We start from the raw sequence: 57,671 nt of genomic DNA, 5'->3' as shown, positions 1-57,671 counted from the left end.
TACCATTCTGGTACTCAAGAATTTATCGGCTATCTCCATATAAAACATTCATTAAACGATTTTGCCGCTATAGGGATAGGTCATCAAAATGTTGCTGAAATTGCTTATATTATCGATCAAGCATTTTGGGGGAAAGGTTATGGGACTGAGATTGCAATTTTAGGAAAAAAGTTTATCAAACACATTATCTCTGAAAGCGCCGATGAAACTTTAGAAAAAAACATTAAAGAAATTGCTGCTACTGTCCATCCTTCAAATGAAGGTTCGAAAAGAATTTTACAAAAGACACTCAAACAGATGGAACCAGAAGAATTTACCAAGTTTGGTGACCAACCACGCCTGTTATTTTTTAAACCGTTGAAAACGGATGTTAGCTTGCTGGATAACTCTAATACATTAACTGCAAAATTATAAAAAGGAGGGTTTATGTGCGGTATCGCTGGAGAGTTCCAATTCAATAAAAAAAACATTCCTCTTTTTAATCTGGAAAAGGCTCTGCTGAAGCAGATCAACCGAGGGCCTGATGATGGTCAAATATATCTTACAAAAAATATGGCCCTTGGACACAGACGGCTGAAAATATTTGATCTCTCTAATCGGGGTATGCAGCCCATGGTTAATTCGGATTTAGGCTTGGCGCTCGTATTTAATGGAGCAATCTATAATTTTGTAGCACTGCGCGAAGTTTTAAAATCGAAGGGATACTCCTTTGATTCAAATAGTGATACGGAAGTGCTTCTTAAAGCGTACCATGCCTGGGGAAAAGATTGCGTGCTTCGCCTTTGTGGTATGTTTGCTTTTGCAATCTGGGAACAACATACAGGCAAATTAATACTTGCACGGGATCGCCTGGGCATTAAACCTCTGTATTACAGCTCAGATGCATATCATGGGTTCAAATTCGCCTCCACCCTACCTGCCCTAATTGAATTTGGTGATATTGATACCTCGATCGATAAAGTTGCGCTTCATTATTATCTCACGTTTCATGCTGTTCCAGATCCATTGACCATTTTATCCGGTGTAAAAAAACTTCCTCCAGGCTCTATAATGACTGTCCATCCTGATGGTCAAATCGAAGAAAAGCGTTATTGGAAATTAACTTTTGATAATACAAAAGCTGATCATTATCATGATGAAAACTACTGGGTAAAAGAAACCTATGAAGCGTTAAAATCAGCAACCCACCGCCAATTAGCGGCAGATGTCCCCGTTGGTATTTTACTTTCAGGTGGATTGGATTCTTCCTTGCTCGTTGCCATGGCATCCAAACTTGGACATCAAAAAATTCAAACATTCTCTATTGGATTTGATAGCTCCAAGGAGGAACAGGGAGATGAGTTTTTGTACTCAAACCTAGTTGCTTCAAAGTTTAATACACAACATCAGCAACTGTTTATTTCAAATAAACAGTTAGCTTATTCCTTGGGGAATTGTATTTCTGCAATGTCAGAGCCTATGCTCAGTCATGACAATATTGGATTTTATCTTCTTTCTCATGAAGTGGCCAAACATGTTAAGGTAGTCCTTTCAGGCCAAGGAGCAGACGAGATTTTTGCGGGATATCATTGGTTTCAAAATATACATTTACATCCAACATTACCTTCTCAATCAGCACAAATTATTTTTAACAAAGTAGCTGATCGCTCTTTTAAAGAATATCAGCAGCTCGTAACCCTTGACTTTCAGACAACATTTCATGCTTCTGATTTTTTGATTAAACTGTGTGAAGAGAATAACTCGAAAAATCCAATTGATAATCTCCTTAAATATGAAAGCACCTTTGCATTGGCAAATGGACCATTAAGCCGGGTTGATAATATGACCATGGCAGCAAGCCTTGAGGCAAGAGTACCTTTTTTGGATGAAAAAATGCTTGAACTCGCTACTTCTATGCCGATTCAATTTAAATTGCCTCAAGGCGGTAAATACATTTTGAAAAAGCTTGGAAAGAAAATACTACCGAAACAAATTGTAGAGCGCCCTAAAGGATATTTTCCTGTTCCAGCATTGAAATATTTAGAAGGAAGTACTTTAGAGCTCATGCGTGACGTACTTTCCCCTGACAAGATAAAACAAAGAGGGATTTTTAATTCACAAGCAATTCAAAATCTATTTACAAATTCCACAAAAAATTTTACACCCTCAGGTATTTCCAAGCTGTGGCAAGTGGGCTTGCTGGAATATTGGTTACAACAACATCACATATAAATAAAATACATTATTTGGCGGGGAACCTAGAATAATTAGCTGTGGGGGACAGGCCACTAGCACTATCCCTGGCCAATATTCCCCTCCAATCAAGTTTAGATCTTCATAAAGAGTTCTTTATATTGTTGTTCATTAAAACCGACTGCCAGTGTTTTGTCATTTTCCATTAGGACAGGTCGTTTGATAAGTGAGGAATTTGCGATAATAAAATCTATTTTTTCGGGAAGGCTTAATGCTTCATAATGATCTTTATATTTTCGGTACGTCATTCCTTTTTTATTGACAGGTAATTCGCCTGAATAATCACTCCATGCTTTTATTTGTGTTTTTGTGGGGGGAACTTTTTTGAAATCGATAAACTCATAGTCTATTTTGTTTCTCTCCAGGAAGAGACGAGCTTTTTTTACAGTATCACAATTGGGTATTGCAAACATTGAAATCATTTTTGTACAAAGACCTAAGCGGTTAGTCATAACTGCATTTTATAACGTTGTGCTCATTTCCTCCAGGAAAGTAATATGAATCGGAAAAAATAAAAATTTTATAACCCGTATTACACAACGCAATACGGGAGGAACCATTTGGATTTATTTGAGAACATTAATTACAGGCGGTGAGTACTTTATTTCCTCTATTGTAAGTACATAATCCAAAAAAGTTGTTCGCATCTCCGTCAATGGGCTGTTTGTCGTATAAAGCGAAATAATAGGAATCAAATGTATCCTTCGCCACACCTCCGGCACCAGTAGCTCTATTCTTCCACCATGAGTAATAGCTTCGCTCCTTGGGTAAAGTGGCATGAGGATTTTGCTTAAAGTTATACTGGCTAGGCCATCCCTCTTCAGTAACGACCACAGTTTGAGCATAGGCAGCTTTAACAGCATTATATCTGTCATAGAACTGTTTTTGTGAAGGAGCAGGAAAATCAGGCTGTTCTGGTGACCAATAAGGATAAATATTGGCACCTACAAAATCTAATTTAGGAATGATTCCATAGGGATCGTTTGTAGCAAGCTTTAAAAGTGCGCCGTCCTGCTGTGCTGTAGAGAGCCGTGCCGAAGGAGCTACGCGGTCTCTAATCTTGCCAAGATCCTCAGAAATGTGCTGCTGTACCAGATCATTGGGTATAGTAAAATCCCAGTTGTAAATATCTTCATTTCCTACAACAATTCCGATAATGCAATTACTGCCGTATTTATTGAAACTGTCAATGGCAGCTTGAACCTGTTGTGCTCTAGCGATATCACACCAACCGGCACAATTATCATGAGCGGGATCAAATTCATAAACACCTAACTGCAATTTTAAACCCATAGGACAAGCTATGTCCGCTATAGTTGCGGTGCTTTTCCCATTTACAGTGGAGACTATGGAATAAAATGTTTTAACAACGGTAAATCCATTCTTCTTTGCTGTCTGAAAATCTTTTGTAATTTCATTTTTCATAGTCTGGATATTATTTTGTATCTGTGCATCTGTGTAGACTTTGCTGTGCGCTGGATCGTAATTGATACCACGAGTGATAGCCCATGAAGAAAACGCACTTAAAAAGAGCATACAACCAACTACTTTTTTCATTTGGAACTCCATTTATAGAAAGTTTATTTCCAGCAACTGCTAAAACATCACCCTTTGTCCCGTAGCATATTCGTCGGGATTTAGAATCATCACTGGATCCTACAAACATTAGGTCATCAAACCGGGTTAAACAGTTACCCTATTACATCTATTTTTTTTGTCTTCTTGAACGAAAGTGAATTGCCATGAACAGAACAAATTAACCCCGGGCACTAACCCGGGACAAATGTTCAGCTCATAAAATGCAGGCTCCAGTTAATTAAACGCCACCCACCATAGGTTAATCCCAGGAGCCACTCCAGAAACAGGGGTAGGAGCACACTTGGTAAACTTACCTTCTGCATTTAAAGTACATCGATATACATCACCGTATAATGAAATAGCAGTGCCAAAATCTGCTACATAAGCATATTGGGTTCCACCGAAAGTTTCAAAAGCTACTGTTCTTGGGCTCCAGTCATATGCTCCAGGACCTGGTGTTTCTGAGCACACATTAAATGTTCCATCAAGATTTAAGCTGCATCGAAATACATCACCATTATCATCGGAGACATAAGCATACAGATTCGTATCAAAGGTCGCAAAAGTTATTGATTTAGGCAACCAGTTAGGTGCTCCAGAAGCAGGTGTAATAACAGTACAGGTATTAAATGTGCCATTTGTAGAACCACCGAAATTTAAACTGCATCGATATACATCTCCCGTATCACTTGCTACATAAGCAAATTGAACCCCACCTATAGTCGCAAAAGTTGTAGATACAGGCATCCAGCCAAGGGTTGAAGTAGCCGGCGTCGTAGGCGCGCAGGCATTAAAAGTCCCATCACTTTTTAAACTACATCGATATACTTTGGCAAAATCATCCGATACGTACGCGTACTGAATACCACTAATTGTTGCAAAGGTTATCCCAGCTGCATATGCATAAACAGCTCCTGTCGGGGTTAACGCATTACAGATATCAAATGAACCTTCTGCATTTAAAGTACACTGATAGACAATACCATTGGGCCAGGATGCAACATAAGCGTATTGAATACCATTCACCGTTGCAAAAGCTATGGATTCAGGAACCCAGCCAGGAACCCCCACGGGATGTGCAGGCCCGCATCCGTACAATGTACCATCAGAATTTACATGACATTTATATACAACCTGATTGAAACCCGATGCCACATATGCGTATTTTTGCTTCGTAAGAGCAACCGTCAAAATCTCACAACTGGTACCAGAACCCACACCATTTAAACAGAGCTTGATACTGACTGGTCCCGGTGCACCTATAAGCGTAAGGTTCGCAGGAACTGTATCACTAACAGAAAAAAGATAATAACCATTATTACCTGGACTCATATGTGCCACAGTATATCCTGGAGTCAATATTTGTATTCCAGCTTTAGGGTAAGTCCAATTCGGAGTCACGGTAGTGATGGTTAATGTGTCTACGTAAGCAGAAACTTTAAAAAAATTTCCAGGGCGAATACTTGAGTCCTTGTTTTCTGCCCAACTTGATTGTCCGTAGAGTAAGAGAAAAGCGATACCTATCAATAACATCCTTTTTATCATGTTTAATTCCTTTATTTGAAGCAAGCTACATTAAATGATTGATAGTACAATGCAATCAAACAATAGCTCAAGTTTTTTGTTAGGATTACAGGCGTATTGCGTCACAATTACTCGGTAAAAGTACCCGAGATAAAAAATCATTAAATTTAATGATTTTCATAATACGTCTTCAAAGAAAGCAAGTATAAATTAACATGTTCACTGCAGTTAGTGGAACACCAACTTTTATAAATTCAAAAAATCCAAATCCTTTCATTCCTCGTTTCTCAATACTTTGGATAATGATAATGTTACTTGCAGCACCTATTATCGATAGATTCCCTGCAATTGTACTTCCTGCTGCTAATGCAAGGTACTGGGAATCAGCTGCATGGTGGTTTATTAATAAAGGCAGATACAAAGCGACTAAAGGAACATTGGAAAGAAATTGGCTAAAAATTAAACTAATGAATAAAATCGCTGGAATTTGTGTTACCGTGAGGTGAAATTGATTGATAGTGGTTTGAAAAAAACCGCTATCCCATACGCTTTGTATTAGTATAAACGTACTTGCAAAAAAAAGTAATGTCCCCCAATCCAGCTGCTTTAATAAAATCCATCTTTGCTTGCAAAGTAAAATCGGTACCGCTGCAATTAGAGCAATATAACTAAAATTAATATGCAAAGAGGTATGCATCACATCCGTGATTATTTTAGCAAATACCAAGAACAACATAAGCACCAGGCTTATTTTCACAAGTATTATCATTGGATAATACTTAATTGGCCCGGGGACTGGCTTCTCGATGGGTTTGTTTAAAGTGTGCTTATAAATAAAATAAATAAAGAAATAAGTCACAATGAGATTAATTAAGGTTGGAATTATCAACGTCTTAACAAACTTCAGAAATGGGGATGACAATCCCCCCTGTACCGCAATAAGTAAATTTTGTGGATTACCTATTGGACTTATAACACTACCGATAGTAATTGCAAATGCCAAAGCAAAGAGCAGGGGTTTGGTTATATGTTTTTGGGATTTGCCTAATTGTAAAATAATAGGTGTACCCACAATAGCAATGGTATCATTCATCAATAAAGCAGCGCTGAAACCAAGAACAAATACAATAACTAACAAAGCGTGTTTTCCTGTTACCGCACGAAAAAAAATACGATCCGTTACACGCTCCAAATAACCACTTTCTTCTGCTGCCTGGCAAATCAAAAACATTCCAAACAAATAAAACATCACATCAGGCTCAATAGCAGAAAGTGCCCGCAAGGGTGATATTTGTTGAAATAAAATGGATGCTAAGGCGCCTATAGTCATGAATCCCCATATGGGGATGGGCATTTTAACAAGATGTCGCAATGCAATAGCAACTAAAACTATTAAGAGAATAAGAACCGCTATTGGCATCCACCCACCCTAAAATTTTTAATTAATTATCAAAAAACCTAATGTTGAAAATCATTAAAAACAATTAATTTTAGAATATTTGTTTCACATAAGATCTTATGCCTACAAAAATAAGGTATTTTAATTTCAAGGAGGGAACATTATGTCATCAGAATTATTAAGTCGAAGAGATTTTCTTAAAAAAGTGGGGCTAATTCTTGGAGGGGTGCTAATAACCGGACCCTTGCTCACAAAATCCCTATTTGGTGCTGGAGAAAAAATTGCCAGCCTAAATAAAGGAGGAGATATTACCCCAGATGAAGATTTAATGAGAGAACATGGTGTTTTGCGACGCATCATTCTTATTTATCGCCAAGCGATTCATCGGATAAATGAAGGGCAGGAGTTAAATCCGGCCATCATTAACAAATCAGCTGCTATAATTCGGAGTTTCATTGAGAACTATCACGAAAAGCTCGAAGAAAATTTTATATTTCCTCGTTTTGAAAAAGAAGGCCAATTAATTACTCTGGTAAGCACACTAAAAACACAACATCAGGTGGGACGAAAATTAACTGATACTGTATTGGAATTTTCTAAACCAAGACAATTTAAATCACATAATAAAGAGTTGGTTAATATTCTATTTCAATTCATTAATATGTACGAACCGCATGCAGCAAGAGAGGATACAGTCCTATTTCCAGCACTTAGAAATATTGTTTCGGATAGCGAATATAAAGAAATGGGTGAGCAATTTGAAGCTGAAGAACATAAGCTTTTTGGAAAAAGTGGCTTTGAGGGCATTGTTTCCCAAATTGCAGAGATAGAAATGGGATTAAATATTTATGAGTTGCCGGAATTTACACCTGAATAGTTTCGTTTTTATCCAGGTGAATTAGTTCTGAAAAGATTAAAATGAAAACAATAAGATGTATAAAAAGAATATTTTCAGGACTTTTTTATTTATCCAGGTTGCAAATATCCAGGTTATGTCCCTCTAACTCAAAATTCATACCTTGTTGAATTGCTTCAATACGCAATATTTTAATTCTTCTCGTGATTTCATGGCCTATATATTTCGAAGCCAGCTCTTTAGTGTTAATAGATGTTGCTGCATGAAAAGCATTACGTATTTTTTCAACATAGCCCGGTTCCTGGGTATAACGTCCAAAGACATGTAAGCACTCGTTGAAACGCTCCTTGTTTTGAAAAGCCCCCATATTTGTCAATAAAATCAAGATCTCTGGTGCATCCAGTTCAGATAAACGTTGGAACTGTGGCAAATTTTTAATTGCTAATAATGCCAAATCGCGGTATTGGTTTGATAAGTTAAATTGTTTACAAAATTTAGTTACTTCTTCTTGAGTCAGATCAAGCATTAACGCAGCAAAACGAACAGGAGCCGAATTTTTATGATCCGCAGCTCGTTGCATGGCATTGATACCAGGACCCGGTGTTTTTATATAAGGAAATAAAATACGATCTGCGCTGCACTTTTTCAAGACATCGAAAAATTTTTCTGGATGAGGCCCCTTAATTGCCCGCTCCATTTCCATCCAAATCCTTTCATTTCTTAGTTCACTGACTTTGCCCTCAATAACCATTTGGGTCATGAGTTCCATTGTTTCTGCAGCTACTTCAAATCCCAAACAAGCAGCAAAGCGCGCAGTACGTATTAATCGTAGAGGATCGTCAATGAATGCAGGTGATATATGCCGGAGTATACGGTTTTCCAAATCAACCTTTCCATTGTAAGGATCAATTAATTCACCCATTTTTTCATCCTCAACTGGGAAAGCCATAGCATTGATTGTCAGGTCTCGCCTTTTTAAATCGTCTACTATAGTAATCGAAGAAGATGTATCGAATTCAAAACCACCATGCCCATAGCCTGTTCGTTCTTCAAGACGGGCAAGTGCATATTCTTCTTTGGTCTCAGGATGCAAAAATACAGGGAATTCGCTTGTTCCGTGGTTATTCGGTACTGGTTTATAACCAAGTTTCAGCATTTCATCCCGAGTTCCCCCTACAACAAGCCAATCGTTATCTTTGGGAGCAAAACCAAGTAATTTGTCACGCACTGCGCCGCCTACTAAATAAATTTTCATAACTTACAAAAAGATTAATTTCACAACAAGAAGATCATTTTATATTCAATTTGGTAATAATTCAAGCGTGCTTCTTGTTACAGTAATCCCTAGAGAGCCGAGTAAAGATGTTAACTTCAATTTTTTGATAATTTGGTGATACTTGCATGAGTCAATAAAGCAAAGACTTTTCATTTGCATTTTGTTCTAATGCATGGCCGACATGTTAGAGAAGTTACTTACTGATATTGAGCATAATACAGCATAGACGTACTTTGGAGAGGGAGCATCCTTGCCCATACGCCAAGATTATGGGGAATACAGGCAGGAGCAAAAGTGTTTTAAACTTGTTTCATGCTTTTTTCTATACTGCTACTAACTTCTTCCATTGCATTAGCGATAGGGCCTTTTGCAGCACTATGGGCAAAAATACCTGCTTTACTTGCAACACCAACACCAATACCCACCGTGGCTGCTAAACCTACAGCGACTCCGGCTGTCATAGCAATCCCCGCAGCAGTCATGATTCCGCCAACAGCTGCAGTTGGGAGGGTAAGCGGCGAGGACACACCAAAGGTAAGCACCGTGATTGCAATAGAGGCAGCAACTAACAGAATACCCGCGATACATAGCAACGCGCCCCCTACTATTGGTCCCCATGGTCGGTTCTTTCCAAATGCATCTTTTATATTACTATTATGCTGCTTCAAGGCATCTGTGCTATCAGGATTGTTAATTAAGGTCGTTGTATCTTTTAAATATTTAGTTATTCTTGGCAAATCACTCGTACTTATGTCACCATTCTCCTTGAGCTTCTTGACGGTAGTTAAAAGGTTCTTGACCGCATGATTTACTTCGGGATTTTGGGGATTGGTTTTACCTAATTCAATATAAGACTTGAGATACTCGATTCGAGTCTCTAAGAGTTGCCCATATTTGATTAAAAAAATATCTTCATTAAGTATTTTAAACAATAATTGAACCTGCTCATTGGATAGTTTATTAAAATTCTCATCGTCTAATGCAAGTTCTATAGCCCTTAAATACGCCTCAAGTGCTTTTAGAGGATTAATTGCTAAAAACATTTGAGCACGTTCTAAATCATCAGTTATTGTATTATTCTCATTATATATATTCTTTAAACTGCCTATACTGAGTATTAGTTGTTCTTGATCTAAAGTGATAGGCTTCCGTACCGATTCACAAAGCCCATCAATCGTCACATAATTCGTTATAAACGTAAACTCTGCTGCTTCTTTATTAAACCACGATAATTTGTCATTTTCTTCCAAACTATCTAACATTTGTTGGCTGTAACCAATAAATATTGCCTGGATAAATAGTTTTGCAATGAGTTGAGGATCATTATTTGCTTTCCCCAGCATTTTTTTGTAATTATCTTTATTTTGGTGATTAATTGCGTCAATCAATTTTTGATTTAAGGCAGTTTTATCTTCATTTAAAACCCCAGGTAGAACCGCATCGAGCAAAGATTGCATATATGTACCTATGCTATTGGGTTCTTGCACATACTCCTTAAAATTTTCATAAGTGGGCAAGGGAATTTTAAACTCATCGAGTATGCGGGAAAACTCACCAGCTGTTTTGCTTTTACTGTGTTCGATGACGTTATAAGGTTGGTTTTTTTTTGCAGTTGGGCTTGTATCTAACGGAGATCGTAAGTGCGTTTCTATGTGAGCAAGAAAAAATTTTTTAAAATTTTCTTTATATATTTCGAAACTCATGGTACGTCTCCTATTTAATTCAAAAAAATATCTTACTCAGCATGAGCAAAATAAGCCAATTATTACCAATAATAATACAACCACCTTAAGCAAGTATTAATAAAACGGGCTTCTCATTCATAAATAACAGATATTTCACCCGCTGCTAATTTAATGAAATATTACTGCAAATATACGTGCACGTTTTTATTGAAATTTGATATTGCGGGCCGACAAATCATAATGATCTATAATCAAGTAAATAAAGCTCTCTATTGCTAAGGTTTAACTCCTATGTTTTTAAATATTACAGCAGCACAATTTCCAGATGTGACGCTTAGTGATATTGAATACAGCCAAAATATATATCAAAGTATTGATTTTAGTTTTGGTGAGGATGCAGATATCGCAATCAATAAAGATACTTTGGTAAAATTCGTAAATAAATTTAAAAAAATTCATGGAGCTCATCATAAGCCTATTGAAGGAATTATTACATTAGGATCAATGAGGCACGTTTCCCCAGATACCATAAAATTGCTTCTTACCTCAGAAGATTTTATTAATATGCTTGATAATAAAAGCTTCCTCAAATTAACAGTAACTGCTGACGAAATTGTAAACTTCGTACTCAGTAACCCTAAACTAAAAGCCAAACTTGACGATATTGAGCCCTTGATAGATAAGCAAAAATTTAAAAATTCTTGTACTGCAAGGGCAATATTAAGGATACTTCTTGAAAGAGGGTATATTGATCAAAGTAATTATACTCCGAGTAAGGAACTAGAAATATATAAACAAATTTGGCTAGAGCCAGGCAAAGTTGCATCCCCAGAAAAGATTGTCGCCTACTTCCAAAAACATCATCTCAATGTAGTTGGTATTGAAATAAAAGAGTTATCTAAATCGGTACGAAATAAGTATTCAAGAGATATGATGATCACCTCACTCTATTCATTGTTCAAGAAAAATGTCCCTGTAAGAAAAAAATTAACGCTTACAGAATTAAGCGAAGCCGATTTTCCTGAAGGAATAACCATGCTTATTGTGATAAATACAGGAGTACTTCATACATTGTTAGGCAAAAAGCATCATGGACAGTTTGTCGTTACCGACCCTCAATTTGGTGATGAAAAAATATATAATGGGTTTATGGATTTTCTTGAGAGGGAAAGAAAAAATATGGGTGTTTTTTTTGAGATTTTATCAAATACCCAAGAAAATTTTAGGCCATAAGATGGGTATAATCTAATTTACGTCAATTCGATGTAACTGCACAAGAATCAACCATTAAGTTGCATGAACTTCAAAGAAAGCTTTTTAGGTTGTAACGAATAAGCAGAAAGTCCTGCGACAATATTTACCATGAAGTTAGCTATTGAACGATATCTAAAATGCTCGATTTGAGATATATTTTTGAGTTGATCGATAACTGTCTCTACAATCACTCTTTTGCGTAATAGATATTTCTCAAAAATGGGCATTAATTTATTTTTCATGTTCTTCTTCGTAATTAGCTGAACTCCCCTAACAAATAAGTCGTCAAATAAAGATGGAGATATATAAGCTTTATCTCCAATTAATTTACCCATTAATCCTTTTGCTAACTCAGAAACGACAGTTCTATCATCAGTGATTGACTGGGTGAGTTTAAACGCCATTCATTCGCCTTTATCGTTAATAAGGATATGAAGTTTAAAGCAAAGTCCCAGCCCATTGTTGATTTTGACTTCTTAGCGAACCCTTGAAATACTTTATTTGAATTGGCTCTTTTAACATGACAAACACTAATAGTTGTTGAGTCAACAAAATAAATACCCGTCTTTGTTTTTGATTGATAATAAATAAAATAAATTAGAGACAACAATGCTGATTTTTTTACTTCGACAAAACGATTGTAACTTAGCATATTGGGAAAATGGGAGTTAGGACTTTACTCAACATACTTTCATAATAAGCGTTGAAATCACGATAATGGGATTGGTGAAAGTGAATCACTATGGCCATAACTTATGACATTGACATACTACACCTAGTTCTTCGAATCTTTGCAGATACAGCCAATAAATGGCACTCAAATTCAGGCATAAAATCTTTACAAAAATCATCGACAATACAGAATAATTCTATTAATTTACATATCTTAAGACCTTTTGTTTCTACCCATTAGCGTTTTCGGCTATGTTCGCCAATTAAACAATTATATCAAATTGACGTTAATTTGGGCTTCTATACTTGGAGGACAATTTAATGGGTTGGCAAGTGATAAATCTTAAAAATAAATCAAGATCTAGAAAATGATATTTTCGAAATAAAATGTCTTGGTATCCATCATATAGTAACGCCATAAAAACTGACGTTACTATAAAACCAAGAATACTTTTGTTTTAAATTTATAATTCTTTAAAGCGTGGAGGATGGCAAAGGTGATTTTTTTAAAAAAGTAACAATTAAATTTGAGTCTTTCATTTTTGTAGTCATAGAGTTTGGATCATACCCTTTGGGTAATTGAAATGCTTGACTGTAATTGCTCTGAGAATAACTGACACTTTTATTGTTATCATATTCATGAGTAATTTTTTGCGTTACGTTTGAGCTGACTATTAGTTGTCCCTCTTTAACAGAAACATCAACTTTACTATCAGCACCTTTGGGTAACTTTATTTTATAAACAATCTCATTTTTATTTTCTTTAATTTCAATAGTACCTGTACTACCAAAAAGATTCTGATTGGGTTGATTTACAAGGTTATTTTGCATTTGTGAAAATTGACTTTTAATAAATTGATCCATAGCTTGTTGCATTTTGTCCATTTGTTTCAGAACATCATTAGTTGATTGAAAAAAAGGATCGTTATCAAATGGATCTAAAGATAATTGAGCATTACTATGTTGCACTTGATTATTTTGTTTCGGCTCAAGCGCCATCGCTCCTGCTGATATCACAGTGATAAGCGGAGCAGAGATTAAAATAGGAAGCAGTTTCTTTTTCATTGAAATCTCCTTTAATAATTAATTACCTAATTGAATTCTGCAGCGACGAATCATCCTTATCATTTTTACTTTCCTCATCCAAAGTGCCTTTCCAATGTTGGGCTACGCCCCTTGCGTTTTCTACTCGATTTTCTTTATTTTTTTCTATTTTTGGCCCATTGCTATGGGTTTCAGCCATTAGATCAAACATTTGTTGAGCAGTATATTTTTTACCATCATAACGTTTACCTTTAACCATATCAGGGGCCGCAACGATTTGTTCCCCTACTTTTGTAGTGGTCCATAAAAATTCTTGAAAGTTTCTAATAGACTCAATGTGTGTCTTTGCCAAATTTATAAATTCTTTCTGTCCATTTTTTCCTAGCTGGCTAAATAAAGGCATCCATTCCAATTGAACCACCTTATCTTTACGATCTCTTGTCGTTTCTAACACATTTAACACATTGATTAGCAGACAATATAAATCATCTTTACCTTTATTGTGAGTATTTTTCGCGCTCTCATCTTTTGAATTTGCATACAAACCAGTAACAAATTCATTACCTAGTACTGCAAAAGCCAATTTTTGGTGATCTAGAGCAACAGGGACATTTAATTCCTTTAACATCGCCCAGCATTCCCGTTCACCATATTTTGCATAGAGGGAACCACTACCATAATCAGGATTATTCCAGTAATGAGGAGTAATATTAGGATGGTAGTGTCGCCCACTTGCTCGCATTAAGGCTACTATTTGCAATGCTTTAATATGTTCGGGGCTTAATTCAGCCAGTTGCTTTTGCAAATGCCCAGGAAGTTCATTCTGGTTGCGCTTTAATAGATCAATTATATAAGGAAGCAATGCTGCAGAACGATTAGCATTATCAAAACCATGGGTTACCCTTTCTGGGCTATTAGGCATAATTTTACCACGGTTTAAAAGTTGGGCTTCATCAGCGTGCTCTAAAATTGGAAAACCTTTTAAATATACTTTTTCACCAATATACCCTGCAATTTCTTCAATGGATGATGAAAAATCCATACGTCCGCTCCTCTTGTTTTAGTAAGGTATGATGACAATTGGCCTTCAAGGTCTACGTGCCTCAGAAAGACAGAACAAGCGACACCCCAGGATCGTTTATTTGTTTTTCAAACTTGCGCCACCATTGATCTAATTTTACACACAAATGCTCCAGTTTACTGTATTCTCTTCTCAAAAAACGCATCCCGAAATAAGGCACATTCTTTTATAACCTAAATATCAAATATCATTAATCTTATGAAACTCGTCTATATATTTTACTGCTTGCAGTACTTGAGGTGCAATACTGATGCGTACTTGATATTGCTAGCAAGATAACGCTTTAACCTTGATTCCCAAATTAAGCTGGTTGAATTTTAACTATCAACACATGGGTTGTTTGAGTATTTATATTAGAATTTGAATCAAAAGCGCATGTGGGTTTGTTCTACTTTTGAGTCAATTTATTTTTTCTGGGAATAAAGATAACATTGCCGGATACACTGTTAATCTACTTCTTAAGCATTGCTTTTCCTAACCAGAAAAAACTGACCTCATGTGCAATTTTCCCTGAGTCTTTCGCTAAAATCCAGGCTTCAACTTCCTGACAGATATCATTGCCTATATCCTTTTCGTCTTGTTGTAAAAAAAAGGCGATTAACCATTTCATCTCCCTACTCCCTTGATGAGGTAAGTGGATAAAAGTTGTTTTAATTTCCTTCTCAAAAGGTAAATTCAAATGAATCAAAGTCGATTCTATATCAACCGCGGTATAAAATTGCTCCTTTTTATTTCCTATATATTCCCTGAAACGCGATTGAATTTCATAAATTCCACGATTCCCTCTGAATACAATTAAGCCTGACTCCCCACACTCTGCTATTTTCCTCACTACATAGGGAAGATCCAAAGACCAATAAAGACATTGGGAGGCAATAACCCAATCGAAAACTTGATAACCTGAATACCTTAAAAAATAGCTTTCAGCTGTACCGGCAAAAGTATTTATTTGAATGGGGATGGTGAACTTATTTTGCGAATACTCTAATAAAGCATTTTTACTAGGATCTACACCAGTTAAAGTGACTTTTGAGGGCATTATTCTGGTATAAGCATCAATTATTTTTTTTATTAAGGTGCCATCATGGCAACCTAAATCCAAAATATTCAGCTGATGGGAGGATGGAGAAAATCGAGCCCGCATTAAGTCAATAAGAAGGGATTTTTCACTGGCATGAGCAAAATAGGTTTTGAATAGCTCACGGCTGTCATAGATGGACATTGTTATTTGCTCCTTGTACGTCAGGGTTAATATAAATAAGCATGATTCGGAGGCTGTAACCAATTATTCCTTGAATAATTCACCCCCAAAGTTTCAATGAATTGAAAAGATAAAGCTTTACGCGAACAGTTTGAATAATTTACTGGACTACAATGGACAAAATGACCATGAAATAATAATGCATCTCCAGCCTTCACTTCTAAAGGTGTATAACAATAATTTTCTTTACTAAAGTCAGGAATAGAAACATCATTAAGCTGCTTAAATTGCCTGGTTTTATTTTGAAGATTCACTTGTGAAACCCATTTCAAAGGCCAATGATTACTGCCAATAATTCCATACATACATGCATTTTCTATACATGCATCTTCCAAAGCCAACCATAAAACAATTACCGAGGCAGGCTCAGTGTAGGCAAAGGTTGATTCCTGATGCGGCCGTACTTCACTACCTAAACCATGAGAATACTTAGGAATATATACGCTCAGATGACAGATTGGCCGCCTATATCCTATACCCTTCAAAATCATCATCAGCATAGGGTTTCGATAAACAGTCTTTTGCATCATCGAATATTTTTCTACGAGGTGCATGCCATGCCCAATCCTATTAATTACCCTTACATTATCTATCACTTCATAAAATACATGTCCCTTTTGACTGGATGCTTGAAAATAAGGCTCAGTAACATATTCTTTAGGTTCTGATTCTTGTTGCAAAGGATTTTTAGAATAAAAACAAACGATTTCATTATTCCAGTTTTGAGCAATATCTACTTCTGCATCATGTTGTATGAGTTTAATTTCACTTAATAACCGAGTTAAGTCTATCTGACTGATATAATCTTTAAGCACAATAATGCCATTTTGGTTATAACTGCAGATTGCCGTATTTAAATCAGATTGTAGTTCATCAAGATTATACCCATTTAACGCATGTGAATTAGCGATCATTTCCATATTCCCCCCTATTCTCAATATTCATAAACGGAGAGATAACTTTTATGTCTAAGTCTGGATGCTTTTCTCGCTTAACCGTGTAATTTAAAGGAAAAATTAAAATTTCTGTTGATGCACTCGCTTGTGCATCAATGAGATGGCCACCAAAAAGCTGAAAATCATCACTGCCTAAAGCAGCATGAATATGCACAAACCAACCCTGCTCCGCTAAGGTTACATTGCCAGTCAAAGATGCAATTTCATAAGTTTTGGGAAATAATTTCTTGGTATGTTGTTTGGCATCACGATGATAAAAACCGATAGTGACATTGGATAAAGCCCCAATACCACTGATACTTGCAGATTTTAAATTAACATAAGATGCGTAATTTATGATGCTTTTAAATAAGCAGTCCCCTTCTTTTAGACTTAAAATATATGGGGAATATCCGTCTTGATGCATGATCATGGCTCCTATTGTGTCAACAATAAAAGCCATCACCGAAAATCTTCTAAGGACAGGGTTGGCCAGGATGACTTAAAGAGTACCGACCCCTAACGATTTTCTTAATATGAATTAAATCAACTTGAATTCTGGATGTCAAGAACACTTCACCACGTTGGTTTCTTATCCCTAAATTCATATGCGCTATACTCAATAAAGAAGGTACTGCCATGAATTTGAAAAAACAGGGTATTTATTTATCTTTATTGATAACTTTAGCATCTCCAATCTATGGAAAAGATGCCTCCCAGCCTGTTGTGGGCAATTACGAGTTGTTAGGGGTAAAAGAACTTGTCGATAGTGGTTGGCTTCCTGATATCACTGGCTTGCCGAATGAAGAGCAAGTTGAAAGCCTAACCAGGCATGTTGCGGATGTGATGGCAGAAGAGCAAGATAAGAAATGTAATGCGATAGACTATAATCTCAGGATGGTTGTTTTTCAAAACTTTGTAATTTATCAACATATGGCCAATGCACAACATCATTATTTTAAAGAAAAAATGATACTCAAATATGCTCATGTTCTTGCCATGATTCTGAAGGAAAGCAGCGGTGATCCCACTAATGTCACAGACATGAGTGGCCTATCAATATCTACAAGTAAACCTGTAACAAACTTGCAACGTTGGAAAAAACTATTAAAACTAACCAGGGAAAAAGGCATTAAATTTAATTATCAAACAAACTTTGGACTGACCCAACTCTCAGCAGATCGCTTGTTTGTTGCCTTTAAATTAGCCTATAGAGGGCATAACAGGGATTTTCTAGAAGGGAAATATGGTTATATCCCTCCTGAACGGGAAGTGATAAATTCGAGCATTGCTATTCGCAGATTGATTTGGCTTTACCAGGATTTTGCTCAAGGACGATTATCCCAGGAGGATGAGCGTATTCACCAAGAAGATATTTACAAAAGTGAACTAAATGCAAGATACCAAGCTGGTTTAAAGATGGCCCTTTTGTATTGTGGTACCCAATTTTTGTTTCAAGTTGATAATCAATATATTTGGGTCAATGAAACGTCAACCTTTGAAAAAGCCATGGCTTCTATTGCTTATTGTAAACTGGGCAACGCCCAATCAGGATATGGCAGATATGAAATTGATGAACAGTGTTTTGCAAAATGGGTAACTTTATGCCCGGCTTTAAACATAAATATAGCACTTCTTACACCACTTAGTTATTTTCAAACCAGGGGAGACAAACCCCTATGTATAAATACATTTAAGCGTCTGCTAAATAAAGAACCCCAAAGTCAATGAATATACAGCAAAAGGCAACACTTAATGGTTCATCAAAGAGATAAACAGCCCCTATTAACAAAAGCTTTAGTTGGATGATGAAAACAAATTGAGGCTATGTGAGGTGAATGATTTTCGATGGATTGCACAAGAACCAAGTCTATATAAAGCATCTTTATGTGCCTTAGTTGCGTACTCTTTATGGCAAGTAATGTCGCGTGATGAATATTTAACACATCAATTTTTTCAACCTCAACGCGACCATAAGCATGGTAGAGCGCTTCTTGTTTAATTTGAAGGGTAAATGTCTCACGTTGTTTGGATGTTAACTTTTTTGAATCGCCCAATCCCACAATAGGCTGACGCAAAATAACAGCTGCTGTAATCAAAGGACCTGATCAAGGACCACGCCCTGCCTCGTCCACCCCTGCTATAAAATCATACAATGACCTCTTATATTTATAAAATTATAGCATGTTGCATAGGCAATTTAAGCAGACAGATGCACCGATTATTTCTACAAAATATAATCCTAAAATACATATCTTATTTTAAGTACCATAGCCAATATACCAGAGGAGTTGCCACAACCAACACAATTATTTCAAGTGGCAAACCAAACCTCACATAATCCATAAACTTATATCTTCCAGGCCCCATGACTAAAAGATTATTTTGATGCCCAATGGGTGTTAATACAGCACAGGCAGAACCGATGGCTACTGCCATAAGAAATGGATCTACTGATATTTTTAAAAAATTTGCAAGACTGATAGCTATCGGGGCCATTACAATGACTGTTGCAACATTATGAATAAAATTAGCGATACACATGGAAATTCCTATTAAAAGTGCAATTATCCAAAAAATAGAAAGATGCTGTGACACTTCCAATATCAAATGCGCCAAGAGGTCTGCCCCTCCTGTTTGAGTAAGCGCGTCCCCCAGTGGAATGATTGCAATTAGAAAAATAATCACCGACCAATCAAACTGCTTATATACATATGTTAATGCTGTATTATCAATCAAAATCATCAGCAAAGCCGCAGCAGCAAAAACAATTTGAACCGGCATGATCATTAATCCTGACAATAAAATTGCAATCGTGAAGATTATCAATGGTACAAAATTTTTAAATCCCATATTCAATTGCAATGTTGATGTCTCTATTGGAATCAGACCAAAAGAAGGAAGTGAGTCCATCACATTTGGATCCTTACAATGTAATAACACCATATCACCAGCTTCAATAATTATATTTCTGATTCTTCCGATTTTAGAACTGGTTGCCTTTGAGATAGCTATAAATGAAATTTTATAAGCTGCCCTTAAATTAGTTTCTTTAATTTTTTTATTGATAATAGTTGATTTAGTCGGAACAATAGCTTCTATTAAAATATCATTTGCTTTGTTTTTGCTCCCTTTCCTTATAAAGTTGGAAATAACTATATCGATTGAATTGGACAGTTCTTCCAAACTGGTCAGGGTTGCTTGAATAATGAAACGGTCACCTGACTTGATTTCCGTACTTTCCTGTAAATTGATTTTTCGTTTTCTTCTTATAAGTCCCGTAATTTCAGCTAATAATTTGATTTCCTCATTAAAACAATCAAAGGTTTTGCCTATCCACTTTGATTTTGGAGGTACACGAATTTCAATGGTATAAATTGGTTTGAATGAAGTTTTTTGTACTTTCTGTTTAGGTAACAAGCGCCAACCAATAAAACTTATAAATAAGACCCCAATTAACGCTGTAAAAAAGCCAACATAGCTAAAATCAAACAAACTATAAGGTTTACCAAGAATCTGGGCACGAAAATTTGAAATAATCAAATTGGACGCTGTACCGATTAACGTTACCATGCCTCCCATTAATGAAGCCATTGCAATAGGCATTAAAACATAAGAAGGGGAGCGGTTGTATTTGAGGGAGGTATATATACTAACCGGTAATACAAGACCTAATGCACCTGTATCGTTCAAAAACGCAGAAATAAATGCAATAAAGATACTGAAAAAAAATACCTGTAATGATTGAGTGCGCATTTCAAATTTATTGATTACAAATTTAAGAACATTTGATTTAGCAATAATATTTGTAGCAATCATGATACTGGCAACTGTTATTACAGCAGGGTTATTGAGTCCGGAAAAGGTTTTATCCACTGGGACTGCGCCAAGAATAACCGCAGCAGCTAATGCGAATATTGCTGTAATAGCATAGGGCCACTTGTTCCATATAAAGAGAACCATTGAAATTAATAAAATTAGAATAACTGAATATGGCTGTAATTGTGTGGGTAACATCATTGATTACCTCCAGCTCAGCAGATATGAAATATATTTCCCTTTCACGCTATGGAAAAACTCGATTTAAATTAAATTATAGATAGGATTTGCTTAATCTACATAATGAGGCAAGCTTGGGTCGAAATCTAACAAAAATAGCTTATGTAATTAAAGCCAAAAATAGACAAATAGCTCTACTGCGCTGCTCAATGCAAGAAAGCCTTAATGGATTCACAACTTCTTTTAACGAGAAAATATTTTTGCGGTTAGTGGCATTGAAATAATTGCCCCCACTGGCAACCCTTTATTATTCGCGGCCCTACTATAACTCTGAATAAGATTATTAATAAATGCGCTGGCATTTAAATTGTTGGCGATTTTAACCTATTTCTACTCCGCACCTAGCCACTTTTTATCAATCTAATGGTTCAATATTAGTAAATCGTGCAGAAGGGGGATCTGAAATAAGCTCATTGTTAATATACCCTCCCCTCAAATACAAATCACCTTGAGGTGGAGATGCAAATCCACCCCAAAGTGTATCTCTGTCCTGTACAAAATCACCACCAACTTTAGTTTTTATATTTAGAGGTCCGCCATGATGAACACCACACGGAGCCAGCAGGCATTCGTGAATCCCCATTTCAAACCAGTGGCCATCCAGATGCCCACGTGCTGAACCAGCCCAGACAGGAACACACTCGTCTGAAATGGGATGCGTATGTGCAGCAAAGCAATCGCCAGGTGCACAGCGGGTTAAATGGAAACCACATTGACGCGTGCCATGGCCGGGCCATAGAATAAATCGCATGGGGCTTCCATTGGCATCAAATTCAGCCCCTCTGAATACATTAAATAAGGCGCCATGGCGACGAATATCAGGTGACTTTAAATTCCAGGCACGCATCTCTGAATGGTTTTCCCTGTAACGAAGGTAATTAACAGGGTCAATTTTTCCACGCATTATTGTTTTTTTGGCTGCCTCTGCTGCATCAAAATCAATAGAGCCCATACCACGAATATAAAAACCCGCATCTTCATATAAACTTACTAAAGGAGGTGTAATGGAGTTAACCAGAATAAAATCGTCCTTATTGCTGACAGGGTTACGCAGAGCATGAGTGATGTTTTCTGGAAAATAGGCCATATCACCAGGCTCAATACTTACCCATTTTCCCCGAAGATATACTTCACCTTTCCCTTGGACACATAAGAATGCTTCTTCTGAAATAGGGTAATTATACATTGGCGTTTCCATACCGGGAGAAAGTGTTGACACGTGTATACTTTCTGTTTGGAAGCCATTGCCAGGCCATGCAATTAATCTTGTTGGAACATTATGCAGTATTATTTCAATTCCTTCATTTAGATCACCTATCGCACCGGCATGACGTATTTCATCATAACTACGGTTTTTAGCTAAATAATCTTCCTTTGTTTTTGCCATGTTATGAGCTCTATGAACATGAAATTTTATTCAAGTATAGACCAGTTTCAAAGCAAACACCCTATGATTACTTTCCAGGAAGAACATCAAAAATGATGTTTTTTATCAGCTATTTTAGGGGTCGGCTTGGTATTCCCAATAGAGGTATTAACACTCTTGAGATTCACTTTATCGTTGCAAGATGAAATGGCATGAGGTTTGGGAAACTCTTAATAAGCATACACTTATCATTGAGATCTATCTTCTATCAGGCACAAATTCTTATTTGGAATAATTTAAAATACTCTTATTCATTAACTCTTAAATAAATCTTAATGGTCAACATTTAGACTAATCGAAATAAATAATTTAGGAGTAAAAATGCAAACCCGATTAGACGTTTTCACTATTAAGAGCCCATCATTGTTACCAGATCCCTATGGATTATTACAAGTTGCTCAGCCAACCCAACCCCTTGCTGATTTACCTGGGCAAATCGAACAATATGATTTAGCTCAAGTGCCTGTAGAGTCTTATGAAGAACCTAAAGAAGGTATCATACCGAAACGAATGAATTACATCTACATAGTAAACCCTATAGATGCATGCACTCCCCAAAATAACCACCTGGAAACGATTGCACTTTTTAAAAAATTATATCCTGACTATATAACCACACTTTGGATTACTTCTTCAGCTTACACCCCAGAACAACAGAAAAGTCTCATTAACTGGGCAAAAAAAAATAAAATCCATTTAATAGATAGCAGTATATTAGATGGTCATATTGGACCTTCGGAACAGATGTATCAGTTAGAGTTACTGCGAAGGAATTATGCTGCTGCAACTGATCAACTACGTCTTGCAATTCTCTACCACTTTGGTGGTATTTATAGTGATGTAGATGTCGTGGCCGATCCAGATCCTCTTCATAGGCTTCCAGAGGAATTAAAAGCGCCTCAAGGGCTATACATTCATAAAGGCGATGTCCGCTTTACTCGTAGCAATCAGCACCCCCTCGATGTGTATAAAATGGCAAAGCGCTTTGGTGATAGCCCAGAATCCTATTGTCAAATACATTACGGCAGCTCCAATGATTTTATATTAGCGGTTAGACATTGCCACATATTACAAAAGATCCAGGAAAAAATTGCTTCTAAATATCTTGTGCCTGCTGCAGAATTATTAAAAGAGGTCGAATATCAAAACCCGTCTTCAGGTGCCTACTTATCCTTTGATCCAGATAGACCTTGGCCAACTCAAGGGTTTTTAAAACAATGGACGATAGAAGTAACAGGCCCAACGTCATTGAATGACATCTATGAGCAAGAATTTCCTCAATTGGATGATGCAATTGAACAAAATGAACGCTTTCTCAGGAGTTTCTACTTTACGAATGAATTAAGCTGGTTAAAATTAAAAAAGGAACAAATCGCTTTCCCTGAAAAGGCAACTGAAATCGTGGTGACTTCACTGCTCTATGATTTAACAATGGAATCGGGCTCCTTACGACTTGACAGATATATGGCTTTTTTAAGTAAGGAGCAAATGGTTGATGTCCTTAAAATACTATCCCAGCAATACCCAAAACAATTAGAGAATGTAAAATTTGTTTTTCCTTATGACAAATCGATACATTCTTTATTACTCTCGCATAGAGATCAATTTCCAGCTCTATCCCAGTCCTTGTTCACAGAAGCTGATGAAGTAAAAAGTTCACCTGGGAACAATTTAATCTCAACTACTAACCATACCAAGTTAGAAAAAACTGAAACGCCTGATCCAAGTACAGTGCCACCAGATAGAAATACTCCCGCCACTCTTAACCGGCATGGTTTTTTCCAACCGGTTATCGAGTTTTTTGAGAAAATAAACCCTTCGAAAAGTATTAGTGGCGATCTGCATGTCCTACGTAGATAGTAGGAAAATAAAACAACCGGGGGCACCCTTATATTATTAAGGGTGCTTACAGAAACAGCTTGTTATACGAGTTAACCTTAGACCAGGAATATTATGAAAATGTTCAGGCAACTTTCAAAAGAAGAACTTGAAAATAAAATTAAAGCACAAAACAGGGATGTTACTTGTGAGTGTTGGGCAGAATTTTGTGTTATCACTCCACCATATAAAAACAAGCAAATCCAATTAAGTGCCCCCTATGTGGAGTTAAAACAATTAATTTCCGAATATTTTGAAAAACAAAATAATTCTGAATTTGCTGAACTAGTCAGACAAAAATTAGGGGAATTGGCAGAGCTTTGTTGTTTGCACGCAGAATATGACGCTCGTGATCTTTCTTCTTTAAAATTACGGGTTGCTATAGATAATCCCAATAACCTCCCTGAACCTCTTGTATTAGGATTAATCCATTTTTTAATTGAAGAAGCAAACTCTGATCAGAATAATATGAAATTCGATTTTAAAATTCTTATTCCTGAATATTTTAATATTAAAGAGCAGTTTACCCTTTATTTTGATAAAGATACACCTATAGCTGATTTAGTTAACCTGACGAAAAAGGTTGAAAATTATTTAAAACGGGAACATCACCTTCCTGATAATCGAAAACCCAGTGAAAAAAACCGCTGCTATTTTAATTCGTTTGTTTCAGCCTTCTTTGACAATAATAAATTGCTACGCCAATATGCCAAGTATCCTTTTTTTGATATCGAATTTGAAACTTTTTTTAAAAACCATCACGATAAAGTGCTTGAATATATACCTCTGGAAGCTTTTGATGTTGTTTTTTATAATATTATTACTTCCGAAGACATTACTTTAGATATTAGAAGCTATTCACGCCTAAAAACTAAAGAGAGGCTCATTGTGCAGAAAGAATTTAATCAATTAATAGCCGATCCCCAAAATTATATCCAAGCCTCCATTAATAAGATCAAAGTGCTTGAAGAGACAAAAGCCCGAGAGTATGCCAGTAGCATTAGAGCCTGATTTTGATGTTTACCAACCAAAATTGAAGTCAAAAAAAGGCTTATCCATCGGTTTAATTGTTTGTTTGGGAGCTAGAGTTTTTAATTTATGATAACTATCAAGTACACTGTCTGCCACTGTGAGTGCATCAGGAAGACAATAATCGATTTGTTTGCATTGATGAGCAAGTATATGCAGATTTTTCCAATAAGCCAGATTTTTTTCATTAATTTTTTTAGTGTCAATTAACTGTTGATAACAAAAAAGCTCTAAAAATCTTTTTACCTTATCTGTGTCGGTTTTACGCTCCATTGTATTATGAAAAAGTTTGCCTATATTTAATTGCAATTTTTCTTCTGTCAAAGGTAATATTGTATTATCAATAATAAAGTCCGCTGCCGCTTTAAAAAAAACAGGGAGCACGCCCCTTTCTTGAGGCTGATTCTGCTGTTTGAAAAATGTGGAAACAGGAGGTTTCTTTTTTCGAACAAAGAAATCTAAAAATTCCCTGTTTTTTAAAGTGGCGTTTAACAATAATTTGAGTGTTTCATACTTATTCTCATCGTTTTTTCGATCTTTCATAATAGCGGAGGCAGTGATAAAGAACGTTGGATCTATATTGGTCAAATGAGTATTTGTTAATGAGGCAATGAGCTCTTGCTCACAAGGAAGTTTTTTACATTCTTTTAAAAGTATTTTTCTTAGCGAATCTTGATAAACTGCAATGTGTTCTGGATCATTTAGAACAGTATCATGGATTATAATTTCTATCGCTTGGGTAAATACCAATTTAAGTATGGTACTACTGTTTTCTTTTTTTTTCAGGTTAAAATACTCATAAACATCGCTAAAAAAATGAGGGTTACTCGCTGCTTTTGTTATTAAATGTTTGAACAACTCTTTATTACTTGAATCATCAGAAGATGAGGAAGTAATTTTCTCTGCCTCATTCCACAGTACCTGATAAAATACTTCTGGTTTCTGCATTTCGGTGTTGAATAATATTTTTTTGTATCTATCTATTTTCGAATGAATGTAATTTTTAATATCAACTCTACAGGGTGTAGTCAACGCTTTATTTTCATTAATAATATTCTCATAATTTCCGAGCGCTTTAAGTGCTTTCTTCAGTGCTTCAGATTTCCTGGTATTACCAAAATAACAATTGACTATTCCCTCTACCGATTTATCAAAAATATAATTGATTAATTGTCTAAGGTGAAAAAACTCGCCATCAGTATCTATATGGAACGATTTATTGGTTAGATTTTTACCTGATTCCAACATGGGATTTATTAAATGCTGGAGAGTACTGAGGTTCCTCATTTGCGTTGTGCACCATTTATAAACATCTTCTGGTACTCGTTCTTTCAAAAGACCTTTTAAATTTGCCAGAACACAATTACCTATTTTTTGGGATTTTGAATGTTTGCCCCAGCTAAAACTAAAACCTAAATCTTTTAGTGTATTATCATATTGATCATAAAACTTCTTATAGCCCTCTTCATTACCATTTACTACATTCAACTCAGTAATTTTTTCAATGGCTGTTTTTAACTTATTTAAATCCAAGCCTATGATATTAACGCGATAAACTAAATTATAATTTGATCTTTGACCATTACCACGATTGCAATGCGTCATAACTATTTGATTTTTCTCTTTATATATTTGGGTATAGATTGCATGACCATTACAGTCATGTTCAATTGTGAGATCATGGTCATTAAGGATTTTTCTAATTCTTTTTAAGGTAATTTCTTTTTTATCTTCGATAACGATTGCCTTGATTGAATCAGAAAATCGATTAAAAATGCTTTTGTAGGCTTTTAACTCAGAAGCGGTATAATTTTTTCCTTCGATTTTAATATCTTGTGAGAGTACTGTTAACAGTAGTTTTACAAATTCCTCACTCGCTGCTTTAACAACTAAACCCTGTTTTTTAATATGTTCTTTGGGATTAGCCACTAAATCCACCAGATAACCATGAAACATAGCAGACCACAGGGGCAAGAAGTTTTTACTTTCCTCATCATCTACCTCGCTTATCCAATTTTTCTTTTTAATAATTGTTTCATTCAAGGTGGCTTTCTTTTTAACGTGGCCTTTTTTTGTTTTTATTTTATTTAATTCTTCTTCTGCATTGGTTATCTCTTGTTTCACCCGATCATAGGTTGCTGAAGCCAATTTATTGAGATTTTGTTGTGCCAGGTCTGTCCGCATAAGTTGTTCGAATTCAGGGGTAAAATCTACCGTTTGTTCTAGGGGGGAGTTCAATAAAACACGCTTCTTATTTTCGTTTTTTGATTGCATAGGCGGATCATCCTGACTAGATTGTTTTATATAAATACATTGTTGATATGTATAACACATATAGATGCATTGTAAATCCAATTTTTCGGAGTGCAATCAGGTTGTACTAATAATTTAATCAAAAAATTAATTACTTATCTGTACCACTTCGCGGATCAACGCCAACCATGCTTTTGCCGCACTTGAAAGATAGGCATTCCGGCGCCATGTCATAGCCATGTTCCATTGAAGCATGTCATCATCAAGGAAAAGAGAATGGATCTGTGGATTTGATCGCTCAGCACTAATCATTCGCGGTAAAAAAGCGACACCAAGCCCTGAGGATACAAGTTCCAACATAAAATCAATTTGACTGCTCTGTGCAACTACTTTTGGCTGGAAACCAACACGACTGCACGCATCCAAAATTAATCGATGCAAGGCAAAACCACTACCAAATAAAATGAAGGGAGTATCTTGAAGTTCTTTTAATGAAATCGAATCTCGAGTTGCAAAAGGATGGTTACGAGCCAAAAGCGCAACAATGGGTTCACTTCGGACTGGCTGGCAATCAAACTCTTCAGAAATAGGCAGTAATGTTCCCGCAAAATCTATAGTCCCCGCGCGCAAACATTCTGCAAGCTTATCACTGCCATGCTCTATAAGTTCCACTTCAATACCTGGATAACGCTGCCTGTAACGTGCAAAAAGTGGGGCAAATAGGGTAGAGCTTCCCACAGGAGAAATACCCAGACGAAGTTTACCTTGCTTCAAACCACGAATTTCATCAAGTTCTTTGAGAAGATCATCTCGATCCGCAAGAAGTTTAATCCCTCGGCGATAAACGATTTCACCTGCTGCAGTAGGTACATTATGCCGTTTAAAACGCTCGATGAGTGTAACTCCCAGCTCATCCTCAAGTTGTTTGATCGCTTTACTTACCGTGGACTGGGTAGCAAAAAGGACTTCTGCTGCTTTGGAGAAATTGCCTTGTTGCACAACTTCTATAAATATACGAAGCAATTTAAATTCCATAACTATTCCAAATTAGAATGATTATTAGTCAATAAATTCATTTTATTCATACTCTACTAAAGTGTAAACTTTATTGAAAGATAAAAAATCAAAGTGATCTTGCATATGACAGCAGCAATTCGGCAAAACTCTTTATTTCAAGTACTTTTAGTTTTAATTTTTTGGTTTGCCAGCGACCTGGTTGTGAAACTTATCAAGCTCCCAGTGTCTGGAGGGGTATTGGGTTTGGGTATTGTTTTGCTGCTCTTGGTGACAAAACATCTACAGCTAGACAGTATAAGGTTTGGGGCTCAATTACTCCTGGCGGATATGCTTCTTTTTTTTATTCCAGCCGTACTTGCAGTACTGGAGCATCAAGAGTTTGCTGGATTATTAGGGCTTAAGATTTTCTTTGTCATTGTGCTTAGCACCCTGTCCGTGATGTTGATCACTGCCTTAGTTGTTGATTATTGCTATCGTTGGAGAAAAAGCCATGCCAATCCCCATATTCTCTGAGCCGGCAATCCAGGCGCTTTTCTGGTCAACTTTAACAATCGCCATCTATTATATCTCTAAAAAACTATACAAAAAATGGCCATTCTGGTGGCTTATGCCACTTACTTTCGCACCCCTCATTCTCGCAAGCCTTGTTTTTTTACTTGATGTGAATTATCAGGATTATTTAAGCGGAACAAGATGGTTAGTGCAACTCATTGGGCCTGCTACAGTTGCCTTTGCAATCCCTATTTATGAACAACATCAACTCATTCGCCAGTATTGGCAGATACTTTTGATTGGTGTGATTGCGGGAAGTGTCACTTCACTGTTGTCAAGTTGGTTATTAGCAAACCTTATAGGCCTTGATGATCAAATACGATTAAGTTTACTACCACACTCTATCAGCACACCATTCGCACTGGAAGCCTCACGAAGCATTGGTGCCCCCACTGAACTTACTGCATTATTTGTCATTATTACCGGCATATCGGGAGCGATTATTGGTGATATTCTACTAAAATACTTATCATGCCATTCACCATTGGCAAGAGGAGCCCTTTTTGGAGCCGGAGCCCATTCAGCAGGGACGGCACAGGCACGTAAAATAGGAAATACTGAAGGAGCCATTGCTAGCCTGGTTATGATTTTGTCTGGTTTATTCAATATACTGCTTCTCCCTTTCATTAGCCACTTTTTAACTTGAGGGATTTTTGACTGTTTTTATTGAAAGCAAACCACCATCTTTACTTCTGGTCAAATTTCCTTTCTATAAGTCTGCGTCCAGATCTGTTTATATAAAAACTGACTTCCTTTTTCCTAAATCCAGTTTTCATTTGCAGTAAACGCGATAGTAAGCCAGCGTTCTGGAGTATCCTCTCCAATAGCTTCCGCTATTTCATTACGAATTTCATCCAAGGTGTCAATGCTTGTAATTGGGTAGCCTTTAGGTAGTACGATATGTATCTCAATAAATTGCGCACGTCCAATTTTTGCAACGTAGCTTGTATAGGCTTTAAAGCCACGTTGTCTGGTAAGCTCATCTAAAAATTCTCTTATTTTTTCATCAAGGCCTAAGGGAGCCATGCGAAAGATATCTCGCATGGCATCACGAACCGCCCCCATAGGGATAAAAATCAAACAAGCAGAAAGAATCGCTAAAATGAGAGGATCAATGTAGGGTGTAAAATATCCGTAGGCGCCCCCATCCAACAAGGCAGCAACCCCAAACGCGATGAGTAGAGAAGATGAAATTAATGCAGACATTAACCAGCTTTGAATGTCTAATCGCAGGAATTCTGACTTAATGTTACGGTTTTCTTTAATTAAATAAAAATACATCCCAGTCGATAAAAAAAATACCAACAGGGCAAACGCAAATGCCCAATCAAAATTCAGTTCATGCCCACCCGACATCAAACTGCCAATTGCATTGACGAGCGCATAGGTACAGAGCAGTATCAGGATACTACCATTCAAAACAAGCACCATAGGTTCTACATGCCAGTAACCATATTGAAACCTCCGGCTCCCCTTGCTTGTTAAAAGACGGGTGACAAAAAGGGCAAGGACTGACATAACGGTATCGACCATATTAAACATACCATCGAATACAATAGCCAATGAACCTGATAATAACCCAAAGAAAATACCTACTACGGCCAAGAGAAAGGTAACAGCTATTGATAGTTTAAGAGCTCGTCGTTCATGAAGCCCTTCTGACATTTTCATTTGAGTGATATCCTGGTATTAAATAGTCCATTACTGACTGAATTAGCGAGCACTTCAACAACCCCTTATTTCAGCATGTTATAATTTTACGCACATTAACTTTACGTCCTTTTAATGTTCCTCTTTGTAAATATTGTTGCGCTTTATCTGCCTGGCTGTGGTGGATTGCAACATAAGAGTGTGAGGCTGTTATGTTAATTTTGCCTACAGTATTTCCTGCTAACCCCGCATCTTTGGTTAATGCCCCTAATATGTCTCCAGGACGAATTTTATCTTTTTTACCGGACGAAAGACAGAGTGTAACCATTTCCGGCACTAATCGAGTGGTGTGGTGGTTTTCTAATTTATTAATGTTTCCCCAGTTAATGGGGTGTGGCATGTTATCTTCAATCGCACAAATTCTTTGTGCATCTGCAGGTGTGGTAATACTTAAGGCAATGCCTTTACATCCTGCGCGCCCAGTTCGACCAATACGATGAATATGAACTTCGTGATCAAAAGCAAGATCAAAATTAATCACTGTAGAAAGTTCCTTTATATCAAGTCCCCGTGCTGCCACATCAGTGGCGACAAGAATAGAGCAACTATGATTGGCAAAACGTAACACTGCAAGATCACGATCGACTTGTTCCATATCACCATTTAAAGCAATGGCACTGAAACCCTCTTCGATGAGCAGGTCTGTCACCTCCACTGTTTGTTGCCTGGTATTACAGAAGATTAATGTTGAAACGGGTCGATAGTGTAGTAGTAATGATTTTAATAAGGGAAACTTCTGCGCTTGTTTCGTGACTTCATAAAAATACTCTTCAATATTAATTTCCTCAGCTGGACTTTCAACACGAATTTCTTGTGGATTGTTCATGAATTGTTTTGAAATCTGCTTGATCTCTTCAGGATAGGTCGCAGAAAAAAGTAAGGTTTGACGTTGTTTGGGACAAACCGAAATAATGCTTTTCATGTCATCAAAAAAGCCCATATCCAACATTCTGTCTGCCTCATCTAAAACTAAAGCTTTTAACTGGGATAAATCCAACGAGCCGTTTTTTAAATGTTTAAGGATTCTCCCTGGTGTTCCTACAATGAGATGAGCCCCATGCCTCAATGAATCGAGCTGCGGCTTCATAGGGATACCACCGGATAAATTAATAATTTTGACATTTGGCATCAAACAGGCTAAGCGACGGATGGCTTGGCTTACTTGTTCTGCCAATTCACGGGTAGGACAAAGGACTAGACCTTGCACTGCAAAAAAAGAAATTTTTAAATTATTTAATAGGGACAAAGCAAAAGCAGCGGTCTTTCCACTACCTGTTTGGGCTTGGGCAATAATATCCTGATTTTTAAGAATTATAGGCAAGCTTTGCGTTTGAATAGGCGTCATATTTTCATAGTTTGCAGATGCAAGACTCTTTATTAATTCTTGGCGAAGGGGTAGTGAAGAAAATGATATCTGTTGATCGGTATGTTTGGGTTGAGTCATTGCAAGCGCTTATTTTTATAGAAGCAGTTAGATTAACATTTTTTAGTGTATTTTTAAATCAAATTGTTTTGAGTTGGCCTGTCAGGGCTGGTTGTGCTTATTGAATTTATATCATAGATAAACTAAGATAAATCCGCGCAATTTGCTCATAACAAAAACAAAGGTTGTAAAAATGAAAAAAATTTTGTCACTTACCGCCCTTTCCATTTTGATCAGCAGCTGTGCTTCTATTTCAGCTAATCCACAAGCAGCCCGTATTATTGCTTCACCGAACCCTATACCCAAAGGGTGTAAATACCTGGGGCAAGTTGTTGGTAATCAAGGTAATTTCTTTACTGGAAGCTTTACTTCTAACCGTAACTTAGAAGAGGGCGCCATGAACGATCTTAAAAACAAAGCAGCAAAACTAGGTGCGAACTACATTCAGTTAGTCACCAATCGTGCCGGGGTCACTGGTTCCATGAGTGGTGCTTTTAATAGTGGTGGTGGTTTTATGAGTGGTAGCTCTGAACAAACGAATGTTACGAACTTGGGAAATGCATATTACTGCCCATCAAAATCAATCGGATTAGACTAACATCCTCTTGAATTCATATTTTATTGGGTTGCGTTGATTTATTTTTCACATGAAATTAATATTGCCTGGTTGCTCGCAATCAGGTTTGATCCCTCAAAGTTTATTAAAGAGAAAAAATATTCATCAGTATGTAATTCTGAGGTACATTCGGCAGGTATGGAAATTCTGATATTGTCTCACTTGGTATAGTGGCACAGGGTATACTCACAAATATTTAATGTTTATAACAAAAAAATTTATTTTTTAAATGATTACTATAAGGATGAGTAATGATTTTAGCTCTTTTTTTGCTCTTCATATCAGCTGTAGCAATTTATATTTCCTGTGAATATTTTGTTAATGCAATAGAATGGGTTGGACATAAATTTAACATAAGTAAAAATGCTACAGGTACAATACTAGCCGCTTTTGGGACTGCGCTTCCTGAAAGTGTAGTTACTTTCGTAGCGGTAGTATTTGGTAATACACCGGCACAAAAGGAAATAGGTATTGGTGCGGCAATCGGCGGTCCTTTAGTTTTATCAACTATCGCCTATTCTATTGTTGGATTGGCATTCATTACCCAAAAGCATCAAAGAAAACCAATGATATCTAAAACAACCGAGCTTCGTCTCGGGCATGATCAGATATGGTTTATGAAAATATTTGTAGTAAAAATTTTGCTTGGCTTAGCTGTTTTTAGTTATAAGCCATGGCTAGGGATAGGATTTCTGATCGCCTATGCATTTTATGTCAAGCAGGAAATGCAGGGCACAGATGATCCAGAGCACCTGGATTTTCTAGAGCCCTTAAAAATAAGACCTGATGATAATAGCCCTTCGTCTAAATGGGCTTTAATGCAAACGATTTTGTCTCTAATTGTTATTTTCATAAGCTCACATTTTTTTGTCCAGCAACTAGAAACGATCGGGCCTGCTATGGGATTGTCTCCCCAAATGGTTGCTTTACTATTAAGTCCAATAGCTACAGAGCTTCCAGAAATCATGAATGCTATAATATGGGTTCGCCAAGGAAAGCAAATACTGGCTCTAGCTAATATTAGTGGGGCAATGATGATTCAAGCTACCATTCCAAGCGCTTTAGGAATCTTTTTTACACCATGGATTTTAGATAAGGCCTCGGTATGGGGAGCTGTAATTACACTATTATCAATCTGGGGGTTGTACCTCTTACTCAAAAGAAGCGAATTAACCAGTTCTCGCTTATCCTATTTTGGGCTGTTTTATCTTCTATTTGCAATAGGGCTTTTTTTCATTTAATACTGAAATTAATATTCTAAATTAGTAAGGCATGCAATGCCCCTCTTTGAAATTATTAAAAGCACTTGTTATGAAAAATAAATCCAAGTCAGTTTTATCACGACTACCAATAAGTATTTGGACTCTAGGGTTTGTCAGCATGCTGATGGATATTTCATCCGAAATTATTCATAGCTTACTACCCTTGTTTTTAACCACTGCGCTAGGCACAAGCACTTTCGTAATCGGAGTAATTGAGGGTTTAGGAGAATCAACTTCACTTATTGTGAAAATATTCTCAGGGGCGCTAAGTGATTATTTGGGGCAAAGAAAAATTATCGCTGTGATTGGTTATGCTATGGGAGCTATATCTAAACCATTATTTGCAATAGCGCCGACAAGCAGTATGGTTTTAGCTGCCCGTGTATTTGATAGAATAGGAAAAGGCATGAGAGGAGCACCCCGAGATGCACTTGTTGCTGATATTGCCCCATACGAGTCAAGAGGGAGTGCTTTTGGACTTCGTCAAGCTTTAGATACTGTTGGCGCGGTAATTGGTCCTTTGTTAGCAGTAGGATTAATGCTCCTTTTTGCAAATCAGTTCCGAATTATATTTTGGATGGCAGCCATTCCAGGTGTTTTATCCGTTATGCTTCTTATTTTTGGAGTTAAGGAACCTCGAACTCCTGTGCCATGTGAAAAGCGAATAAATCCGCTTAGTCGTAACCATTTATCTCGTTTAGATACGGCTTATTGGTGGCTTGTTATCATCGGTGCTATTTTCACACTTGCGCGATTTAGTGAGGCTTTTCTAGTGTTGCGGGCGATTGATGTGGGAATGTCGATCACCATAGCCCCCATAGCAATGGTTATTATGAGTTTCACTTATGCTATTTCTGCTTATCCGTTTGGAAAACTTGCTGATAACATGAGCCACTCCAGACTATTAATGGCAGGCATACTGGTTTTAATTGTTGCCGATATGTTACTTGCAATAAATCATCATTGGACTACGCTCATTGCGGGGATTTCACTTTGGGGAATACATATGGGAATGACTCAAGGCTTATTAGCAACGATGGTCGCAGATGTTTCTCCGGGGGATTTACGAGGAACAGCTTTTGGTTTTTTTAATTTAGCCAGTGGATTGATGATGCTCGTAGCGAGTATGCTCGCAGGTTTTTTGTGGGAACACTTTGAACCATCAATTACATTTTATATGGGGGCTGTCTTTTGTGTGATTGCCCTTATTGGCCTCATTTTTCGCGGTATTCACTTAAGATCCCAGTTATAAAATTAATGTCATGGGGGCTAAACCAATATTAACAGCTTTATTATGTTGCAATGGAATGTGTAATCAATAAGTTTGACGCCTTACCAGTCAGACACTGAAAATATCATTAATCAAGCAGAAGACTCACATCAGGTTCGTCAAAAATAGAGAAACAATTTATGACGCATGCTTTTCAAGCAATCCTGGTTGCCTGCAACCAGGACTTTACACCTAATCATATTAGCTAATCTGCGGCTTGTTTCACACATCGATTGCCGCAGGCCGTTGCGATACAGCTTTGACCAACACCACAATCATCGTCTTTAGTGCATTGTTCCCAGCAAGATGCACAATTTTGCGGGCAATTAGCCGCCAGTTTATATAATTTCATGTTCCTTTGAATGGCCGCCGAACTCTCTGAAGATGAATAAACATGAAAGTTAAGCCCAATAACAAGGAACAATGAAACACCTAAGTATATAGTTTTCATTTGAAGCCCTTTTGGATTACTGAGACAAAGAACTATCCCGGGTATTGCTGCAGCCTTGAATGCAGGGCTGATATTGCTCCTTGCAGTACGATTCATCATTATTATTCGTAGTACAATGGTTATATTGGGTTTCGCATGAACTCATACAATAATCGTAACTTTTATTGCAAGATTGTTCATCTGCATAGACAGTGTTCATCCAACCGAAAAACAAGGTACTGATTAGTAACGCATGAGTTTTTTTCATTTACTCATCTCCTTCCTATTGAGAACTGAAAAATTGATCATGTATCTTTTTACATGGGTCAACAGACAAAATTAAATCCTATTGTCCATTGATTAAGTTTAGCAATAAATTGCAGGTTGGCTTTTGACCTACCCTCGCTTGCCAAAAATCCAGCGTTATTCACAGCGGAAGTCACTTTTTACACAAAATCACTTCAAGATTAATCCTAATCGTTTATCATACTCGTGTTGTAATTCGAAATTCTCGTGATGATACTTAACTAAAAGTGCTTCCTGTTGGTTACTGGGTTGTTCTGTAGAAACTCCTTTAGAGGGATACCCCTATTTTTTTCGCTGCTGTTTCAGTTTTCGGTGGATTATTATTTGGTTTATCTATCCTTCTTGCATCCTTGAAAAAAACTGGCTGTAATTTGGAGAGAATTGTTTGTAGATAAAAATCCTTTTTAGTAATTCCAAAAAGGGAACTATTTTCATATGCGTCCTCAACAGGTAAAAATGAATCAGGGAATAATTTTCTGTTCCTTAACCTTGCTGGAAAATAGGGGCGACTCTTTTTAAGTACCGATCACTGATTTAATCCATCTCCCCCCTTTAGGCAAAGATCTCTTTGGAATAGCATTTTCAATATGCCCATTAAATTGACTAATACATTATCAATTAATCAGTGAGTTCTCAGGTATCCTCACACGAACCGCTTGGGTGCCGGCTATTGCCTTCACCCAGCTGCAATTTCTAATCAATTAAAAGTTAATGGCAGTTCCGGTAGGTGCGGTTATAGGGTAAGGATAAACCACTACAGGCGGAACAACAGGTGTAACGACAGTCGTCACAACAGGTGTAACAGCGACTGGTTTGTATGTAACCATGGGTTTATAGGTAACTACTGGTTTATAGGTAACCACGGGTTTATAAGTAACTGCCGACGTGTATGCAACTGCCGGTGTATAAGGTGGTGTGTATTTAACGGAACAACATCCTGCCATCAGAATCATATTTCCTAATAAAATAATCCATTTCATGATAAAGCCCCTTGCATGGATGCCTACATAAATAGTAGATCATTTGATCAATTAGGGCAATTAATATTCAAACACCCTTCTTACAGATATGTAAAATTCCTTGTGTAACTAGGAAAATAATAGAGAGATCAGCATGAATTATGAACGACAATTAGCAAAAGTAATTGATTTCATCGGCAAACATCTTGATGAAAAATCGGGTATCTAAAAAAGGATTTAATAAGCGAGCTATTTCTAAGCTGATTGACTGTTCGCCATCAACACTCTATAAATGGTTAAAACGAAGACAAATTCGACTAAAATAAAGGCATAAACAAACTGAAAACAAGCAGAATGGCGACACACCCACTAGGTTATTTAATTTTCTCAAATGATGAAAATTGTAGATTTAACTGATCTTGTGAAAAATTAGACTTGTCTAATCGGTGGGCTCCATATTTGACTAAAAAATGGACGGAAACAATGGGGGTTAGTGTCTGCATCCACAGCATGATAACATTTTAAATTGGCTTATGAACGGACCTATCGCAACACTAACCACATAGAATAGAGATGATAAGATGAAATGGACTTCACCTATAGGTTTATTGGGTTTGGCATTAAGCTCTTTGGGCTTAGTAGTTATCTTTGGGTGGTATTTTCATGTACCCAATATAATTTCCGTATTCCCTAATTACATAAACATGGTATTTAATACAGCCCTATGCTTCACCTTATCTGGCATGGCATTGTTTCTATCAAGAAACAACTCAAGTCCGAAAAATCGTATCTATACAATTATTGGCTTTTTAATTTTGACAATTTCTGGAGCAACCTTTGCTGAATATCTTTTTAATACCTCATTAGGTGTTGATGAATTTTTTATTAAAATTTGGCTTTTTGATCAAAATCAATATCCAGGCAGAATGGGACTTAATACTAGTGTGGGATTTATATTAGTAAGCTTATGCTTCATTTTATTTCAATATACCGATAAGCTTTTTATTGCGATACTCACTCAGGTAATCATTTTTTCCATTATGCTTCTTGGTATATCCGCTGTACTTGGATACTTATTAAAATTAGAATTTCTCTATAGCTGGTATCAATATACTCGTATGGCTATTCATACATCGCTTGGTATGAGCTTGCTCAGTATTGCTTTATGGTTAGCATGGGTAAATAACCATAATTTTTCCAAGTTTTATCATGACAGTGAAGATAAGAAGATCATCTTATTAAGTTCATTTATTTTGATTAGTATTACGGGCATTGCTTGTTTAGCCGGTTTTACAATTGCTGGTAATTCTTTAGAAAATCAAATAGAGCTCATCATATTAATTTTAGCCATCTCAATTGGTCTAGGAATACTATTTTTATATTGGCAAGTATTACCAATCATAAATCAACTTGTAGTTGTAAAAAAGGAGGCTATTGATAGCAGTATGCGATTACAAGCGATTTTTAATCATGCAGGAGAGGGAATTATTACTATCGATACCCAAGGGACAATCGAGTCATTTAATCCAGCCGCTACTAAAATGTTTGGTTATAGTACTAAAGAAGCAGTAGGAAAAAACGTAGAGATCATTATTCCTCCTGATTTACGAGAGAAACACAGTGCCGGGATGGAGGAATATTTAAAGACCCATAATTCTACATTTGTCGGTAAGCATAGTATGGTAATCCCTGCATTACGAAAAAATAATGAGCAATTTCCTATGGAAATTGCCATCACGGAAATGCAGGTTGATAACCAATACAAATTTATAGGTATTATGCGTGACATATCAGAAAGAAAAGCCTATGAAGAAAAAATATTAGAAAGCGAAACACGATTTCGATTAGCTTTTGATTATTCACCTATTGGGGTGGCTTTGGTATCACTAGAAGGGCATTGGCTAAAAGTCAATAAGACATTATGCGATATCGTGGGATATAGCGAATCAGAGATGCTGCGCATGAATTTTCAAACTATTACCCATCCTGATGATCTTGAATTAGATCTTAAATATGTGAAACAACTCTATGATGGAGAAATACCTTTTTATCAAATGGAAAAGCGTTATATTCGTAAGGATAAGAAAATCACTTGGATACTACTCATTGGAGCAATTATTCGTAATGAGCAAGGAACTCCACTCTATTATATTGGGCAATTTCAAGATATAAATGATAAAAAGGAAAAAGAAAAAGAATTATCTATTAAGGCCTATATTGATACACTTACAGGACTTGTGAACCGTAATCAGCTAGAAAATAGTTTAAATTTAACCATCTTATCTGCTCTGAGACATCAACAACAATTTGCAGTTTTTTTTATTGATCTTGATAATTTCAAACAGGTGAATGATTCTCTTGGACATGATGCTGGTGATGAGTTATTGAAAGTTATTAGCGATCGGTTTAGAAATAGTATAAGAAAAACCGATATTGCAGCGAGGTTAGGTGGTGATGAATTTATTTTGGTACTTCATGATATTAAAAGTCCAGAAATAGCTGCAGTTTTTGCTGAAAATATTCTAAATATATTAATAAAGCCAATAACTATAAAAGAACATGAGTTATTAGTCACTGCCAGTATTGGCATTAGCTTTTATCCAGCAGATGGAGAGGATTATCACTCATTAATTAACAGTGCAGATTTAGCCTTATACAAAGCAAAAGAAGAAGGTCGAAATAATTATCAGTTCTGCACGAAAAAAATTAATGAGGAAATAAAAAATAAATTATTATTTAAGAATGCACTAAAAAATGCTTTAAAAAATAATGAGTTTTATCTGACTTATCTACCAAAAATAAATATTCAAAAAAAGATTACTGGATTTGAAACCTTATTAAGATGGGAGAATAAAGAATACCAGACGGTATCTCCATCGAAAATTATCCCCTTGGCAGAAGAAATTGGCATCATAAATCAAATTGATGATTGGATTTATGATACTGCTATTGATCAAGGATCGCACTTAAGAACCAGTTGTCACTTACCTATAAAAATCTCAGTTAATGTATCAACAAAACAGTATTTACAACCTGAATTCTCCAGTAGTGTTTTAAATAAACTAAATCAGAAACAATTTCCAGCGCAGTTTTTGGAAGTTGAAATTCATGAGAGTTTGATTATGCAAAATCCTAATCATTCAATAAAAGTAATCAAGCATCTTAAAGACAATGGCATCGGAATCATTATTGATAATTTTGGTACGGGATATTCATCGTTAAATTACTTGAACCAGTTCAATGCAGATTACATCAAAATAGATCCTCAATTCATAAAACATATAGTAGAGAACTTTGAACACCAGGGATTAGTGATGGCCATAATAGCTCTAGCCAGAAGTTTAAATATAAAAGTAATAGCCGCAGGAGTTGAATCGATGGATCAATATCATTTATTGTCACAATTAGGGTGTGATGAACTGCAAGGTTATTATATTAGCAAGCCTCTACTTGCAAAAGAAATATCACAATTTATTCAACAATACAGTAACAAAGTAAGCGGGTAGAATACTCACTAAGAGTTTTGGAAAAAACGGAGTACTTCATGAATGATATAAATGGATTAATTCTGTTCCTCAATGAGTGCAACAATTCTCGCTTTGTGAAGCTTGGTATCCACTCGTTTATTGCTGTCTGCCAACATGACAGTAGCTCCATATTGGCCTTGTGGGGAAAAAATCATCAAGAGATAAGTAATTGCATGCCTTTACCGTTACTTACTGCTTGATTTATATACAGAAGTTGCGTTAACGAGTTGAATCCGCCATTCATAGTATTCATTGATAGATGATTAAGCGTCTATTCGCGTTCTTCATTGAGGGATTTTTGAAAGTACAAAAAATCAAACTTAATTCTTATGATGTTACATGGATAATTCTTAATGACAATTATTTGCCAATTAGGGTTAAATTACAGAACCGAGGCAAAAGCGAATTACAGTATTTAAATTAACTCTATTGTGCAAATAATAATTTATTTTACTTAAATAAGATTAAATAATTTCGCACGACACCTGAATTAAAGATTTCCTTATTTGTAATTAATAGAATTGTTAGTATAAATTAAAATCAAAAATTTATCATAATTCGCTTTTGTCTCAGATCTGTAATTTAACCCAATTTGCGACAAAGCCTTTTAGATATCTAAACCCTAAATATGACTAATAAAAATTTTCAATTGGAAAATTATTGTTCAGTACTGATAAAATCAAATCAATAAAATATTTTATAGTGATTGTAGAAATGATACCTGATGTACCACCTACTGGTAAAAAAAATGATCCTCATCTACGGCAAACGCTCAAGGAAGGTGCGCGTGATGTTCTTCAAGCAGCTATTCAAACTAATAATAAATCCAACCCCACTCCCCCTGGTTCGTCTCTGGATATGAATCAAACCTTCAATAGCCACAGCATTGTCCATATTGTTCTTTCTTGCGCCACACTTCCATTAGCTGTATATAATTTATATGAACAAAATAAGCATATTCAAGCTTTAAAAGCAAAGAGACTACCAGAACAACCGCTAAAGAAAAAAACTCCCTCTACCCAATTGGGTGCGAGGGAACTTCCATACCCCTCTGCTAAGCTTGGTGTGAGTGAATTTTTTACAGAGACAGTAAGAACACCTACAGAGATAAATAATAATCTGATTTTTATAAAAAAAGCACAAATGGCTTCTACGGCCACCAACATTGTACTCTCTCTTATAGTTACAGGAGTTGTAATCAGTGCGATTTTTACTGGAGGGCTTTCTCTTGGCGCTATTGCTGTAACTACCATGGCTCTTACTTCTATTAAAATAGGAATAGATATATATCTGGCAAAAAAAGAGACAAATCTCAAAAACGAATTTTTTGAGTCCAAAGTTCTCAGTGCAATTCCCAATTTGGAACCCAAAGAGCGTAACCTATATGAGCGTTTGGTTACTATCGAAGATAGAACTGCTATTATGGCCTCAATAGCTCTAAATCAAAATAAAACAAACCCAACTCTTTATCCTGAGGCAGAGATAAAAGAATATGTTTTAACTAAAAGACAAGGTCTCTTAGAAAACGCAAAATTGCGTAATATCCAATTAGGCTTTGCAGCATTAGGTGCTGGCATATGGTCCGCCACTAATTATCTATCGCTTGGACTCCCTGGAATAATATTATCGGCAGGGGCTACCGGACTTTCCGTTGTACTATCAATTATAAAAACCCAATACGTACAAAATGCCCTAGGTTCCGAGACTACAGAATGGTTTAGAACCTTCTTCTCCAAAAAAAATGGAACCCTTGACCTATCAGACTATAAAAATAAAGAGATTAATTCATTCATTGAAGATATAAAAAATCGAGCATTATCAGAATCTTTGGATTCCTATATTAAAATACAGCAGGGTATTAGCTCTGCTCACAATCAGCAACAACAGCGTCCAAAAACTTTTGATCCAACTCAAACTAGAAATTCTAAACTCCCTATAGGAGCCACTGAATACCCTATAAGAGATCCTGAACTCCCTATAGGAGCCACTGAGCACCCTATAAGTGCTTCTGAATACTCAATAGGAGCCACTGAAGACTCTATAAGAACTCCAGAGCACTCTATAGGAGCTTCAGAGAGTTCTGTCTATGTATTTCGGCCCTAGCCGAACACCTATTAGACCTAGTGTAATGAAATGGACTCCTCTCCGGCTTTGTCGCAAAAAAGTAGTCCCCGGGATAGATTGTGTATTTTTGCAAGGGGACGAATAGAGATGCTGAGTTTTAAGTGGCGCCATTTTAAGCTGGATATTATTTTGATGTTGGTTAGATGGTATTTGGCCTACTCATTGAGTTACCGAGATGTTGCAGAGCTAGCCCTGGAACGTGGTCTAAAAGTAGATCACTCCACTATCAATCGCTGGGTGATTGATTATTCTCCTCAGTTGGAAGAAGTATTTCACAAGCGCCTCAAGCGACCTATTGGGATTTCATGGCGAATGAGTGTACTTATACAGGGCGGTAGACAAAGAAGGTAAAACGGTTGATTTTATGCTTTCAGAGAAAAGGGATGAGCCTGCTGCACGGGCATTTTCGAGAAAGGTATTGGCTCTAACAGCTTAACAGATAGAGTAACCATGGATAAAAGGGGTGCTAATAAAGTGGGAACTGACACGATTAATTTACACGTGACGCTGCTGTTTATGTTGGGTGGACTGTTCGTTCAGCTCACTGTGAGACAAATTAAATACCTCAATAATATTGTGGGACAAGACCATCGATTTATCAAAAAAATCACGAAACCAATGAAGGGCTTTAAAGCATTTCATTCCGCCGATGCTACATTAGCTGGCATTGAATTACATCATATGCTCAGTAAAGGGCAGCATAATCAATCGGCCAGTCAAACTATTTTTGAACAGTTCTATGGGCTCGCGGCATAAGCTCGCCCAGAATAACTCCGTTCTTAGTTTAAAAAAATTCTCACGACAAAACCCTTCAGATATTAGGGGATTGGCATTGAAAGACAGCAGATAATTTATAAGAGGGCTTTTGGCTTTAAAATTGCTTGCCAAATTTGGCTCCATAAACTATCTCATTCGGACTTCTTTGAACAATATTATACGTTATAGTAGGAGTAATCTCGATGGTTGGTTTTAATTTAAAAATATAATTAAAAGCAACTCTTCCTAGTAATTTATCAGATTCACCTTTTTCAAACTTCAAACCAGGACCAATACCAAAAGTTATGTGTTTCAAACAGCTAAAGCTCATTAAGCCAATAACTTCAATTTCATGGTGATGGACTTTATTATTCAGTGTGTCTTCCAGAGTAATAGAATAACCAAAAGGAAACGTAAGTGCTTTATGGTATTCAACGCCATAGGTAAAATAATTATTTGATTCAACTCCAGTACCACCTACAAAAAGAGCAAGTAAATGGTCCTTTTCAAACCGAGAATGAGTTGTTGCTATAGAGGCACAACCTGTATTATTAATAAATACTGTGATTAACAAAAAACTGATTTCAAAAAATTTAAACCTTTTTTTAAATTTGTCCATCTTTAATTAAGAAAAAACGATGTAAGATTAAACTATATCAAATATTAAATAATTTTAGAAAAAGCCCAAACTAATCACCATTTGGCTTTAAATAAATTAATTTAATTACGCAGTTAATTATAATAAATTAATAGCTGAGAGGGTTTATTACATTAAACCCCGATGAGTAGACAACAGGATAACCGGCCATGAAAAGGAATTTCACTATTTTTATCTCTTTATTGCTAACAGCATGCCATACGGTAAAACAAAATCCTGTCCCTGAGCATTTGGCAAGTGTTGCTGAAATTCCAGGATTTCAGGATATACGCAGTAATTTTAATGAAGGCACGAATCAAAAAATAAAAATGCAATCCATTGCACGGGTCAAACAATTAGCTAAATCTTACCCCGATACCATGTATCATCATAAAGGAGCATTTACATTATTGGTGATTTCAGGCGGAGCAGATTATGGCGCTTTTGGTGCAGGCCTCTTAAATGGCTGGACGAAGTCAGGCACTAGACCATCATTTACAACTGTAACAGGGATAAGCACGGGGGCTTTAATTGCACCATTAGCTTTTGCTGGGCCAAAATATGATGCTACGCTGAAGAAAGTATATACCACCATTTCAACCAAAGATGTTTTGAGTGATAAACCATTACTATGGACGTTAGCAACTGGAGGTTCTTCTCTTAAGGGAACCAAACCTTTGCAAAACCTAATTGCCCAACATGTTAATGAAGCTCTACTTCATGATATCGCAAAAGGCTATTATGAAGGCAGGCGTCTTTATATTGGTACTTCTAACCTTTATGCACGTGACTTGGTTGTATGGGATATGACTAAGATAGCAGCCAGCAAAAATCCTGAGAAGCTCAATCTATTTAGAAAAATTATGCTCGCTTCGGCAAGTATCCCTGTTGTGATGCCCCCTGTTTATTTCGATGTGGTTGCCAAGGGAAAATCTTATACTGAGATGCATGTGGATGGCGGAACCACCTTTGGTGTCTTCTTAAGTCGTCTTAACTCTGACATTCATGCGGCAAAAAAATATCTCAAACTAAAACAAAAGCCAAATATTAATATTTATGTAATACGTAATAACCAAAACCACTTCCATTATAAGATAGTCAAGCCTAAAGTACTGGATATTGGTAAGCGTGCTGTGGAAAGTGTTACAGCAGCACAAGGAGCTGCTGATGTGATTTTTATTTACCTTTGTGCGTTATTAAATGGCGCTGATTTTAATTTGGCAAATGTCCCAAATGAGTTTAATTCTAATTCAGAGGAGTTGTTCGATACGCAACGAATGAACCAATTATATCAGATAGGTTATTCTAAGGCTTTAAAAGGTTATCCATGGCAAAAAGTTCCTCCTGATGTTGCCAAACAACATCAAGGTAAATCAACTATGGGTTCTAATGCAGGCTTACGGAGCCGTGGTGGTATTTAGCTTCTGGCTCTCATCATAAGCGATATCGCCGTGGTATGAAAAAAACAGCGTATATGAGGGCAGTTGAATGTAGAAGCGTTACAGTAACATTCACGCCCCCCAGGTCTTTAGACTACTTCTGATAACAAGCTGAGTGATTACCGAACTCATCATCATTAGATATACTTGAGGGATATGTTTTCAATTCAATTTCATCGTTTCCATCGTTTGGGTTTTCTTTTTTAGCAGGCAAAGTGATTAATGAGCTAAAAAATTCTTATAAAAATGACACGACCCATTTTGTCTTTGAACCATGGAGCAAATGCAATTTTAGCTAAAATTTTGGAGGTGCATATTTGAAGGTAACTCTAAAAGATACGTTTTAATCTTCTTATACAGCCCATTAGCAACCCAGCCAATGCCGTAAAACCCATGGTACTATTACAGACTTTCCCTCTTTAACCGCACACATATTGGCACCATTTCCCAAAAGAGCAATGCTATAATCCGATCATATATGGAAAATTAATGCTTGAGGAACCGGAGTTAAGTACAAGCAGATGATCATTATCCATAGAAGGCGTTAAATAACATTATTCTGGACGAAGTACTACAATATTTTTAGGTATTCTTACCCAGTTAGTATGTTCTGTCCAACTTTGAGTCGAATAGTAGGAGAAATAAAATCCTCTCTAATCTGCAACTCAAAAAGAACGAAACATGCAAGGCAGAGCAAATAAGCCTTATTTTTTTGAGCTAAAATGCTGGAAGACACGCGCAGCAAACTTTACCAATTTAAACTCACGAACTTTAAATACACTATCAATAGGCGTTTTGAATAAGTGATTTGTATAATTCGATAACGTTTTGAGTGAGATAGCCAATACAAGATCTAATATTTGCTTTTCCATATAGCCTGCTGCAAGGAATTCATCAACTTTTTCCTCTGAAGGCCTGCCTCTTGTCCAAAGTAACTCACGTGTAAATTCAGCTAATACCTGATACTTTTTTTCAGGAATCCTTTTATCTTCCCTTATAGCATCGGTAATCGCTGGCTCAAGTTTGGCAGAAAAATCTGCTGCTATAGAGTGTGCTGCCAGGCAATAGTCACAACCATTTTCATAGCTAATGACTAAAAAAATAATTTGCTGTTCTTGAATTGAAAACCCTGAGAACTGCGAAAAAGCTTGGTATGCATCCATATAAACCTCTAGAACCTCAGGTGCATTTGCCATAGCTTTAAACAAATTTGGAACCATTTTGGCTTGCCGCAGCGAGCGATCGTATAAACGAGACACTCTTTGATCATTGGATTGATCAATCAAACCTGCTTTCATTGTATACCCACTGTCATTCATTTAATTCTCCCATAAACCTCCCCCTCATAAGTAATTATTAGATTAAACATAATACTCTTGCAATCGGTTTATAAACTAAAGAAAGAAGCAACAACATGCCGGTATAAAAAAATTGAAACAGACAGTGGTATATATAAAGAGTAACGACGATAAAGTTAGATGGATCCGATGATCTGGAACAAAAATCAGGAAAAATGAGAGCTATTCCCAAATTGTTAGTTTAACCACATTACTCTTAGAATGGCTTAACCACAAGTCCATAGGCCAGTAGAACTTTCAATATCTCGGATAGGCCTGAGGACTCTGTGGGTAAGCCATGACCTCCATAAGTCTCTTGATACAGTGTTTACCAACGGAATAACCAACCTCCAGAGACAACCACTGGGCACGCTTAGTTTTACCCTCAAACGAGCATTGGAAAAACATCTGAAATAGCCTGTAAAGCCGTTTGCTTCCAAGCCTTAATTTGAGCAGGATGAACGCCGTACTCGCTGGTCAGCTGAGTTTGTGTCACTTTTCCTTCACTTGCTGCAAGTGCAATTTTTGATTTTTTTGATGCAGTGTAATAATTGCGCTTTTTAAACATTCTATTCCTCGCTTATCAATTAGAAGAATAGTTCTTATAAATTACCTTTTTGCGTCCAAAAAACCGCGCCTATATCACAGTATACGTTTATCGACATCATCACAACTTTTGATTTCGGTCAAAGGCATACATAAGCTATGATGACTGAGAGTACAAAGAAAATTTTATAACAATATAGGAATTATGCTGTTAAATTAATTCATTCAAAACAGCCAATCAAAAATTTACTTTGGATGAAGGAATTAACAAAACTCAGGAGAACCCTTTCTATGGTGGATAAAGTTGTTGTAGCTGGGCTAATTGGATTAGGCGCCGCAATTTTGGTAGGTACAGGTGAATTTCTACTGCATTTTAATATGACAGGCTATAGTTCTAAGATTCCTTACCATTTTTTTCTCGATATCTCCCGTAAGAGGTTAATTTGGGGGCACTTTATTGCTGTCCTGGCGGCGCCATTTTACTTGGTTGGTTTTTGGCATTTATATCAAATGTTATTGCCGTCAGGTGGTAAGCTACCTGCAGCAGTTGCCCTGTTGGCAGGATATGGCTTTATTATGGGGACAGTGTGGATTGGCTCACGTGCTTTAATCGCTACAATAGTTCAAGCCAATACCCCTGAAAACCATGAACTTATTGCGTCTTATCAGCTTTATAATGAGTCACTTCTCCAAGTAATTCGTGTTACTACTTTATTAATGTCCGCAGGTTTTGTTTACTTGGTACTGCGTGGAGCAACTTTTTATCCTACATGGATGTGGATATGCAATCCATTTTTCATTCTACTCGCAGTTTTTCTTATTTATTTTTTTTGGCCTGGGATCGGAAAGTTCATAATGCCTATTGCGATGAATGTTACCTATACCCTATTTTTTGCACTCTCAACTTATTATGCATTTCACCGACAGGCAGAGCTATGAAAAACTCATAGCCCATCTAAAGGACTAGTCTACGTGCAGCGTTGTATTTATTGAAGGATGCATGAACACTTTGTTTGTTCCATTCATATAAGCAATTTTGACACTTTCAACTTCTGTATCGTTTCCAAGGCCTAGAGTGATTTGATTACCTTGATAGGAACACAATCCCTGAGTGGGAACAAAAAAGCGTGTTAAAGTCTTACCATTTTTGAGTTGTAATTTTATTACAGCTCCGATGGCTTCAGGGGCATAAGACATCTGAATTTTTATATAATTATTAGTCCCACCCTGACGATTAAGAAAAACTTTCAATGGTCCATTGAGGTTCGTATAAATGAGATCGGGGTAACCATTGCCTGTAAGATCTGTACTTAGCGGAGAAATAGCAAAGTAAGGATCTTCGGCATTTGCTTGTTGTTCAATACTAGCATAAGTATTGTTTGGCAACTCTTTTAATAGTCGGCCAAGGAGACGGAATAGCTTATGTAAGGGAAAACCTACATAGTTTTGAGCGATAACTAGATCTTGCCTTCCATCGTTAGTGAAATCCTGAAAGATGACTCCCCATCCAAACTCATAATCTGCAGTCTTGGTTTTCTTAGCGACATCTTCAAATTGAAAATTACCTCGGTTAGCCAGGAATATATTATCACGCAATAAAGTTTGATCTTTGCGCAGATCACCTCTGACAATAAGATTAGGAGGGGTTGAGCCAAAATTCCACCAGTAAAATGGCCCGATATTGCTAAAAAACAAATCCGGTAAGCCATTATTGTCATAATCCCCAACTGCGATACCCATAGGATAAGAATATAGGTCGGATGTTGGATTAGGCATATACTTGAATGTCATATTACCAAGGTTTTTGTAGATTCTGACCTGACCTGTATCATGAGCGACAACCAAGTCCAATTCATTGTCACCGTCCAAATCAACAAATACCCCCTGGAAAGTATTATGAATATAATTCAACCCGGCACGATCAGTAATATCGGTAAAGGTATTATCACCGTTATTTTGCAGCAATAAGCTTTTGGCCCCATAATCTTTTTTATTGAAAATTGATTGTCCTTCAACATAGTCAGGTTTGATGTAAGTTGCGACATAGAGATCAACCGTACCTTTTTTTTGCAAATCGGCTGTTGCTATTGAAATAGGCGAATAGCGTGGATCCATCTTGATATCGAGCTTTTTAATGCTGAACTTTCCATTTTGGTTTTCATAAAAATAAACACCACTATCTCTCGCTACAAACAAATCAGGCAAACCATCACGATTAGCATCAACAGCAACAACACCATAAGTAGTATCATTCTCAGGCTTTTGTAATCCCGCTTCTTTTGATACATCAATAAATCGATGATCAGAATATTTGAATAACTTATCCTCTTGGTTAAAACCACCGCCAACGAACAAGTACTGTTCATCATTTCCAGTGAGATTAAAAATTGCAGCCCCCATGAAAGGAAGTGATTTTTTAGCATCGTATTTGTGAACAAAATCAACTTCCAATGGTGAAAACTTTGGAATACTATCCAGATTTGCTTGCTGTTCAGGATATGGGTTTATAGGCCAAGTAACTTCTCTCAAAATATACAGGCCCACCAAAAAAACAATAATAATCAACAAGGTCCATTTTAGCATTAGAATATCCAAAATATTAAATTACAGTTATTATACATCCACGAAAACCGGATGCTGGCATGACACAACAGACTAAAACCATTGGGTGTTTAAAACCCCAACACTGAATGGATACACTCCTTATTGTAAATCACTCGAATAAAATCGAAAAGAGCCCTTCTCCCAAATCAGGGCAACCGCATCTTAATATAGACCTTTTATGAGTTTTGTAAACACATCATCATTGAACGCAGCCATATGTCTCTTGCGTTTGACGCTGGCATCAATCGAAGAATCACGACGATTTATATTGAGCGCAATATAACTGAAAATAGCATAATTTCCTTGAACAGCTTCCTTTCTATGACACTGATAACAAAAAGCAGATTTCGGAATAAATTAAATGGATATAAGGCATTACCCTATCAAAGAAGAAGATTTTATAACTCATATTGCTCCCTATATTGCTAGCCACTACAAACGTCCTGGAAGGCCTGCAGGGATGAGCCATTATCAATTTTTCTGTGCAGTACTGTATCAAGCGTGAGCTGGCGAGATGTTCCTGCTTGTTATGGAAAATGGCATACGATCTATACTCGTTTTAAGCGTTGGAGTGAGAATGGGCTGTTTTGGTTTTTAGTGTATCAACTTCAGAAAAAGAAAAAAGTAACGGTAGCTATTAGTTGGGTAGATAGTACTACCATTGGTATTCACCGCCATAGCTCTGCTGCCATAGTAAAAGGAGGCTCAAGCCCTGGGACAAGGTCATAAAGGCGTTGACACCAAGATTCACGTGGCTCTTTCGCCAGAAAAAATTCAAGGTGTTTGTCTGTCAGCAAGTAATGAAGTAGATAAGAATGAGTATTCATCACTTTGGCATCAAAGACACCTAAGTAGAATAAACCAGATCCTTTAATACAGATCAAGTTAGGACTCTAAACCTATCGTTTTGAGGAAAACGGAGTCATGCTATTTAAAACTCCTTATTGGGCACAATTTGGGTATATTTTTTTACGAAAATTCCTTGATATTAGTAATGCCTAAGCCTCATTACCAATAATAGTAATGAGGCTTAGGCATTACCCAGAGGAAAAGTGAGCTCATTAGAGTCACTTCCTTTTAAAATTTGATGACATAATTGTTTGTTCCTTATTCGTTTGGGTCTGGTCATAATCATATTTCTCCAACTTTTAGGGCATCCTTTGGGAAAGGCTACCTTCCAATTGAGAGAAGGGCCAGTATATTTTCGGCATATACGACCATTTATATCACGATCCTTTGTTTTATTTTTTACATGATGGATGGCCCGTTTCTTAAGATTGGCGTGAGGCAAATCAAATACCTCAATAACATCTTCGAACAGGACCATCGATTCATCAAGAAACTCACAAAACCCGTGAAGGGATTTAAAGAATTTCACTCAGCCAAAGCGACACTTTCTGGCATTGAACTCCACCACATGCTTCGAAAAAAACAGCATCTACAGGCACCATCTTCGAACAATCTTATGGCCTTGCAGCATAGTTTCATCCAGCATTTCTCTAGCCTCAGTCTAAACAATTTTTCGCGACAGAACTTAAAACCATAAGTTACCTTAAAACGAAACGGCATAACTTATTATATGGGAGCACCCGCTAAAGTTAACCACTGATCGATCGTAAGGTTTGCTGTAGTGCCATGACCAGGAAGGCTAAGCGCACCATGAGCTTCCATTAAATTCACCATATTGTTAAGACGTGTGACCGGATCTTCTATGGCAAGAACGGTCATTAACTCGTTCATGAGAGCTGCTTTATCAATTGGCTTTACGGTTCCTCCCAAGAACTTTCTGTAAGCAACTAATTGATCAAAAATAGCTTCTAATGCAGGCCGCATGGTTTGGTATTGCGCCGCAAGATTAGAAGTACTTTGGTTGGTTCCCTGCTCCCATGCATGCCACAAAAAGTGACTACCCTGAGCACATAATACTTTTGAGTAGACAGATGTATAGTTTCCATTACTATCTTGATAAAAATAAGAATTATCTGTGCACATATGATGTGAATAACGATCAGCTAAAGCATGAAAAAAAATGCCCGGTTTGGCGTAGGTTACATCATGTGGTTTGATATAAGCATTGAAGCTGGCATCAGTGGCAATAGTATTTGGTGTACTTTCGTTAATGATGAGTGGGCCCAGTGTAGTTACAAAAGGGATAGGCTTTGGTGAGATCCCTGGAGCGAAGAAATACATCGGGCTATATAAAGTGCGGGATGAATCCTCGCAAGCGGATTTAGACGCATAAGGTGGAGTATCTGCGTGCAAAATTCCTGAAGAACAAGCGTTAATTCGCTCATCAAAAACCCATGCATGAAAATTGTTTAGAACTACTTCATAAGGTTTATTTGCTTCAGAAAGATAATCTGTAGGGTATGGAAGCGCTGGCGGAGGGGTTCCATCTGGAGAAAATCGAGCATGTAAATGCAACAACATCCCACCGGTAGTGTAATTGAATTTATAAATGCCACTCATAACACGTGTAATGATTAAGCATTGATTAGGCATCGAGGGACCCCAGTGATCTCTGCAATTTGCAATTTCATCATCTGTAAGCATTTGCGCACCATTTTGATTATAAGGGACATAATCTGATTGATCGGTAGCTTCGTCATAAATCATAATTTGATACGCTTGCCAAGGTGTAAAGCCTATAAGTTGTGCCATGAGATAAGTTGAATCAGAGTGGACTAAGCTACGGCCACCAATAATATTATTACTGCCTGATAACCCACTCAATCCATCCGCAAGCGCGGCTATACGACATGTGACTTCTTGTGCCTTAGTCAAATTAGAGGTTCTGCATGATGAGTCCAGATTTATGCAGTTTTGAATAACTGGAGTCGTCGTTGGAGAGTTAAAACAGACATCAACGCCAAAACTAAAACAATTGACTGCCCAAAAGCCCAAAAAGGTTACAACTAACTTCTTTTTTATCATGCATTTATCCTTGTGTAAGTGTTCTAAATTAATGGAATAATGGGTCGTGTTGCCCGTCAATGTAGAAAGGCGGCATTTTACGGTTCGTGCCACAAGCCCACACGTTCTAAAAAGTGTCACATTTGAGTTTGCCACTTTTTCTTTAAGCCAGCTAGGTTCTGTCGCGAAAAATTGTTTAGACTGAGGCTAAAGAAATGCTGGATGAGGCTATGCTGCAAAGCCATAAACAGATAAACCCATTGACCCAGTACCTTTATATACGTCTCATCAACCCTCCATAAGCCACCGACCGGATGCTTGTGTCGCTTGCGAAAGGCTTCTTCCAGAAGGGGGGCATATTCTATTACCCAGCGGTAAATGGTGGAATGATCCACCTTTAATCCACGCTCCATAGCCAGCTCTTCAACATCACGATAGCTCGGGGAATAAGCGAGGCACCATCTGACAAGCATCAGGATGATATCGTGTTTAAAATGCTTCCACTTGAAGCTGAGCATTATCTGAAATACCTAAAAAATCAGCGATTCTAGCAAAAATCAAAATTTTTGGCGACAGAACCTCTCGTAAATCAGGACGAAACAAACGCTCACAACTGGCGTAAAAATTATTGTAATCAATCAAGGCAAACTTGTTAGGCCGGTTCATGAAGCACTAAAGTAACGCCCCCAAATCACCATTTCACATCTTGCGTAATATCAATGGGTTTGAATTTGGAATTGGCTGGAAGTAGCTGTCCAGGAAGGAATTAATCCCCAGCGCAATACAATACTTTGCAATTCATCGGTATTGGTTTTGACAAGGCAAACTACATCAGCACATGGGCAATATTAAATCGTGGAATAATTTCAACAGAATTAGATAAATGAAATTCATACTTTAACTTCTCATAAGAAGCCACCTAAGCAAGTCGGCCACCCAGGCCTTTACCCACTTAAGAAGCATAGAATGAGTATAGCCGAAATAATCACGCCGTTAGACGTCCAGTATTAAGCTAAGGAGATGAATTTGCAACACTAAATTTTGGGTGCTTTTAACAGGTACTATCAAGAGAGAATAATTGATTACAATATTAAATCTAAAAAATATTATTAATATAAACAGATGGTTATGTTTAAGTATTTATTTAAATAAAACAAAAATCAGCGGTAATACACATATAAAAATCGTTATAAATCAAAAAGTTGGTGGAGGCGGCGGGAATCGAACCCGCGACAATTTAATATAACTCATTGATACTATTTCGTTTAATTTTATCGCCTAATTATTTGGGCAGCTATTGGGTAGTTTTATCAGAATCAAGCACTCTTTCGATCTTCAAAATCATTAGGCATAACAGACAAGTGAAATCCCAATGCATTTAAAATTTCATTTGTATTTCTTAAATAAGGATTTCCGTTACCTGAAATTGTTTTATATAAACTGTTTCTTCCCTTAGAAGCCTTCTCTGATAACTTGGTCATACCCCCATGAGCCTCTACAACATTACGTAATGCTTCTAAAAAACCATCAATATCACCATCATCGAGTGCTGCATTTAAATACCCAGCAGCCTCAGAAGGCTCTTTCAAGGATTCAATTAAATAATCATGATAATCAATACTCTTAGCCATGATTCTCTCCTTCTAAATAATTGTTCAAATATTCTTTTGCTAGTTTAATATCTCTGCTTTGTGTTTTTTTATCTCCAGCAGAGAGCAAAAGTATAATTACATCATCTAATTCACTATAATAAATACGGTAACCTGATCCGAATTTAAATTTTAATTCACTTATCCCATCACCTAGTAGTTTATACTCGCCTAAATTTCCAATGGCGACTCTAGCTAAGCGAGATTTAATTCGATGACGCATCGCAGTGTCCAATGATTCAAGCCATGAGATAAATGGACTATCTCCATTATCTTTTTGGTAAATCTTTATTGTTTTTCTTTTTATTTCTTTCATAAGCAAATTGTATCCCAAAGGATACGAAAATGCAATTTTATATAAAATCCTTGTAATCGACAGAAAAAAGTCTTTATTAAATAAATTTTTAGGTCTTACTATTATAAAAATTGATTATTGGAAATAAACTCTAATAAGTGAGTAGTTAATTTTGCTACATTTGGAAACATCAGCAGTGAAGCATGAACATCTTCAAATTTAAACGATGATATATTTTCTGGATGTCCCGCTTCATTTCGAGTGCGTCTTATTTGTTCATTGAAAGCAGGCCAATATGCATTATACTCATCTCGTAAATCACTAGGCATGCTTTTTATGTATTTGTCCAAAATGTTTTTAAGTGTATTAAAAATTGTTTTAGGTTTCCAATCAGATAGTCCTTTGGGCGGTTTTGGATGTTTATCTTTCATTGCGTTACGTAATTTTAAAACCAAACACTCTGCTGTTGCACCTATCATTACAGCCGCAGATTTATGATGCCCTGCATTAAATGTACTTATAGCTTCATTTAAATATGATCGCTCTATATCATCAAGCTGACAAATGCTGTGTATATAACGTAAATATTCACTTGGATTACAGGGATCTCTGCTTAAATTTTTTAAGGAATTAATTCCCTGATCAGTTACATGAAAAAATGGAGGATTGGGGTTTGATAAATTGTATCCCCATGCAAAATAACCTGTATTCATCAAGCATTGGAATACAGATAATATCATTTGTTCATAAGTCGTGTTATGAGCAATACCTAATTGCTCAGCAACTTGCCTGAATATCTCATTTGATTGTAAGTTGCTTTGAATAGGATGAGACCTGTTGCGTTCTATTTGAGCTTTAACTATTTCTAGTAATTTTTGTCTAATCTTATCCTTAGTTACCATTCAATATATCCCGCATTGATGTTTTTTAATTAAGAAGTTAATTTAACAGAAAACTACTATTTGTATTAATAACTATTTTTTACTTCTAATGAAAATAACCAATTATTTACGGGCTGATAGCCTGCCACAGTCGATTTATCAGGAATCCATCGTCCATAATGTTTGATAATCATCTCAGTATCTTTATGCCCCATTTGGGTAGCCACCCATAAGGGGTTCTCACCAGCGGATAACATCATTGATGCATAAGTATGACGAGTTTGATATGGATTACGATAACGAACGCCTGCTTTTCTTAAAATATGCGTCCAACAAGTTTTACGAATTTGACCATCCGTTTCCCAGGGAGTATTGGTGCGTGGATTATAAAAAACTCGTTTACCTTCAAGAAAAGTGAATGATTTTTGATTTTTTAAAGCTTCCAAGGCTGGTGGAAGTAACAAAACATCACGAGCACCTGATTTAGTTTTTGTTCCTTTCTCTTGTTTTAAAACCACTGCACGAGAAACACGTATCAAACCTTTGAACCAATCTATATCATCCCACTCCAAAGCAATTAGCTCCGAGGTACGAAGACCTGCAAAAAATGCAAATTGAAATAAATTTCTTGCCTGTCCTGTGGCTTCATTAAGTATCGCTTTTATCTCATCTTGATCAAAAGGATCTACCTCCCAGTTACTTTGGCTAGTTTTTTTATTAATCAATTTAGACAAAACCAATTTATCAAGGGGATTACGTTCAATCACCCCATCATTCAAGGCTTGATCTAGCATATTTCGTAAAGGAGTTAAGATATTCCGTACAGTTTTAACAGTAACACTTAATCCTGTAATCCAATTACGAATAATCAATGGAGATAATTCTCGAATTGGTATATGACCAAAGATTGGGTATATATGTGCTTCGCAAACTTTTCGGTAACCATTGTAAGTACTGGCCTCCAGTGTTTTCTCCGCAATCATCATATAGTCTTTAAGCATTTCACCAGTAGTAGCCTTGATAATTGCATGACCAAATAATCTCGCACGTGTTGAATTTGGAAAATAATCTGCATAATTAAAAGTGCCCAGAGAAATTGCATTAATAATTTCCCCCCTAAGACGCTCAGCATACTTTAAGTTTGCTTTCGTTGGTTCGAGTTTCAATGTTTCTCTACATTGCACACCTCGATAACTAAAGATTATTCGAATAGCTTGCCCAGTTCCCCATTCACGTATGCTTACACCGCGCGCAGGCTGCAATTCGTTGCCTTGTTTCCGTTTTCTACCCATCGCTCAACCTCGATTGTATTAATCCATATATTACCATCTGGTCCTACTTTACATTGTACACCATCAACCCATATTCCACGTTTGCGCTTCGCGTGCACAGCATTAGAGGTATCTCCTGATTCCTGACAATATTTTTTTAGTTTTACCCATTTCATAATTCAACCTTCCTTTTTTATGAACCCTATCCAGCAAAAGTTTGATTTTTAGGATGAGAATTTATCTCAAGAACAATTTGATAAAGTTTAAGTATTTGCATTTCTGATTTGAAACTATGTGGAATTGCATTGTGACAATAAATAGCGCGTATAATATCGAGGGATGATCCAGAAAGATCTGCGATATTTTTAAGGGTATAATGGGTTGAGTCTAAAATATACTGAATCATGCCTTTATAGATGTTCAGTTTTAATTGATGATCCATCAGAAAAAACACTCCTTTTGATCAAGATAAATGGAACGTATACTGCTTATAGGTGACCACGTATGATTAGCAATATCTTTTAAGGTAAAGTGCGTTGATGATAATAAATGATCAATCATCCTTTTATAAATAATCACTTTGAATTTGCATTTCATAAGATGACACTCCATTGAAAGGTACACTTATTGTTGTATTTTTAGTTGTTAAATTTCCACGCGATAAGTTCTATTTTCTCTGCACTATATATCTCCTTTATTATTAAA

General features: G+C 36.7%; 54 protein-coding genes, 1 tRNA gene and 4 pseudogenes (1 of these 59 running past the window's edge). 22 read left to right on the top strand and 37 right to left on the bottom strand.

What is annotated here, in order from left to right; genetic code table 11:
- Together EKG34_RS12080 and EKG34_RS12075 are read left to right on the top strand one after the other, a co-directional pair.
- On the top strand, positions 1-414 hold the 3' portion of the coding sequence (locus tag EKG34_RS12080; RefSeq protein ID WP_319014224.1) for a GNAT family N-acetyltransferase. Its footprint begins 324 nt before the window's first position; only the last 414 of its 738 coding nucleotides appear in the window; its start codon lies beyond the left edge, outside the window; it ends in the stop codon at positions 412-414.
- A gap of 12 nt (positions 415-426) precedes the next feature.
- The gene (locus EKG34_RS12075) at positions 427-2,211 is read left to right on the top strand and encodes an N-acetylglutaminylglutamine amidotransferase (protein WP_003634358.1); all 1,785 of its coding nucleotides are present in this window, start codon (positions 427-429) and stop codon (positions 2,209-2,211) included.
- Between the two features lie 95 nt (positions 2,212-2,306).
- Here the strand turns inward: EKG34_RS12075 and EKG34_RS12070 are convergent, their stop codons facing one another.
- The 4 genes from EKG34_RS12070 to EKG34_RS12055 all read right to left on the bottom strand — a co-directional run bounded on the left by EKG34_RS12070 (position 2,307) and on the right by EKG34_RS12055 (position 6,754).
- On the bottom strand, positions 2,307-2,654 hold the full coding sequence (locus EKG34_RS12070; protein ID WP_012979525.1) for an arsenate reductase family protein: 348 nt from the start codon (positions 2,652-2,654) through the stop codon (positions 2,307-2,309).
- Between the two features lie 157 nt (positions 2,655-2,811).
- Positions 2,812-3,789, bottom strand: a complete 978-nt coding sequence (locus EKG34_RS12065; protein WP_003634354.1) for a glycoside hydrolase family 17 protein — start codon at positions 3,787-3,789, stop codon at positions 2,812-2,814.
- A 255-nt stretch (positions 3,790-4,044) separates the two neighbouring features.
- On the bottom strand, positions 4,045-5,355 hold the full coding sequence (locus EKG34_RS12060) for a hypothetical protein (RefSeq protein ID WP_003634352.1): 1,311 nt from the start codon (positions 5,353-5,355) through the stop codon (positions 4,045-4,047).
- A 169-nt stretch (positions 5,356-5,524) separates the two neighbouring features.
- On the bottom strand, positions 5,525-6,754 hold the full coding sequence (locus EKG34_RS12055) for an SLC13 family permease (protein ID WP_003634351.1): 1,230 nt from the start codon (positions 6,752-6,754) through the stop codon (positions 5,525-5,527).
- Between the two features lie 142 nt (positions 6,755-6,896).
- On the opposite strand from EKG34_RS12055, the gene EKG34_RS12050 reads away from it, so the two are divergent.
- The gene (locus EKG34_RS12050) at positions 6,897-7,610 is read left to right on the top strand and encodes a hemerythrin domain-containing protein (RefSeq protein WP_003634349.1); all 714 of its coding nucleotides are present in this window, start codon (positions 6,897-6,899) and stop codon (positions 7,608-7,610) included.
- Between the two features lie 85 nt (positions 7,611-7,695).
- Here the strand turns inward: EKG34_RS12050 and EKG34_RS12045 are convergent, their stop codons facing one another.
- Together EKG34_RS12045 and EKG34_RS12040 are read right to left on the bottom strand one after the other, a co-directional pair.
- A complete protein-coding gene (locus tag EKG34_RS12045) occupies positions 7,696-8,844 on the bottom strand; it encodes a tRNA nucleotidyltransferase/poly(A) polymerase-related protein (RefSeq protein WP_003634347.1) in 1,149 nt (382 codons plus the stop codon).
- Positions 8,845-9,164: 320 nt separating this feature from the next.
- Positions 9,165-10,568 (bottom strand): MFS transporter, encoded by a 1,404-nt coding sequence (locus tag EKG34_RS12040; protein ID WP_003634345.1) that lies wholly within the window; start codon positions 10,566-10,568, stop codon positions 9,165-9,167.
- Between the two features lie 273 nt (positions 10,569-10,841).
- Here EKG34_RS12040 and EKG34_RS12035 point away from each other — a divergent pair, with 273 nt between their 5' ends.
- Positions 10,842-11,783 carry a hypothetical protein gene (locus EKG34_RS12035; RefSeq protein ID WP_003634342.1) on the top strand — a complete coding sequence of 314 codons (942 nt, stop codon included), beginning with the start codon at positions 10,842-10,844 and terminating at the stop codon, positions 11,781-11,783.
- A gap of 47 nt (positions 11,784-11,830) precedes the next feature.
- Here the strand turns inward: EKG34_RS12035 and EKG34_RS12030 are convergent.
- The 6 genes and pseudogenes from EKG34_RS12030 to EKG34_RS12005 all read right to left on the bottom strand — a co-directional run bounded on the left by EKG34_RS12030 (position 11,831) and on the right by EKG34_RS12005 (position 17,260).
- A pseudogene (locus EKG34_RS12030) lies at positions 11,831-12,635 on the bottom strand (IS982 family transposase).
- 315 nt (positions 12,636-12,950) lie between these two features.
- Positions 12,951-13,541: an Hsp20/alpha crystallin family protein gene (locus EKG34_RS12025; protein ID WP_003634339.1), complete on the bottom strand. Its 591-nt coding sequence runs from the start codon at positions 13,539-13,541 to the stop codon at positions 12,951-12,953.
- Between the two features lie 22 nt (positions 13,542-13,563).
- Positions 13,564-14,562, bottom strand: coding sequence for a SidE phosphodiesterase domain-containing protein (locus EKG34_RS12020; RefSeq protein WP_003634338.1), 999 nt, complete (start codon positions 14,560-14,562; stop codon positions 13,564-13,566).
- Between the two features lie 490 nt (positions 14,563-15,052).
- Entirely contained in the window at positions 15,053-15,823 is a 771-nt protein-coding gene (locus EKG34_RS12015) for a class I SAM-dependent methyltransferase (RefSeq protein WP_003634334.1), read from the bottom strand.
- A 26-nt stretch (positions 15,824-15,849) separates the two neighbouring features.
- Entirely contained in the window at positions 15,850-16,776 is a 927-nt protein-coding gene (locus EKG34_RS12010) for a phytanoyl-CoA dioxygenase family protein (protein WP_269446284.1), read from the bottom strand.
- Positions 16,766-17,260, bottom strand: coding sequence for a PPC domain-containing DNA-binding protein (locus EKG34_RS12005; RefSeq protein ID WP_223800067.1), 495 nt, complete (start codon positions 17,258-17,260; stop codon positions 16,766-16,768). The genes EKG34_RS12010 and EKG34_RS12005 overlap by 11 nt, the downstream gene beginning before the upstream one ends.
- Before the next feature lie 176 nt (positions 17,261-17,436).
- Here EKG34_RS12005 and EKG34_RS12000 point away from each other — a divergent pair, with 176 nt between their 5' ends.
- On the top strand, positions 17,437-18,528 hold the full coding sequence (locus EKG34_RS12000) for a hypothetical protein (RefSeq protein ID WP_003634327.1): 1,092 nt from the start codon (positions 17,437-17,439) through the stop codon (positions 18,526-18,528).
- A gap of 83 nt (positions 18,529-18,611) precedes the next feature.
- Here EKG34_RS12000 and EKG34_RS11995 read toward each other — a convergent pair.
- The 3 genes and pseudogenes from EKG34_RS11995 to EKG34_RS11985 all read right to left on the bottom strand — a co-directional run.
- A pseudogene (locus tag EKG34_RS11995) lies at positions 18,612-18,896 on the bottom strand (ribonuclease H family protein); the annotation flags it as partial.
- 157 nt (positions 18,897-19,053) lie between these two features.
- Positions 19,054-20,817: an SLC13 family permease gene (locus EKG34_RS11990; RefSeq protein WP_223800068.1), complete on the bottom strand. Its 1,764-nt coding sequence runs from the start codon at positions 20,815-20,817 to the stop codon at positions 19,054-19,056.
- Positions 20,818-21,211: 394 nt separating this feature from the next.
- Complete coding sequence (locus EKG34_RS11985) at positions 21,212-22,243, bottom strand: cupin domain-containing protein (RefSeq protein ID WP_003634319.1); 1,032 nt, start codon at positions 22,241-22,243, stop codon at positions 21,212-21,214.
- A 360-nt stretch (positions 22,244-22,603) separates the two neighbouring features.
- Here EKG34_RS11985 and EKG34_RS11980 point away from each other — a divergent pair, with 360 nt between their 5' ends.
- Together EKG34_RS11980 and EKG34_RS11975 are read left to right on the top strand one after the other, a co-directional pair.
- Positions 22,604-24,142, top strand: a complete 1,539-nt coding sequence (locus EKG34_RS11980) for a TcdA/TcdB catalytic glycosyltransferase domain-containing protein (RefSeq protein ID WP_003634317.1) — start codon at positions 22,604-22,606, stop codon at positions 24,140-24,142.
- A 93-nt stretch (positions 24,143-24,235) separates the two neighbouring features.
- Positions 24,236-25,171 (top strand): hypothetical protein, encoded by a 936-nt coding sequence (locus tag EKG34_RS11975; RefSeq protein ID WP_003634315.1) that lies wholly within the window; start codon positions 24,236-24,238, stop codon positions 25,169-25,171.
- A 9-nt stretch (positions 25,172-25,180) separates the two neighbouring features.
- Here EKG34_RS11975 and EKG34_RS11970 read toward each other — a convergent pair whose 3' ends face one another.
- Together EKG34_RS11970 and EKG34_RS11965 are read right to left on the bottom strand one after the other, a co-directional pair.
- The gene (locus EKG34_RS11970; RefSeq protein ID WP_012979529.1) at positions 25,181-27,463 is read right to left on the bottom strand and encodes a hypothetical protein; all 2,283 of its coding nucleotides are present in this window, start codon (positions 27,461-27,463) and stop codon (positions 25,181-25,183) included.
- A 126-nt stretch (positions 27,464-27,589) separates the two neighbouring features.
- Complete coding sequence (locus EKG34_RS11965) at positions 27,590-28,477, bottom strand: LysR family transcriptional regulator (RefSeq protein WP_003634308.1); 888 nt, start codon at positions 28,475-28,477, stop codon at positions 27,590-27,592.
- Positions 28,478-28,582: 105 nt separating this feature from the next.
- On the opposite strand from EKG34_RS11965, the gene EKG34_RS11960 reads away from it, so the two are divergent.
- Both EKG34_RS11960 and EKG34_RS11955 read left to right on the top strand, forming a co-directional pair.
- A complete protein-coding gene (locus EKG34_RS11960) occupies positions 28,583-28,972 on the top strand; it encodes a CidA/LrgA family protein (RefSeq protein WP_003634306.1) in 390 nt (129 codons plus the stop codon).
- Positions 28,950-29,657: an LrgB family protein gene (locus EKG34_RS11955; RefSeq protein WP_003634304.1), complete on the top strand. Its 708-nt coding sequence runs from the start codon at positions 28,950-28,952 to the stop codon at positions 29,655-29,657. The genes EKG34_RS11960 and EKG34_RS11955 overlap by 23 nt, the downstream gene beginning before the upstream one ends.
- Positions 29,658-29,770: 113 nt before the next feature.
- Here the strand turns inward: EKG34_RS11955 and EKG34_RS11950 are convergent, their stop codons facing one another.
- Both EKG34_RS11950 and dbpA read right to left on the bottom strand, forming a co-directional pair.
- The gene (locus EKG34_RS11950) at positions 29,771-30,682 is read right to left on the bottom strand and encodes a cation diffusion facilitator family transporter (RefSeq protein WP_003634303.1); all 912 of its coding nucleotides are present in this window, start codon (positions 30,680-30,682) and stop codon (positions 29,771-29,773) included.
- A gap of 70 nt (positions 30,683-30,752) precedes the next feature.
- Positions 30,753-32,165 carry an ATP-dependent RNA helicase DbpA gene (gene dbpA, locus EKG34_RS11945; protein WP_003634301.1) on the bottom strand — a complete coding sequence of 471 codons (1,413 nt, stop codon included), beginning with the start codon at positions 32,163-32,165 and terminating at the stop codon, positions 30,753-30,755.
- Between the two features lie 172 nt (positions 32,166-32,337).
- Between dbpA and EKG34_RS11940 the strand changes: the two genes are divergently transcribed.
- From EKG34_RS11940 to EKG34_RS11930, 3 genes are all read left to right on the top strand, one after another.
- Positions 32,338-32,742: a DUF4156 domain-containing protein gene (locus EKG34_RS11940; protein ID WP_003634299.1), complete on the top strand. Its 405-nt coding sequence runs from the start codon at positions 32,338-32,340 to the stop codon at positions 32,740-32,742.
- Positions 32,743-33,011: 269 nt separating this feature from the next.
- On the top strand, positions 33,012-34,001 hold the full coding sequence (locus EKG34_RS11935; protein WP_003634294.1) for a sodium:calcium antiporter: 990 nt from the start codon (positions 33,012-33,014) through the stop codon (positions 33,999-34,001).
- A gap of 70 nt (positions 34,002-34,071) precedes the next feature.
- On the top strand, positions 34,072-35,274 hold the full coding sequence (locus EKG34_RS11930) for an MFS transporter (protein WP_003634293.1): 1,203 nt from the start codon (positions 34,072-34,074) through the stop codon (positions 35,272-35,274).
- Between the two features lie 223 nt (positions 35,275-35,497).
- Here the strand turns inward: EKG34_RS11930 and EKG34_RS11925 are convergent, their stop codons facing one another.
- The 3 genes from EKG34_RS11925 to EKG34_RS11915 form a co-directional block, all read right to left on the bottom strand.
- On the bottom strand, positions 35,498-35,743 hold the full coding sequence (locus EKG34_RS11925; protein ID WP_003634292.1) for a hypothetical protein: 246 nt from the start codon (positions 35,741-35,743) through the stop codon (positions 35,498-35,500).
- Positions 35,744-35,759: 16 nt separating this feature from the next.
- Complete coding sequence (locus EKG34_RS11920; protein WP_080619933.1) at positions 35,760-35,990, bottom strand: hypothetical protein; 231 nt, start codon at positions 35,988-35,990, stop codon at positions 35,760-35,762.
- 739 nt (positions 35,991-36,729) lie between these two features.
- Positions 36,730-37,008, bottom strand: a complete 279-nt coding sequence (locus tag EKG34_RS11915; protein WP_003634289.1) for a hypothetical protein — start codon at positions 37,006-37,008, stop codon at positions 36,730-36,732.
- Positions 37,009-37,196: 188 nt separating this feature from the next.
- Between EKG34_RS11915 and EKG34_RS18990 the strand changes: the two genes are divergently transcribed.
- The 5 genes and pseudogenes from EKG34_RS18990 to EKG34_RS18850 all read left to right on the top strand — a co-directional run bounded on the left by EKG34_RS18990 (position 37,197) and on the right by EKG34_RS18850 (position 43,394).
- Positions 37,197-37,313, top strand: coding sequence for a helix-turn-helix domain-containing protein (locus EKG34_RS18990; protein WP_003634287.1), 117 nt, complete (start codon positions 37,197-37,199; stop codon positions 37,311-37,313).
- 255 nt (positions 37,314-37,568) lie between these two features.
- On the top strand, positions 37,569-40,493 hold the full coding sequence (locus EKG34_RS11905; protein WP_003634282.1) for an EAL domain-containing protein: 2,925 nt from the start codon (positions 37,569-37,571) through the stop codon (positions 40,491-40,493).
- 38 nt (positions 40,494-40,531) lie between these two features.
- Positions 40,532-40,714, top strand: a complete 183-nt coding sequence (locus EKG34_RS11900) for a hypothetical protein (RefSeq protein ID WP_125461286.1) — start codon at positions 40,532-40,534, stop codon at positions 40,712-40,714.
- Positions 40,715-41,174: 460 nt separating this feature from the next.
- A complete protein-coding gene (locus EKG34_RS11895) occupies positions 41,175-42,617 on the top strand; it encodes a Hid1 family protein (protein ID WP_003634277.1) in 1,443 nt (480 codons plus the stop codon).
- 108 nt (positions 42,618-42,725) lie between these two features.
- Positions 42,726-43,394, top strand: a pseudogene (locus EKG34_RS18850) (IS6 family transposase).
- Positions 43,395-43,509: 115 nt separating this feature from the next.
- On the opposite strand, the gene EKG34_RS11885 reads toward EKG34_RS18850, so the two are convergent.
- On the bottom strand, positions 43,510-44,013 hold the full coding sequence (locus EKG34_RS11885) for a hypothetical protein (RefSeq protein ID WP_003634275.1): 504 nt from the start codon (positions 44,011-44,013) through the stop codon (positions 43,510-43,512).
- Positions 44,014-44,201: 188 nt separating this feature from the next.
- Between EKG34_RS11885 and EKG34_RS11880 the strand changes: the two genes are divergently transcribed.
- Positions 44,202-45,452, top strand: a complete 1,251-nt coding sequence (locus EKG34_RS11880; RefSeq protein WP_003634272.1) for a patatin-like phospholipase family protein — start codon at positions 44,202-44,204, stop codon at positions 45,450-45,452.
- 722 nt (positions 45,453-46,174) lie between these two features.
- Here the strand turns inward: EKG34_RS11880 and EKG34_RS11875 are convergent.
- Together EKG34_RS11875 and EKG34_RS11870 are read right to left on the bottom strand one after the other, a co-directional pair.
- Positions 46,175-46,789 (bottom strand): carboxymuconolactone decarboxylase family protein, encoded by a 615-nt coding sequence (locus tag EKG34_RS11875; protein WP_003634270.1) that lies wholly within the window; start codon positions 46,787-46,789, stop codon positions 46,175-46,177.
- A 403-nt stretch (positions 46,790-47,192) separates the two neighbouring features.
- Positions 47,193-47,375 (bottom strand): transposase, encoded by a 183-nt coding sequence (locus EKG34_RS11870; protein ID WP_003634269.1) that lies wholly within the window; start codon positions 47,373-47,375, stop codon positions 47,193-47,195.
- Positions 47,376-47,644: 269 nt separating this feature from the next.
- Here EKG34_RS11870 and EKG34_RS11865 point away from each other — a divergent pair, with 269 nt between their 5' ends.
- Positions 47,645-48,292 (top strand): DUF6796 family protein, encoded by a 648-nt coding sequence (locus tag EKG34_RS11865; RefSeq protein WP_003634266.1) that lies wholly within the window; start codon positions 47,645-47,647, stop codon positions 48,290-48,292.
- 24 nt (positions 48,293-48,316) lie between these two features.
- On the opposite strand, the gene EKG34_RS11860 is transcribed toward EKG34_RS11865, so the two are convergent.
- Complete coding sequence (locus EKG34_RS11860; protein ID WP_003634264.1) at positions 48,317-49,936, bottom strand: FG-GAP repeat domain-containing protein; 1,620 nt, start codon at positions 49,934-49,936, stop codon at positions 48,317-48,319.
- A gap of 382 nt (positions 49,937-50,318) precedes the next feature.
- Here EKG34_RS11860 and EKG34_RS18245 point away from each other — a divergent pair, with 382 nt between their 5' ends.
- Both EKG34_RS18245 and EKG34_RS11855 read left to right on the top strand, forming a co-directional pair.
- Positions 50,319-50,462: a hypothetical protein gene (locus EKG34_RS18245; protein WP_003634262.1), complete on the top strand. Its 144-nt coding sequence runs from the start codon at positions 50,319-50,321 to the stop codon at positions 50,460-50,462.
- Positions 50,459-50,686, top strand: a complete 228-nt coding sequence (locus EKG34_RS11855; RefSeq protein WP_003634260.1) for a transposase — start codon at positions 50,459-50,461, stop codon at positions 50,684-50,686. Before EKG34_RS18245 ends, EKG34_RS11855 begins: the two co-directional genes overlap by 4 nt.
- A gap of 301 nt (positions 50,687-50,987) precedes the next feature.
- Here EKG34_RS11855 and EKG34_RS11850 read toward each other — a convergent pair whose 3' ends face one another.
- On the bottom strand, positions 50,988-51,284 hold the full coding sequence (locus tag EKG34_RS11850) for a hypothetical protein (protein WP_003634259.1): 297 nt from the start codon (positions 51,282-51,284) through the stop codon (positions 50,988-50,990).
- On the opposite strand from EKG34_RS11850, the pseudogene EKG34_RS18620 reads away from it, so the two are divergent.
- Positions 51,234-51,392: pseudogene (locus EKG34_RS18620) on the top strand (DDE-type integrase/transposase/recombinase); the annotation flags it as partial. The gene EKG34_RS11850 and the pseudogene EKG34_RS18620 overlap by 51 nt on opposite strands.
- A 140-nt stretch (positions 51,393-51,532) precedes the next feature.
- On the opposite strand, the gene EKG34_RS11840 reads toward EKG34_RS18620, so the two are convergent.
- From EKG34_RS11840 to EKG34_RS11800, 10 genes are all read right to left on the bottom strand, one after another.
- Positions 51,533-52,891, bottom strand: a complete 1,359-nt coding sequence (locus EKG34_RS11840) for a hypothetical protein (RefSeq protein ID WP_003634254.1) — start codon at positions 52,889-52,891, stop codon at positions 51,533-51,535.
- A gap of 116 nt (positions 52,892-53,007) precedes the next feature.
- Entirely contained in the window at positions 53,008-53,388 is a 381-nt protein-coding gene (locus EKG34_RS11835; RefSeq protein WP_003634252.1) for a DDE-type integrase/transposase/recombinase, read from the bottom strand.
- On the bottom strand, positions 53,360-53,536 hold the full coding sequence (locus EKG34_RS18240) for a hypothetical protein (protein WP_155808102.1): 177 nt from the start codon (positions 53,534-53,536) through the stop codon (positions 53,360-53,362). Before EKG34_RS18240 ends, EKG34_RS11835 begins: the two co-directional genes overlap by 29 nt.
- A gap of 540 nt (positions 53,537-54,076) precedes the next feature.
- A tRNA-OTHER gene (locus EKG34_RS18235) sits at positions 54,077-54,149 on the bottom strand.
- A gap of 37 nt (positions 54,150-54,186) precedes the next feature.
- On the bottom strand, positions 54,187-54,501 hold the full coding sequence (locus EKG34_RS11825; protein WP_080619931.1) for an addiction module antidote protein: 315 nt from the start codon (positions 54,499-54,501) through the stop codon (positions 54,187-54,189).
- Complete coding sequence (locus EKG34_RS11820) at positions 54,494-54,835, bottom strand: type II toxin-antitoxin system RelE/ParE family toxin (protein ID WP_080619930.1); 342 nt, start codon at positions 54,833-54,835, stop codon at positions 54,494-54,496. Before EKG34_RS11820 ends, EKG34_RS11825 begins: the two co-directional genes overlap by 8 nt.
- Before the next feature lie 101 nt (positions 54,836-54,936).
- Positions 54,937-55,716, bottom strand: a complete 780-nt coding sequence (locus EKG34_RS11815) for a hypothetical protein (RefSeq protein ID WP_080619929.1) — start codon at positions 55,714-55,716, stop codon at positions 54,937-54,939.
- 65 nt (positions 55,717-55,781) lie between these two features.
- Complete coding sequence (locus EKG34_RS11810) at positions 55,782-56,987, bottom strand: Arm DNA-binding domain-containing protein (protein ID WP_080619928.1); 1,206 nt, start codon at positions 56,985-56,987, stop codon at positions 55,782-55,784.
- A complete protein-coding gene (locus EKG34_RS11805; RefSeq protein ID WP_080619927.1) occupies positions 56,936-57,142 on the bottom strand; it encodes an excisionase in 207 nt (68 codons plus the stop codon). Before EKG34_RS11805 ends, EKG34_RS11810 begins: the two co-directional genes overlap by 52 nt.
- A 26-nt stretch (positions 57,143-57,168) precedes the next feature.
- Entirely contained in the window at positions 57,169-57,408 is a 240-nt protein-coding gene (locus tag EKG34_RS11800) for a hypothetical protein (RefSeq protein ID WP_080619926.1), read from the bottom strand.
- Positions 57,409-57,671 lie beyond the last annotated feature (263 nt).

The organism is Legionella longbeachae (assembly GCF_004283175.1).
Taxonomy (GTDB): domain Bacteria; phylum Pseudomonadota; class Gammaproteobacteria; order Legionellales; family Legionellaceae; genus Legionella; species Legionella longbeachae.
Note: the sequence above shows the minus strand (reverse complement) of the source record. Positions and strands in the feature narration are given on the sequence as shown.

What these genes read in the sequence shown, in the direction of transcription:
- EKG34_RS12075 (WP_003634358.1), top strand. Translation starts at nt 427, where the DNA reads ATGTGCGGTATCGCTGGAGAGTTCCAATTCAATAAAAAAAACATTCCT.
- EKG34_RS12070 (WP_012979525.1), bottom strand. Translation starts at nt 2,654, where the DNA reads ATGATTTCAATGTTTGCAATACCCAATTGTGATACTGTAAAAAAAGCT.
- EKG34_RS12065 (WP_003634354.1), bottom strand. Translation starts at nt 3,789, where the DNA reads ATGAAAAAAGTAGTTGGTTGTATGCTCTTTTTAAGTGCGTTTTCTTCA.
- EKG34_RS12060 (WP_003634352.1), bottom strand. Translation starts at nt 5,355, where the DNA reads ATGATAAAAAGGATGTTATTGATAGGTATCGCTTTTCTCTTACTCTAC.
- EKG34_RS12055 (WP_003634351.1), bottom strand. Translation starts at nt 6,754, where the DNA reads ATGCCAATAGCGGTTCTTATTCTCTTAATAGTTTTAGTTGCTATTGCA.
- EKG34_RS12050 (WP_003634349.1), top strand. Translation starts at nt 6,897, where the DNA reads ATGTCATCAGAATTATTAAGTCGAAGAGATTTTCTTAAAAAAGTGGGG.
- EKG34_RS12045 (WP_003634347.1), bottom strand. Translation starts at nt 8,844, where the DNA reads ATGAAAATTTATTTAGTAGGCGGCGCAGTGCGTGACAAATTACTTGGT.
- EKG34_RS12040 (WP_003634345.1), bottom strand. Translation starts at nt 10,568, where the DNA reads ATGAGTTTCGAAATATATAAAGAAAATTTTAAAAAATTTTTTCTTGCT.
- EKG34_RS12035 (WP_003634342.1), top strand. Translation starts at nt 10,842, where the DNA reads ATGTTTTTAAATATTACAGCAGCACAATTTCCAGATGTGACGCTTAGT.
- EKG34_RS12025 (WP_003634339.1), bottom strand. Translation starts at nt 13,541, where the DNA reads ATGAAAAAGAAACTGCTTCCTATTTTAATCTCTGCTCCGCTTATCACT.
- EKG34_RS12020 (WP_003634338.1), bottom strand. Translation starts at nt 14,562, where the DNA reads ATGGATTTTTCATCATCCATTGAAGAAATTGCAGGGTATATTGGTGAA.
- EKG34_RS12015 (WP_003634334.1), bottom strand. Translation starts at nt 15,823, where the DNA reads ATGTCCATCTATGACAGCCGTGAGCTATTCAAAACCTATTTTGCTCAT.
- EKG34_RS12010 (WP_269446284.1), bottom strand. Translation starts at nt 16,776, where the DNA reads ATGATCGCTAATTCACATGCGTTAAATGGGTATAATCTTGATGAACTA.
- EKG34_RS12005 (WP_223800067.1), bottom strand. Translation starts at nt 17,260, where the DNA reads ATGGCTTTTATTGTTGACACAATAGGAGCCATGATCATGCATCAAGAC.
- EKG34_RS12000 (WP_003634327.1), top strand. Translation starts at nt 17,437, where the DNA reads ATGAATTTGAAAAAACAGGGTATTTATTTATCTTTATTGATAACTTTA.
- EKG34_RS11990 (WP_223800068.1), bottom strand. Translation starts at nt 20,817, where the DNA reads ATGATGTTACCCACACAATTACAGCCATATTCAGTTATTCTAATTTTA.
- EKG34_RS11985 (WP_003634319.1), bottom strand. Translation starts at nt 22,243, where the DNA reads ATGGCAAAAACAAAGGAAGATTATTTAGCTAAAAACCGTAGTTATGAT.
- EKG34_RS11980 (WP_003634317.1), top strand. Translation starts at nt 22,604, where the DNA reads ATGCAAACCCGATTAGACGTTTTCACTATTAAGAGCCCATCATTGTTA.
- EKG34_RS11975 (WP_003634315.1), top strand. Translation starts at nt 24,236, where the DNA reads ATGAAAATGTTCAGGCAACTTTCAAAAGAAGAACTTGAAAATAAAATT.
- EKG34_RS11970 (WP_012979529.1), bottom strand. Translation starts at nt 27,463, where the DNA reads ATGCAATCAAAAAACGAAAATAAGAAGCGTGTTTTATTGAACTCCCCC.
- EKG34_RS11965 (WP_003634308.1), bottom strand. Translation starts at nt 28,477, where the DNA reads ATGGAATTTAAATTGCTTCGTATATTTATAGAAGTTGTGCAACAAGGC.
- EKG34_RS11960 (WP_003634306.1), top strand. Translation starts at nt 28,583, where the DNA reads ATGACAGCAGCAATTCGGCAAAACTCTTTATTTCAAGTACTTTTAGTT.
- EKG34_RS11955 (WP_003634304.1), top strand. Translation starts at nt 28,950, where the DNA reads ATGCCAATCCCCATATTCTCTGAGCCGGCAATCCAGGCGCTTTTCTGG.
- EKG34_RS11950 (WP_003634303.1), bottom strand. Translation starts at nt 30,682, where the DNA reads ATGAAAATGTCAGAAGGGCTTCATGAACGACGAGCTCTTAAACTATCA.
- dbpA (WP_003634301.1), bottom strand. Translation starts at nt 32,165, where the DNA reads ATGACTCAACCCAAACATACCGATCAACAGATATCATTTTCTTCACTA.
- EKG34_RS11940 (WP_003634299.1), top strand. Translation starts at nt 32,338, where the DNA reads ATGAAAAAAATTTTGTCACTTACCGCCCTTTCCATTTTGATCAGCAGC.
- EKG34_RS11935 (WP_003634294.1), top strand. Translation starts at nt 33,012, where the DNA reads ATGATTTTAGCTCTTTTTTTGCTCTTCATATCAGCTGTAGCAATTTAT.
- EKG34_RS11930 (WP_003634293.1), top strand. Translation starts at nt 34,072, where the DNA reads ATGAAAAATAAATCCAAGTCAGTTTTATCACGACTACCAATAAGTATT.
- EKG34_RS11925 (WP_003634292.1), bottom strand. Translation starts at nt 35,743, where the DNA reads ATGAAAACTATATACTTAGGTGTTTCATTGTTCCTTGTTATTGGGCTT.
- EKG34_RS11920 (WP_080619933.1), bottom strand. Translation starts at nt 35,990, where the DNA reads ATGAAAAAAACTCATGCGTTACTAATCAGTACCTTGTTTTTCGGTTGG.
- EKG34_RS11915 (WP_003634289.1), bottom strand. Translation starts at nt 37,008, where the DNA reads ATGAAATGGATTATTTTATTAGGAAATATGATTCTGATGGCAGGATGT.
- EKG34_RS18990 (WP_003634287.1), top strand. Translation starts at nt 37,197, where the DNA reads ATGAAAAATCGGGTATCTAAAAAAGGATTTAATAAGCGAGCTATTTCT.
- EKG34_RS11905 (WP_003634282.1), top strand. Translation starts at nt 37,569, where the DNA reads ATGAAATGGACTTCACCTATAGGTTTATTGGGTTTGGCATTAAGCTCT.
- EKG34_RS11900 (WP_125461286.1), top strand. Translation starts at nt 40,532, where the DNA reads ATGAATGATATAAATGGATTAATTCTGTTCCTCAATGAGTGCAACAAT.
- EKG34_RS11885 (WP_003634275.1), bottom strand. Translation starts at nt 44,013, where the DNA reads ATGGACAAATTTAAAAAAAGGTTTAAATTTTTTGAAATCAGTTTTTTG.
- EKG34_RS11880 (WP_003634272.1), top strand. Translation starts at nt 44,202, where the DNA reads ATGAAAAGGAATTTCACTATTTTTATCTCTTTATTGCTAACAGCATGC.
- EKG34_RS11875 (WP_003634270.1), bottom strand. Translation starts at nt 46,789, where the DNA reads ATGAATGACAGTGGGTATACAATGAAAGCAGGTTTGATTGATCAATCC.
- EKG34_RS11870 (WP_003634269.1), bottom strand. Translation starts at nt 47,375, where the DNA reads ATGTTTAAAAAGCGCAATTATTACACTGCATCAAAAAAATCAAAAATT.
- EKG34_RS11865 (WP_003634266.1), top strand. Translation starts at nt 47,645, where the DNA reads ATGGTGGATAAAGTTGTTGTAGCTGGGCTAATTGGATTAGGCGCCGCA.
- EKG34_RS11860 (WP_003634264.1), bottom strand. Translation starts at nt 49,936, where the DNA reads ATGCTAAAATGGACCTTGTTGATTATTATTGTTTTTTTGGTGGGCCTG.
- EKG34_RS18245 (WP_003634262.1), top strand. Translation starts at nt 50,319, where the DNA reads ATGGATATAAGGCATTACCCTATCAAAGAAGAAGATTTTATAACTCAT.
- EKG34_RS11850 (WP_003634259.1), bottom strand. Translation starts at nt 51,284, where the DNA reads ATGGTCCTGTTCGAAGATGTTATTGAGGTATTTGATTTGCCTCACGCC.
- EKG34_RS11840 (WP_003634254.1), bottom strand. Translation starts at nt 52,891, where the DNA reads ATGATAAAAAAGAAGTTAGTTGTAACCTTTTTGGGCTTTTGGGCAGTC.
- EKG34_RS11835 (WP_003634252.1), bottom strand. Translation starts at nt 53,388, where the DNA reads ATGCTCAGCTTCAAGTGGAAGCATTTTAAACACGATATCATCCTGATG.
- EKG34_RS18240 (WP_155808102.1), bottom strand. Translation starts at nt 53,536, where the DNA reads ATGAACCGGCCTAACAAGTTTGCCTTGATTGATTACAATAATTTTTAC.
- EKG34_RS11825 (WP_080619931.1), bottom strand. Translation starts at nt 54,501, where the DNA reads ATGGCTAAGAGTATTGATTATCATGATTATTTAATTGAATCCTTGAAA.
- EKG34_RS11820 (WP_080619930.1), bottom strand. Translation starts at nt 54,835, where the DNA reads ATGAAAGAAATAAAAAGAAAAACAATAAAGATTTACCAAAAAGATAAT.
- EKG34_RS11815 (WP_080619929.1), bottom strand. Translation starts at nt 55,716, where the DNA reads ATGGTAACTAAGGATAAGATTAGACAAAAATTACTAGAAATAGTTAAA.
- EKG34_RS11810 (WP_080619928.1), bottom strand. Translation starts at nt 56,987, where the DNA reads ATGGGTAGAAAACGGAAACAAGGCAACGAATTGCAGCCTGCGCGCGGT.
- EKG34_RS11805 (WP_080619927.1), bottom strand. Translation starts at nt 57,142, where the DNA reads ATGAAATGGGTAAAACTAAAAAAATATTGTCAGGAATCAGGAGATACC.
- EKG34_RS11800 (WP_080619926.1), bottom strand. Translation starts at nt 57,408, where the DNA reads ATGGATCATCAATTAAAACTGAACATCTATAAAGGCATGATTCAGTAT.